The sequence below is a fragment of the Sphingobacterium sp. UBA6320 genome (genome assembly GCF_002440335.1).
GTDB lineage: Bacteria > Bacteroidota > Bacteroidia > Sphingobacteriales > Sphingobacteriaceae > Sphingobacterium.
The window spans coordinates 159,608-217,278 of sequence record NZ_DJTA01000030.1 but is presented as its reverse complement, the minus strand read 5'-3'; the positions used below and the strand labels follow the sequence as shown (position 1 = coordinate 217,278).

The window sequence follows — 57,671 nt, the reverse complement described above, 5'->3', positions numbered from 1 at the left end:
CACAATTGGAAGTTTCATACTTTTATTTTTTTTGAAGAACAAAGGTAAGCATTAAAATTCAATCGAAAACCACACTTTGTTTGCAATAAATCATATTTTTGTTATTCGAAATGACAGATCCATACCATCAAATATTAGCAAGCTTTTGTGATATACTACAAAAGAACTTCGACTCTGAACTTGTAATATCCCAAAAATCGCCTTCATTTACCAAAATAACAGGCGGGGATCTTCCATTTGTCATTCATCTATATAGGTCAAATATCACAAAAAGAATTTGCGATCAAAATGAAAAAATAGTTCATATAGATGAAGATATGTTGCACAGTAAATATGATATCATTGTAAAACGAATTCTTGCTTTAGCACTTCATCAAAAAAAAGCTTATGCTCGAAAAACTGTTGTTGCTCGAGTAGATAAGAAAAATACGATCGCATTTTTAGAAGAAAATCACCTACAAGGAGCAATGCCTGGAAAATATCGCTATGGTTTATTTTTAGATGGTGAACTTATTTCCTTAGCTGTATTTAGTGGGGGGCGGAAGATGCCTGAATTACAAATTGAAAATTATCGTTCATTTGAATTAATACGTTTTTGCAATAAACTTGGTTATAATGTAGTAGGAGGGATCAGCAAATTAATCAAAGCTTTTGTCACTGATTTCGAACCACAAGATATTATGACATACACCGATAAAGACTGGAGTCAAGAGTCGACATTGGAAAAAATTGGGTTCGTCAAAAAATCTGAACTTGATCCGCTCAAATTCTGGGTAAACGGTACCTCTAGAATTTTAATTCGTGATAACGAACAATACCAAAATTTACAAAAAGAATTTCCAAATGGCTATTTGAAGGAAAATTTAGGTAGCCTTAAGATGATTCTATTTATAAAATAAAATCATTTTTTGTATCTTGTCAATTAATCTAAACAGAAAAAATTAAAATATATCACATGAAGAGAAAACTACGAATGGGTATGGTCGGAGGTGGCAATGATGCTTTCATTGGCGCCGTACACCGTATTGCAGCAAATATGGATGGTAAAATCGAACTTGTATGTGGTTCATTCAGTATCAATCCTGAAATCAACAAACAGTCTGCAGAAGATTTATTCATTCCAGAAAACCGTTGTTATGCAAATTATGAGGAGATGATTTTAAAAGAAAGTCAACTTCCTGAAGGAGAACGTATGGATTTCCTAACGATCGTTACCCCAAATTTCATGCACTATCCGCCAGCTAAGATGGCTTTAGAGAATGGATTCAATGTCGTTATTGAAAAACCAATGACGCTGACGTTAGAGGAAGCAAAATCTTTGGAAGAAATTGTAAAAAGCACAAATAAAACACTTTGCTTAACCCATACTTACTCGGGATACCCAATGGTAAAACAAGCGAAAGCTATGGTAAAGGCTGGTCATTTCGGTAAGATTCGTAAAATCGTTGTCGAATATCCTCAAGGATGGTTGAGTAAACTGACAGAGCGCGAAGGAAATGCTGGTGCTGCATGGCGCGCTGATCCTGCAAAATCAGGAAAATCGTTAGCAATGGGTGATATCGGCGTACACGCTGCTCACCTTGCAGAATACATTTCAGGATTAAAAATCACTGAATTATGTGCTGACTTGACTACTTTCGTTGAAGGTAGACATTTGGATGATGACGGTTCTGTTTTATTACGTTTTGAAGATGGGGCTAAAGGCATGCTTTGGGCATCACAGATTGCTGCCGGAGAAGAGAATGCATTAAGAATCCGTATCTATGGTGAGCATGGCGGTTTGGAATGGGCAAATGAAGACCCTAATAACTTAACCATAAAAATGTTAGGCGAACCTCGTCAAGTATTCCGTACAGGAAATAGCTATAATAGTCCAAATCAATTGAGTTCATTTACAGGTCACAATACCCGTATCCCAGCAGGACATCCAGAAGGACTGCTAGAATCGTTTGGTAATATTTACCGTAATTTTGCTCAAACAGTTTCTGCAAAATTGGAAGGCAATACGCCAACTGCAGAAATGCAAGATTTCCCTCAGGTGCATGAAGGTGTACGAGGTATGGCTTTTATAGAAAATGTTGTCAATAACAATAATAGTTCTGAAAAATGGACTAAATTTGTTGTGTGATAGATAAACAACAAACATTACTTTCTCCTCTGGCTCTTTCCACAGTGCCTAAGGAGAAAGTTATTGTTATTTTAGGTCCTACAGCTTCTGGAAAGACAGCTTTAGCGGTCAAAATAGCGAAAGAATTAAATGCTGAAATCATTAGTGCAGACTCTCGTCAGGTATACCGCCGTATGGATATCGGAACTGGTAAAGATCTTTCCGAATATGGCGATATTCCACATCATCTTATTAATATATGCGATCCTGGAAAAAAATATCATTTAGGACAGTTTATTGAAGATTTTCAACGCGTTTATGAATCTCTGTTGTTTCAGGGCAAGCGTATTATTTTATGCGGCGGCACTGGACTTTATATCCAAAGTGTCCTTCAAGGCAACAAATATGCTCAAATACCAAGTCAACCTGGATTTAAAGAAGCATTATATCAATTTGATCACGAAGAACTGCTTACCCGATTATCTAAATATCAAAAACCACCAGATCTTTATCTAGATCTATCAACAAAAAAAAGAATCATCCGCGGCATAGAAGTTCTAGAATGGCTTAAACATCATTCATTAGCGCCCATGAACAATAAAAATCTTGATTCATTGGTTATTGGATTAAATCCGGATGTCATGTTAAGAAGGGAGAAAATATCCAACCGCCTAAAACAGCGTATACAGGATGGGCTAATAGCAGAGGTCGAAGGATTATTAGTTTCAGGTGTTAGTCATGCAGAACTCCAATATTACGGTCTAGAATATAAGTATGTGTCTAAATATCTTTTGGGCGAGTTAAACTATGCTGATTTTTATAAGAAATTGGAGACAGAAATACATCGATATGCCAAACGGCAGATGACTTATTTCCGCAAAATGGAAAAAGATGGTATTACGATCAATTGGATAGATTAGTATTCTAATTGTTATGAATAGAAAAAGGGTTGACCTTGTGGATCAACCCTTTTTAATTTCTTTCGATTATAACTTTATTTCCTCGTCTTTAGCATTAAAGAAGTGGAATTCCGTTAAATAATATGAAGTAACAGGAACAACTTTGATCCATTTTTGAAACTTCAAAAACCATTTTATTCTTTTTGAAATAAAGCCCGATTTAATAAAAGCGGCAATATAAGGATGTACACATAGTGATATTCCTTTTTCATTTTGTTCTTGAAGAATAAAACTTAAATTATTTTCAATATCGTCCATCAGGACAATACTTGATCGGATTTCACCAGTACCATCACAAGCGGGACATTTCTCGTTTGTAACGATATTCATTTCTGGTCTAACACGTTGACGCGTAATCTGTACTAGTCCAAATTTACTTGGAGGTAGTATGGTGTGTCTGGCGCGATCCGTTGCCATACAATCTTTCAAAAAGCTGTATAACTCTTTACGATGAGTAGGTTTATGCATATCGATAAAATCGATAACAACGATCCCTCCCATATCTCTTAAGCGCAATTGACGCGCAATTTCTTTTGCAGCTTCCATATTAACCAGGAGCGCATTATCCTCTTGGTTCTCTTTATTAGCAGAACGATTACCACTGTTGACATCAACGACGTGAAGTGCTTCAGTATGCTCGATTACGAGATAAGCACCACCTTGTAGTGTAACAGTTTTTCCAAAAGCAGCTTTGATTTGTTTCTCTACGCCAAAATGGTCAAAAATTGGTTCTTTATGTTTATAAAGTTTTACAATTTTTTCTAAATCAGGAGAGATGTCTTGGACATAAGATTTTGTCTCTTCATATATCACAGGGTCATTTACATGAATATGTGTAAATTCATCTGTCAATAGATCGCGCAAGATGGTAGAAGCTCTATCCATTTCGCCCAATACTTTTTGAGGAGGTTCAGCTGTCCGAAGTCGCTTGGTAAATATTTCCCACTTAGAGATTAAATCCAGTAAATCCTTCTGTAATTCATCTACACCTTTTCCTTCAGATACCGTACGGATAATAACTCCAAAGTTTGGAGGTTTTATTCCTTCGACAATCTTCTTGAGACGTGTACGCTCATTACTTCCTTTGATTCGCTTGGATATGGAAACCGCGCTTGAAAAAGGTACCAGTACGACAAATCTACCTGCAATAGATAGATCGGAGCTCAATCGAGGTCCTTTTGTTGATATTGGTTCTTTTGCGATTTGAACTGGTAAAAGCATGTTTTTGCTTAAGATATCCGATATCTTACCAGCCTTATCGATGTCCTTTTCAAGTTTTAGACTATTTAGCAGTTTCTCTTGATAACTGCCATTCTTTACTATCCGAGTAAGTTTTAGCAAAGATTGAACCTGAGGACCTAAGTCCAAATAGTGGAGAAAAGCATCTTTTTCGTAACCTACGTCTACAAATGCTGCATTTAATCCCGGCATAATTTTTTTGATTCGCCCAAGATAAATATCTCCAACTGAAAAATTATTGTTAACCGTTTCCCTATTTAGTTCAACAAGCTGCTTATCTTGTAGCAAAGCAATAGTAACTCCTTTTTCAGGAGTAGAATCAATAATTAATTCCTTTACCAACAGCTACATATTTACGATACAGATTAGCATACCCTGCTAATTCTATTGTATCTGATTAAACCTTAAAGAACGTTTTTTATAAAAAAAAACAATCTACACGCAATAAATTACGTGTAGATTATCAAACTTCCATACTAAAATTGCGTTATTTTCATGCAGCAATATACTATCGGAGTCTTATACAAGAAAGACTATTTTTTCTTGTGTCTATTTTTTCTTAAACGTTTCTTACGTTTGTGAGTAGCCATTTTGTGTCTTTTTCTTTTTTTTCCGCTTGGCATAGCTAATTTTTTTTAAATGATTATAAACTAAATTAATTACTTACTCAACTCAGCGATCTTACGATCGATAAATTGTGAAAGGGAAGGGTCAGCAGCTAATTGTTTACTTTGTTTAAAAGCAGCAACCGCCTCACTTTTCATCCCAATATTTTCATAGCCTGTGGCTAAATAAAAGTAAGATTCCGCATCTGGTTTCAATTCAATAACTGTTTTGAAACGATCAATCGCTTTATCAAACTGGCGAGATTGTAATGAAAACAATCCCAAAGTTTTGTTTGCTTCTACATTTTTTGGATCTGCCTGAACCACTTCACGAAGTAAAGCAATTCCAGCCATTGGGTTATTTGTACCCGAGACCATTGCAGCTCCCAATCCTGTTTTCGCTTCTAAACTAGCAGCATTTAATTTCAAAGCAGCTTCGTATGAACGAATTGCATTTTGCGTCAAAGCTTGAGCTAAAGTAGAGTCTTGTAAATTTGTGTAAGCAGTACGATATGAATTTCCTGCTTTCAACCAGTATTCATATTTCGGAGAAATTTTAGCCATCTCTTCGTAAATGAACCCTTGAGGTGCCGGTTTAGCCAGATCGTCCCACTTTACGGCCAACTTTTGAAGTAAAGAAACTTTCTCTTCTCCAGATGACTTTGTAATTTGGGTCTCAATATCGGAAATATCTTTGATTAAATTTGCATCTAATCCTTGTTTTGTCATTAACGATATGTTCTCCAAATTGATTTCAGAAGAAGGTTGCTGTTTTTCAGCAGATTCCTCCTTCTCGTTTACCAAACCTTTGATAGGTTGTGCAAATAGTACCGCAACTAATGCTGCAACCACGCCTACTACTATAATCTGTTTGGTTTTTGCCATTTTAATCTGTTTTTAAGATTATTTATTGCCGTTTTTTACTTTCTCAACAAATACTTTTGCTGGTTTGAAGCTAGGAACGAAATGTTCAGGGATGATGATCGCTGTATTTTTAGAAATGTTTCTAGCAGTTTTTTCAGCTCTTTTTTTAACAACAAAGCTACCAAAACCTCTTACGTATACATTTTCTCCACCCACCATTGCGTTTTTAACCACTTTGAAGAATGCCTCTACGGTTTCTTGAACATCTACCTTCTCTAAGCCAGTTTTGTTAGAGATTTCTGCAATAATTTCTGCTTTAGTCATATCAATTTTACTGTAATTATTTATTTCTCAACCTTTAACCCAATGTACTTTGGGGTTGCAAAAGTATCTCTTTAAAATGACGTTTGGAAATAATTTAACCATTTTTTTTATTTTAAAATTATTCTAAAGGAGATCATTTACAACAGCTTAGCCATTTTACATCGCTAAACTCATTTTTCAAAGAATCACAAAAATACACTTTATTACTGAATATCAAACCTTTAATTTTATTTTTATCATTCCACGTGAAACAAATGATAAGCCGATGACTTTATTTTTAAGCACATATTATCTGGGCTAATTTTTTCAAATCTTCCTCCTGATGTAAGCTGCTTAAGACAATTCTATTCAAAGGAGGGTCTGTTTCCAAAGGATATGGAAAACTAGAGATCAGAAATCCATTTTGCACCAATTTTTCATATAACTCAGGTTCAGTAGAGCTAAAAACAGCAAAATTAGGGATATGGCTCAGACGATCGCCTATTAAATTGGCAAAAAAATCTATATTCTGATGCAGTTTTTCGAATGCGGCCATGTAAATATCTTGCGAATGCGTAAATGCATACATCGAAGCAGGAGAAGCAGGGGAGGCCCCAGTAAAAAAGGGTGATTTCCGAAATCTTTCCATCCATTTATTGGACGACAAAATCATTCCTGCGTCCGTACCCAAACCCTTTGCCAATGAAGCAACAACCACCACCTCAATGGCCGAACCCTCAAATATAGATAGATCAGTAGAAGTTCTGTTGGCACGCACCACCCCAATTCCGTGTGAGTCGTCGACTAACAAAATCACTTTTTTATCGGGATTTATTGTCAACAAAGGGCTGAAATCATAATGTTCTGGAGTCAAATTATCCATGGAGTTACTAACAATCACAAATTGTTGATCATCAACCGCATTATTGATCTGTTGTACCGTTTGAATAAGCCAAGAATCCATATTTCCCACCACTTGCGGATTTGTATCTAACCACAGTGCAGGATGAGTATGGGGTGCATAAATAAGTTTTCCTACAGAGGAAAGAGATTTTACGGCCAACTGCGCTGCCAAATAACCACTGGATACCAAAAGGGCAGCCTCAAAACCAAATCGACTCGCTGCACGATGTTCCGCTACATCAAAAATATCAAGTTGTATGTTGTTATTACGAGAGGTTCCGTTATTTAATCCGTATCTGGATAAGCCCTCCTTATACACATCAATATAGGCTTCATTGACCAACAACCCCAAGTATGCTGTCCCTCCAAAAAAAAGATAATCTTTTTGATGATGGTGAATCAGCCGACCGGTCGATTGGTGCAGATTTCTAAAATCTTTCATTATTTAATCGCTCACTTTAAAATACAAATCGCTCAGCATATTGATCGCGATCATGACAAGTTTATCCGTCATCATGGATAAACGGAAAACTACATATTGAGTTTGTAGTTGAGTGGAATGTTAAAACGTAGAGAAGCTGTAAATCCCTTTATTGGACGGTAGTCTTGCTTATCAGCCGTAGCAAATCCATATCCAAAATCCAGATCTAAAATAGTCGCCAACGAAATCCCCACCTTTGGAGTTATGGTATACGGAGTGATTTCTGTTCGCACAAAGGGTGCAACGACCCAAGATTGGGGATAGAAGGAAAAAGCTAGTTCGGGAATTACAGCAAACTTACTTTGGGTCCAGGTGAAATTAGCCGTTACATCTGTTTTCAAAATATTTTCACCTAAAAAGGCAAAAGCAAAATAACCTCCTGTTTTTATAGCACTTCCTTTTTGGTATTGGTAACTCAACGTAGGACCATATAAAGTCTCCTGTGCCCTTGCCTGCAGGACAATACTGAATAAAGCAATACAAATTACTTTAATGACAAAATTCTTCATAATCAAGGCCTAATAAAGATGAAAGTTTAAGGGAATATTGACACCTAAAGATAAATTGACACCTTTAATCTGCTTAAAATCTTTTTTTGTATTATAATCAAAACCATAGCCTACACCAAAGTCAAGCAGAGAGAAAATGCTGATTCCAACCTTCGGAGTTACCGTATAGGGTGTCAATTCAGCTTTTACAAAAGGGAGTAAGATAAAGTCATTGACATAATAAGTAAATCCCAATTCAGGGATAACGGTTGTCTTTCCTCCCATCCAAGTAAAATTTGCACCTGCATCAATTTTCATATATTGTGTCTCATTCGGTGCAAATAATCCCCAAGCAGATGCTTTCAAGAAACTTCCACTTTGGTACTGATAACCTACCGATGGTCCAAATATCCAATTATTATGCGCTGGTAATGGGTTATTTTGCGCAAATACTCCAAAACATGATAATAATCCAATAAAAATGATGGTCAATCTTTTTATATTCATGTAGCTAAAATACGAAGTATAAACATTAATCAATATCATCAGAACAATTAATATCTAAAAACGTTTTTCTTGAGCCACAAAAACAACATATCATTTTAAAATTTTTGTACCATCTACAGCGATCTACTTACCGAAAAATAGAAGAAACGGAAAAAATTACTTAAAAAGCGATTCAGGATACAATTTTTGACCCCATACTTTTGATTGTATCATACGAATCAATAGGTAAGTGTTTCATTTGAAATGGTACATGCTGAATTAAAATGGATCTAAAAACTTATTTTTGGACGTTTTTTTTCAGATAATAATTTCTTTTTTGTTCATCCGCCTCAACAGTATATTGATCATGGAGTTCAAGCATCCATCCATCTCCTTTTATTAGATTCTTATCAATCGAAATTGGAATAGAAAGTGAAATTTTTCCCCAGTCAGCACTGATCAATCCTCCTTTTTCAACAGTAAGGATACCCCAATTATCTGTGATTCGAGTTGTAGGATAGTAAGTCCCATATGCTCCAATAGGAATAATGGTCCTGGGATCAAAAGAATAATTCATGTTTTCAAACTTTATTTCAAAATGAGGCGATTCGACAAATTTTTCTTTGTACGCTTTTACTACTCTTTTGTTTTCGATGTCTCTAGTTGTCTCTTCTTCAAAGATGATCTTCCCATTATAAGCTGTTGCTAATTTTTTGAAAATCTGTTGTGTTGGATTTGGGATTTTAAGTTCGAATTTTTTGATAAAAAAGGCTGTTAAATCTGTATTAGCGTTAATCTGCTTATTCCATTCATGATCCTTTTTATAAAGTATGTAGCCATAAGAAGGAATAGTTTGATAGGCAAATGAGCGCACAAAAGTTCGGTTTTTCAGTAAACGCTCCATACCATTAATTAAATAGGATTTTGTTTGTTCATCCTGTCTACTGGTCACCATTATTCCTGTATACTCCGCAATTCCCTCATTCATCTCAAGCAGATTTTCATTTACTGCACCTTCTGCAAATTGTTTGTAACGATATTTCCTAAAAAACAACGCATTCGTCAAGTGTTTTTTTATTTCATCTTGACCTGATGAACGAAGTGCTTTTTTCAAAGCCGCCATTTCAAGTCGAAGGCTTATCCTTCCTTCCATCTCATCAAGATGCTTATTATCTGCATTGTGCAGTGCAAATCCCAGATCAGGCTGTATCCGATGAAACGACTCATGAGCAAGCAGATTGATACGGTCGTCTCTATTTTCTGGCAAAGGCAGCATGATCATCGCCCAACGTTTACCGTTCCAGTCCAATGCCGTGTTGGAAAAATTTACATCCTGAGGTAGGATTCCAATATAAATACTGTCCTTGGGCGCTAGAGTACCCATGTTATCCGATTCATTTGCATATATTTTTCGGGTACTGGGATCAATCAATAGGGTAGGACCGTACAGATCTTGATTCCATAATTGTTTCGCTCCATCTGATGCTGCCTTGAGTTCATTAAAAAATAAGCGGATAGACTCTTCTTTGACTTGGTTTTGAGCATAAGTGGAACATACCAAAATAAATAGTAATGTAAAACAGATTAGCTTCTTCATACTTAATTAAGAAAGTTGTAGGTTTGATTTAAAATTATAAATTTAATAAAAATTTATAAAAGTGTCTTGGACGAGTACTACAATGATCAGATTCAACCAAACCTATAGTCTTCTAGCAAAATGCAAAAACCTTTATGTTTGTTTTCAGGTTTGATTCCTTCAATTATGTCCTATAAAAAAAGCTTATCCAAATGGAAAAGCTTTTCTATATCAAGTGACCTCGGAGGGGCTCGAACCCTCGACCCATTGATTAAGAGTCAATTGCTCTACCAGCTGAGCTACAAAGTCATGTCTATACTCAAATGTAACTTAGATTTTTTTTATATCAAACAAAAAAAGAAAAAAACAATATTTCTAGGCTTCTAGACACTGTTTATTATATTATTTTACTTGAAAAATTTGATTTTTAATATCTAAAGTTACAATGAAGCTATCATATTTAATTATTGAAAAGAAAAATACAATAGATAAAATTTATTGGGAGAACAGTGCGAGAACATCAAAAAATGCACAAAATCCAGATTTCCATTTCCACAACTGATGACTTAAAAAAACGTTCCTATATCTACATCAAGATAGGAGAAAATAAGTATAAGGAGTACACAGGTATAAAACTAGGTTTAAACATACAACCAAACTCTTGTAAAACTATCAATGAGAGGAAAGAACAGTTAAGGCAACTAGAATACGAATTTAAAAAAGCCATTGAATTTGGTAAATATCCTATCAACAAATCTTTATCAAAAGTAAAAACGATAGAAAACACTTCTTTAGGAGAACTATTAGATCTAGCTATATCAAACAAGAAAAAAGCAAATCTAACCCGTAACTACGTTAACCATCTTGAAAGATTAACAGAAAAATTAAAAGCGTTTCTAACAACAGAAGAGTTAAATAGTAATATTAACGACTTACAACGGAGTCGGATTCAAGAGTTTATGAATCAATTCAATTCTACGGCTTCTAATTACATGATTTCGCGTCGTCATATAAAAGCTGTATTTGGAGAAATAGATAAGGATTTTGAATTCAATACGGCAATAATTACCAGAACTGACAAGAGAAAGGCTACTCCTAAACTACACAAAATCTATTCTGACGAACAACTTAAGAACGTATTACAGTTCTTAAAAAACAATCATGAAGAATTGCACTTATGTTGCCTAATGAGTTATGGCTGTTTATTACGCCCACATAATGAAATTAGGCTACTAAAGCGTCACCACTTTAAAAACAATATAACAGAAATCCATCTTTCAGGTAATGAAAATAAAGGTAAAAAAATCAGAACAGTGCCAATACCTAGTTATGTAAGAGAATTACTTCTAAATCGACTGGAAGGCTTATCTCATGACGACAACATCTTTACAAGAAGACCTGATTCCAATAATCCATATTATTTTAGTACCGCTTGGACTCGAATGTTTAAACTAATGGAGAAAGAGGGTATTATTGAAAAGAATCAAACAATCTACTCCTTTCGCCATACTGCTTCTGTGAACGTATACAAAAAAACTAAGGATCTACACATTCTACAGCAATTGTTAGGTCATTCGGACATGATAGTCACCTTAAAGTATTTGCGTGGTCTAGGGGTTCATAATGTTGATGAATTAAAGCATGTGATGCCTGAGTTATAATTTAAAAGTGAGACACGGATATTTTGTTTTTTATACCCCTTAATGAAAATGATGTCTCATCAAAAATAAAAATACGCCCATTTCCCTTTATTGGGGATGGGCTTTTTTCATTTGTTTTTGCTTATAATTAGTTTTTATTTAACAGATCAATATTTAATGGAAATTACAACCTCTTGGGAAACATTAGGATTCGATGAAAAAATCGAAATTACTGAGACAATTTGTAAATATTTTATGCCAATCACAAGGGAGATTGATGATTCAAAAATAATTACGAGACAAGGAACAAATTCCGAAGAGTATCTAAAGCAACGGAAAAAAGAACTAGCCAATACACGAAATCTTAAATATAAACTACGAGTTCAACGGAGTTATTCCGAACACGGAGAAGTTTTCTACCATAAAGACTATAGCTATCGAGACCTTAGCTCAAGAGTACTATTTAAAAAGCCTGAAACTGAAATTTCATCTGAAGAAGCCGAAACACTGAAACATTTTTTAAACAATCTTTTCAGTATTACAGCGCTTTACAAAGAAGATTATTGGCAATCATACTATGAAAATTATGATGACTTTAGCTCAAATCCTTTTATTCAAGAGGCTATAGAAGAGGTTAGAGATATCTTTAATGTGCTAAAAATGAGAAAGGATATCCTCAACTCCGAAATCGTTCTTAGGCATAAAGACAAATATGGCGCGGTCATTACCGATGAAACCACAAAGGTAAATGACCTTTACAAACAGGAGGCGTTTGATTATTACACACAGCTTAAATATCAAAACTTTCTGCATAGATTCCGTTTGGAAAGGTTCTTAACTGATCAAGAAAAAGCTTTAAACATTCCTATCAAGAAAACACCTAATACAATCTATGAGTTTGATCATGAGATTTCCTTAAAGATTGGATTCATGGAATTTTCTGGCATTACCCCAACTTGTACTACTGATTTTTTCGAGAAGCTAGTCACCAATCTAGTCGACAGTATGTCTTTTAGCGCTAAGCTATCACCATTATACGAGTTTTTAAAACTAGTGGTACCTGCGCTAAACAGCTTCATACATGACCATGCTCATGAGAAATACAAGAAAAAGGATAAGCACTTCCTAATTTTCTCCTTTCTTAGGCTATTCGATTTAGTACCCAAAAAACAGACTATGGATGTCAATGGGCTTGATGATGTTAAGGAAGACTTTATAAAACAACTCATAAAGAAATAGACAATATATAACCCTCCATTTTAAAAAGGACAGAAACTTGAATGTTTTCTGTCCTTTTTTATTTAATCCAAAAAAGTTTTACACACTAATAATTAATAAGATAACTCTTTATTGTAAAAAGGGGGCGATAGAAAATAAACCTTATTATATCCCCCTTTTTTGCATGTGCACCTTTGTGCTGTCCGAAGGGGATAACACTTAAACAATAAGGCGCCAAAGTTTAAGTGGAGAAACGAACCGGGATGACATGACAGATTAAAACTAAAAATTTCGAAGATGAATATTGCTCAATTAAAAAACAGATCACAGGTACAAAAACCATTATTTGCTAGCACGACAAAAAAAGCAAATCAAAAAAAAGCCAAATATACCTTGTCTAATAAAAATTTCTTCACTGAAAATCATGAATACTTTGGAGTCACATCAAAAAAATACTTTAAAGAATATTATAGAGCGCTTGATAATGAACAACGATTAGGTTTATGGCTGTTCTTTAAAAATCTCTCAAGCGGAAATAAAATAGACATTTCCGAAGTTAGATTTAATAAGGATAATATTTCATATGTTGAAATCAAAACCACAATAGACAAAAAGCGTATTACATTTGAGCTGTATTACATGAGAGGTATGCATAAGCTTCTAAGTTTCGCATCATATACCAAATATGATCTAGATGCGAAAGAATTATTAAAAATAGCGAGTCAAGACTAATACTTCATAATCTGGGGGATTTCTCTCCCAGATTAATACTAAAATTTCACAAAATTTCCATTAGCCAATTTATTTGGCTCAGCATTTTAATGTCATGAAAACAGAAAATCTATACATCTCAAAAGATACTTATTTAGATACAATACTTTCGCGAATCCCTACAAATACATTGCTATTTAAAAATATTACTGGCATTGGAGCGACTTACTTAGAAATAATTGATAAGACTAGAAATTCAATCATAATAGTACCAAATGTTCCAGTAATACAAGGCAAGCAAACAAAGCACAGCCATCTATTGGGTGTTTATGAAGGAATAGGAAAAGATCAAATCAAGCGCTTCCTAAAAAAAAGTAAGCCAAAATTTAAGAAAATCATGGTAACTCCTGAATCACTGTCCCGTGTATTGGACTCGTTGAAGGAACTAGAAATAGACTATTTTAATGAATACTTTCTTTTGATTGACGAGTTTGATAAAATGACACACGATAGTGACTTTCGTGAAGAAATTACATTCCCAATGACGGTATTTTTTGAGTTCAAGAATAAAGCAATGGTGAGCGCAACTCCTATCATTCCATCAGACTCTCGTTTTGCAAAGCACAATTTTACAATTAAAAATATTATTCCAACTTACCCTATCACGAGAGAGCTAAAGGTAATTACAACAAATTCAGTATTGGATGCATTTAAATCCAAATTAGAATCTTGTAAATCAGATAAAATATTTGTTTTCTTTAAATCACTAGCACAAATATCCAATTATATTAAATCATTGAATATTGAAAATGAGTCTAGTATTTTCACTTCAAAGGAAGAAGTCAAAGAGTTTTACAACAAAAGAAAAGAAATAAACCCCTTCCATCTAAGTTATTTATTGGACGAGACAAAGTTCAGCAAATATAATTTTTTGACCAGCAGATATTTTACTGCTGTCGATATAGATATCGAAGAAGATGCTGATGTATTTATTCTTGCAGATTTAAAAGTCTCACATACGATCATCGACCCTTCAAATGAGATTATTCAGATACTAGGCCGATTTAGAAAGAGTAAAATCAAATCAGCACATTTCATCACAGATATCCCCACAAGCATTTCCTTTAAAAGCCAAGAACAGTGTAAAGCATATTTAGAAGCAAACCAAGAGGTATTTAATTATCTTAAAACTATGCGCTTTTCCACGCCAGACTTAGTAATTAAGGAAGTTATTGATGGACTTATTGATATGACTGGATATAAGATTTTTGTAAATAAAGATTATAGTATTAACTACTTTTTAAGAGACAATTATTGTCTGTCAAATCACGTCAAATCGTTGTATATCGATGTAAAACGATTAATCTTGGAATTTAAAAATGTAAAAATTTATAATACAGAGATGAAATATTTCAATGTTTTGCATGAAGACCTCCCATTTTCAAATCTTGATTTGGATAAAATTAAATTTAAGGATACTAGCATTCCGTTTTTAGATAAGCTAAACATCATCATTGATAATCTAAATGAGTTACAAAATATTCAAAAGAGAATTCACGAAGGTGAATATGTGATTGGAAACATGCAAGAAATGAGAAAATACCTATTAGAAAAACATTCTGAGATATTCAATATCTTCATGGACGAGGGTGAAGAAAGGCTGAGGGAAATTGCCAAAAGTCAACTTAAATTAAACCAATACTATCAAAAGGCTTATCTCAATGACGCTTCAAAAAATTTTCCTTTAATTTCCGAATTGAATGAAAAATTTAGAATGGGGGAGCAATATAATGAAGCTAATATTTTAAACAAATTTTTTTCTATTGCTAAAAAGTATGATAATGGCATAAAAAGAAATAAACATTTTCTAAATCTATTTATCAATACTAAGAAGATTCCAAAACTCAACGGACAAAGAAGAATAGAAGTTACAGGGTTTGTACACTTAAAATAGGGATATTTTGGTACATCAAAATCATTATTTATACCCCTCAATAATTTTGATGTACCATAATGTTTTGTTTAAATCAAACATCGTACTAACTATACACTCACTATATATCTTCCATATTAGTAATACTAAAAAATGACAGCTATATAAAATCTATTATCAATATAGCCGACAATGGAAATAATATTTATATCATTGATATACATTAAATTACTGTCAAGTATTCCAAATTAGAATTAGTAAATATTGGATTTTAACAGTTTAATTAAAGAAATACAACATTAAATATGGCTCCTATTTCTAAAATAGTCAGCAAAATTTCCACAAAAAATAAAATTATATAGAAATTTTTAACAATTGGTGTTGAAATACCCCCACCCAATTATCTTTTGAACACCACAGGTGTATATTAAACAGCCCCCACCTTAGATTTGAGGAAGAAGCATTTATTAAAGTCAAATTTTTATATTTATCTTTGGACAATAAATAATTACAGCTATAGAATAAAAAGAATTTAAAATATCAAGTTAAGCGTTAACTAAAAGTTCTTGTGAAAGAGAAAACCTAGGAAATTTTCAAATTACACAACAAGGACAGTTAGAGTAACGTTCTACGCTCAAAAGCGTGGGGCGTGGCCTATCTGTTTGTGTAAGGGTTCTTCCTAGGTACCTCTCTCCGACAGCTCTAGGTTATAGTCCCACGCTTTTGTATTTACTAACCTATCGTAAAGGGATTCATCGATACCTAATTATTATAACATGTTTATAAAGTAAAATCTATTACGGATTACCGTATACAGCAATTTATTGCTCTCCGTATTTTTGAAAATCACACCATAAACAGTCGTTGCAATTAAAACGACACTAATCAAACTTTAGATTTATGAAAAAAGTAATCTTACTTTTAATGACATTGGCAACCTTAGCAGGTTGTTCAAAAAAAGATAATACAGATAATAACTCTGGTGAAATAGAGAACAATTGTCTTGTCGAACAATTAACCTATGAAGGTGGCTTTGTAAAATTTAAGCGTGATAACCAAAATCGAGTCATTAATGCTCAAAATGAACTGGATGAAAGACCTTGGCAAGGTAAGTTAGAGCATTCATCTTACGATTTTGCTTACGAGCTAAATACAATTACACTTAAATTCAAGAATGACTATGAGTCATATACTGTTATTTACCAGATTGATAAATCAAATAATGTTGTGAAATCCCAAAAATTAGATTCTAACAATTCTATTGATATCGAAAAGAACTACAGTTATGATGCAAATGGATATTTGAACAAAATTATTTCAAAAAGTAAAAGCAAATGGCATCGAGACATTATTTTAGAATACAAAGATGGCAATTTGATTAAAACCAATGAAAATTATGGTTCAGAAAATGGGATTTTAAATAAAAGTAATTTTGAGTTCAAATATGATTTACCTCAAAATAATGTTCCTTATTTCGCCTTATATTCAAGATTATCCTCAACTCTTGATTTTGCAGAATCAGTTCTTCTTGAACAGGGCTATTTTGGTAAAAAATCAAAAAATGCAATAAGCTCTGAAAAAAGTCTATATAGTGATGGTGCTCCTCATGAAACAAATTGGTCATTTACTTACACCACTAATAATAATGGTTTAATAATTAATGTTAAAGAATTCGAAGAGACCGACGGGGCAAGTGAATATACAATAGATTTTAAGTGTAAATAGTATTTTAACGATGTGGTATAAAGTCAGAACTGGTGATAATTCAACATATAGAGGTTGGAATTATAGCGTGACGGCAGATTCAAACAATGATCTGCGAATTATAATAACCTCTCCATACGCAATGGATAGACCGATTGCAAACTCGAGCAATTATGAACAAGAAATAGAATTGTTCTACAGATTTATGGAAATCAATGCGACAAATACATATTCTTTTAAAGAAAAGGTAAGAGTTTTTGGAATATTTTCAACATTTGCACCCAATATTGAAAAGGGACATATCGCCGCTAGAAAATATATAGATCAACGTTTAGGTGACTTCAACCTTGAAAATTTTTATAAAACTATCATGTAAAATATCTATGCAACGATTATTAAAATATGCTTAATTTCTTAATATTAGTATTTACTATTACTCTAGGGATTATTAAACCAATAGAGTTTCTCTCATGGAGAGTCATTATTACTATAATGCTTGTCATTACTATTGTCCCTCTACTTTATTTTTATCGTAAAAAAAATACTAAGTCCACACACTGCACTCTAGATGATTTTTTTCCAGACATTGGAACAGATATTCCTGAAAAAGAGTTCGAACAAATGAAAAAACAAATCATTTCTTACTTGCGTTCCTATGGTGTTAATGATAACTGTGAAATTAATCAGGACATGAATAATGATAACACAGTCGTTTTTCATAGTGACCCAACATTTAACGGAGTGTTCCACTGGGGAACCATGGATTCCCTTAATCAATATAAAAGTGTTTCTGAAAATCCCAATCTGGAAGAATTTACAACTCTTTACATAAGGTCTTACTATGATGTGATTGCAGGCGTTATATAGTAATCATTTTTAAATCTACCTCAATGTTAGCCTCTCCACATCGGAGGGGCTTTTTTTATGCACTTTAATTTACAACACAATATGAAAAATCTATCGAATGTGGCGGAAATCACCGTCCAATTTAAACCTAATTTTAAGGTTTCTGAATGTCCTCAAATTTCCGATTCATCTACTGCTCATATAATATTAAAAGAGTTCTGGGACGAAGGATTGATGCAATTTTTGGAAGAGTTCAAGGTAATCTATCTCAATAGTGCAAATCATGTGCTTGGCATATCAGATATTGCAATGGGAGGGAGAGCATCTGTAAGTGTGGATATGAAAACTATATTTTCTATTGCTCTAAAATGCTGTGCATCAAAAATTATCTTATCACATAATCATCCATCGGGTAAACTAATTCCTAGTTCTCATGATCATGCTATTACGAAGAAAGCTATTGAAGCAGGTAAGGTTTTAGATATTCAGGTGGCTGATCATTTGATTATAGGTGTTAATGGGTATTACAGCTTTAGAGACGAAGGAGATTTTTGAGACATTAATATTTAGCTCTTATACCCCTCAAGAATTTTAGTGTCTCAGCAGTAAACATCACCTCTCACTTGAAACCTTTCCGGGTTTCTGTGAGGGTGATTTAACACAGTTTTAAAGCATAAAATTATTAAAACTATGTATAAAAATTTTTTTTAACCTTTGCTTGTTATTTCGGAAACTGAATTAATATAAAATATTAAGTTTTTCATTGCTTTAATTTCTAAAGCAGTTTCCTTAATTAGCCTTATAAATATTGGAAATGTAATTTTAATTGACCTTGATAACATAAATTCAACATATGAGTCAATATCAATAAATGTCAAATTAAAATTTTTTGTATTTAATTTACTTCTGAAATTTTCAACCTTCTCTTTATCAAAATTTCTGACGTTATTATAAATAAAATATGCTCTATGTATATTTTTTAAAATCGCCTTTTGATATACATGCTCTATGTCATATGCACTAAAATTTTTATCCTTAACTTCGATTAAGTATAATGCCTCACTATCATAATAAATGTCTATATCACCGATTTCTTTGCTTGAAGCACCACTTTGATTGACGTTATGAACAAAAACTGAAAATTTATTGGAAATATCTTCGTAATACATTTTTTCTATTGCACCTACGACCAAGACTGCTGTTTTACCCTCAAATGATTTTTTGACAAGTTCCTTGCAAAATTTTTTTATTTTAATAATTTCTATAGATTCATAATTTTCTTCATAATCCAGAGCCAATGAAATTTCTAATGGGACAATTTCCTTTATTAACTTTAATGAATACTGTAAATTGATATATGCTTCTGCAGAACTTTTTAACCCACTAAATATTCTAATTAACTGTAATAAAACTTCAGCATCAGCACCTCTGCGTACTGCATTTGATGTACTTAACTCTTCAAATCTAGCTGGTTTATTTAAAAATGGTTCATTTGAACCACCTAAACGATTGTTCAGAACCTCTCTCTCAAATGGAACTAAAACACTGTGACATAAGCTCCTTGCGTCGTATGCTCCTTTTAACTTTGATTTTGCTTGAAGAGCTAAGGGGTTTACTGTGTTAACTGTTGCCTTAGCTAATAAGCCATTAATCAATATATATTTATATGTTTTGTGGTTTGAATTTAACACAAAATTAATTTCAGTTTCGAAAGTAATTTTTGAAGTCGGTTCTTCTTCGTATGCTTTTATTAAAACCTTTTTTGCTAATACTTTATCAACTGTTACAGCCATATTATATCAAAATTTCCAATTGATTATTCACAATTAAGTTATTTTGATTACTTAATGTATCAATAATCATTTTACCAATATTTAATGCTAAGTTACAAGGAACGGCATTACCGATTTGTTTAAAAATTGATGACTGCGAACCTTTCCATTCATAATCTATAGGAAACGTTTGAATTAACGCCGCCTCTTGTATAGTTAACCTTCTTAATCTATTTGGAGCTAATCCATATTGTGGAATTATAGTTCCTTGAGATATACCATTATGATATTCCTTTATCCATTCCAATTTATTATGATATAAATTATCATCATCTATAATTGGAGTTTTATTTCCCCCCATTGAAGCTGGTAAAGTATTTGAATATCCATCTAAATTTATAGGTCTTCCCATTCCATTGAAAATCATACCAGCATAAGGCGATTTTCTTAAAACAGGATTTGCAGTCGTCGTAATTTTTGCATTACAGACAGAGTTATTGTTCCCAGTTCCTGCTCTATCTAAAACTTGTAAAACCTCTCTTAATATCGGGCTTTTGATTTTGTAATTAGCGAGCATAGAATCTAAATCTAAGGATGAAACTTCTTCTAATACATTAGCCTTAAATCCAATAAACAAAACTCTTTCTCTATTTTGAGGTACATCGAAATCAGAGGCATTCACTATAACAAAACCACAATTATATCCTAATGATTTAAACTTTTTTATGAGTTCATTTCTTAGAGGTTTCCATTTATCTAATGTACCCAAAGCCTTTACATTCTCCATTAAAAAAGCTTTAGCTTTACTAATTTCAACAACTTTTAAAAAGTTCCAAACTTCTTTACTTCTTGGATCATCAGGATTCATTTTTCCAGCTACAGAAAATCCTTGACATGGGGGACCTCCTGCAACCAAATCAACATCTTGAAATCTTGACAAATCATTAATAATTTCAGATATATCACCATGAAAGATATGATCACCTATATTTGACTTATATGTCTGGCAAGCATCTTTATTAATGTCATTTGCCCACAGAACATCAAAACCCGCTTTTGTTAAACCGTAATCTAACCCTCCTGCTCCAGAATATAGTGACAATAATTTCATTCAGCGAAATTACTAAAATTATTAACATCTGCAGAAAAATTAGGTGTTCTCTTTGGAATAACCGCCAACAAATTAATCTTCATCAGTCTAAAAAAAATAGTATTTTACAATGATATGTCATTTAATTTAGGTATTATAAGATGTTAATAACACAAGTTTTTGATCTCGATATTTGTAACTTTATACCTTTGAAATTAAATAGTTGTTATAGCCTTAAGTTCAATAATCTTAAAAACCAACTAAGCTGTATTTTGCATGAAATTACAATACATTTCTTTGTTTTTATTATAAAATCTGAAGAAGTGAAGTTTTAATAACTCTCTAATATTGTCGCCTGCTATGATACCATTATCTATTCGACCAATATGTTGTGACCATGCCTTATGATGATTAAAGCTAACTTCTAGAGTCCTTGCATCTTTTTGAACCACCTTTTCACCATAGCATTGTGACAGAGCTTTTATAATACAATCCTGCAAATGCCTATTTTCAGGAATATTTTTAATAAAATGTTCTGACCAAAAGCTATTATCTTTTCCTACGTGTGCATAAGAACATTCGAACTCCTGAAACTCTAGCTTATTAATGATTTGAATAATATGATTGTCAGAGGAAGTTTTTAAACAAAAATGGTCAATCTCATTCTTAAGATTGAATATATCATTTACATTATCTACATATTCGTTAAGGATATTAATATATTGATTAACACCCATAAATCCCATACTTTCATCAACTTTTATAGTAAGTTTTTTGTGAAGGGCATAGTCTTTCGAAAAAACTAAGCAATTAGCTAGATAATTATTTGTCATCAAATCTAATTGAATTCCCCTAACCTCTATAAAACAAATTCTTATGGGACAACTAAAAAATAGTCCGTCTACCGTTTCATATCCTGGTTCAAGGTAAATAGGATTGTACGAATCCTCTCCTCGAAAACAGGCTTTCTGCATTCCATATTGATTTACAGATCCAAAATTTAATTTAAATTTTCCAATTTTATTAGGATATTCAACATAATATTTTCGGGTTTGATTCATTTAAATTTATAATAGCTTATAAGGCATTCCGTTTTGGAATTACCGTCATAAATATAGCCAAACCAAGTTGAAAACGAAATAATATTACATATAATTTCATTTTCAATGCTTCTCAGTTTGTCATTATTTATGTTTTGGTAATTCCTTCACTTCATAAAAGCACCTAAATCTTTTTAATAAGTGCTGCGCACACATTAAAAATCTTCATGCTTTTCGAGTTTGGCTCGCCTGCTTGGTCGCTCAGGCTTCGCTGTTGTCACTATTTTTGATATTCCCATCACACAATCCCCATTTCAAAAATACCGCCAACAGCTTCGTCTATTTCATAGATATCGTTGAATCATGCTACGCATTTCTCTTCAACGACCTTCGCTCAACTCGCAGGACGGCGAGCGATAAAAGTGTGTGCTAAAATGAGAATGTTTTACAATAAATAGGAGTGAGACATGAAAATTATGTTTTATATACCCTTGAAAATAATGAGGTCCCAACAAGAAGCAATTTCTCATTAAATACGAAAGTCCTTAGTAAGCGCATTACCATAACTTCAAAAATCAAAAAAACCTATTTAACTTTATACTGATAGAAAGGAGAATATTTCATTGAAATAGCGAGAACACATGCGAGAACAGGGGCCTATTTAAGGCTCAAAAACAAGGTTAATCAACAAAATTTTAAAACTACTGATCTGACAATAAATTTGCTTAAGTATTTTAAAATCAATTAATTAAAGAAGTGAAATATGAGCTTAAAGCGCTGATTAAGAGTCAATTGCTCTACCAGCTGAGCTACAAAGTCATGTCTATATTCAAATGTAACTTAGATTTTTTTTATATCAAACAAAAAAATAAAAAAAACCAATCAAATAAGTACAATCAGTTTTAGTGAATACAATTAACATGACAATCTGACCAAATTCCGTTCATATCCACCAATAAACAGCTCATCCCCATAATCCAACAACTGATCCAATCTTATTTGTCCCGCTGGCTAAAGCTTCACATTTTCAGGTCAAATTAGAAAAAACATGAAGTACATCCTATCCATCATCCTATTTTGTTCTATACAAGTCTCCGGTCAAATAAAAATCAATGGAAACGTCACAGACGGCAATAAAAAGGCGGTGCAGTACGCCAATATTTTCATTGTAGGGACATATGATGGAGGCACAACAGACTCCCTCGGTAATTTTTCATTTATGACGTACGAAGTTGGAAATCAACTTTTAAAAATTACTGCAATTGGCCGTGAATCTAAATCGATACCCTTCGATCTCGCGCAAAATAAGCCCCTGCAGATACAACTCCAAGAGCAAGCAAAGCAATTGGATGAAGTGGTTATCCAAGCGGGTCTATTGCAGGCTGGAGATAAGGGCAAAAACACCGTGATGACCCCGTTGGATATTGTCACTACGGCAGGGAGTATGGGTAATATTTTTGGAGCATTAGCGACACTTCCCGGCGCACAGGTAGCAGGAGAAAATGGAAGATTGATGGTTCATGGGGGAAGTGCAGCAGAGACACAGACCTACATCAATGGTATTCGAGTACCGCAGCCTTATACGTCTTCTCCCAATGATGTTCCTGTAAGAGGAAGATTCTCACCGTTTCTTTTTAAAGGGATCAATTTCTCTACCGGAGGCTACTCTGCTGAATATGGAAATGCCCTTTCCAGTGTACTGATTCTCAATACAGCGAATCAAATCGAACCCAACAAAACTGAGATTTCCATCTCTTCTGTTGGGTCAGGTCTGAGTAATACACAAAACTGGAAAACAAAATCCCTTACTTTCAATACTTCTTACACCAACCTCAAGCCTTACAGTAAAATCATCACACCCAACATTGATTGGACTAAACCCTATGAAAACGCTTCTGGAGAACTCATCTATCGTCAAAAATTAAAAGCTGGATTTATCAGCTCCTATGCTTCGTTCAATTTTGAAGATATGGGCTTATATCAGAAAAATAGCAACTATAATCATCCTATAGCAATCAAAAAGAGGGCATACAACAGTTATTTCAATACCGATTACCAGCAAAATCTCGGTGGCGGATGGGACTTGCAATCAGGTATGGGTATCGGTTATCTAAATGAAAAACTACAAGCAGACAGCATGGGTATGCCACATCAAGAGATCGCTGTCCATGTGAAAGAAAAGTTCACAAAATCATGGAACAACCGGTTAAAAAGCATCTTTGGGATAGACTATTTCTATACTGATTTTACACAGGATTTTACAAGCCCAAGTATACGCAAAGAAGCCTCCTACATCTCTTCTATAGCTGCTCTTTACACTGAAACCACCTATGCCATGAATAACAACCTCATTGCAAAATTAGGTATTCGGGGGACTTCAAGCACTGCTGAACCCTTTCTCTTGGAGCCGCGATTTTCTTTAGGCTACCTCATCGATCCTTACAACCAGCTTTCTTTTGCTTATGGTGATTTTCATCAACAGGGGCCACAGGAGATGCTCATATACGATAAGCAAATAAAATGGCAACAAGCGCATCATTACATCCTCAATTATTATTACGAAAAAAAAGGAAGGACAGTCCGTGTTGAGGCATACAGAAAAACATACGATCACCTGATCAAGTACGATACCCCTCGCATCAATAGCAGCAGTATATTTACCAATACAGGGACAGGGTATGCGCAGGGTATTGATCTGTTTTTCAGAGATAATAGGTCGATCAAAAACTTACAATATTGGATATCCTATGCTTACACGGACTCCAAACGTAATGAAACTGATGCTCCATTTTCCGTCACCCCTTCCTATGTATTCAAACACACCCTATCGGTAGTAGCAAAATATTGGATCAATGCCCTGCACTCTCAAGTCAGTTTAACAAACAATTATCTTTCTGGAAGGAGCTACCATGATCCTAATCTCCCGTCTTACACACAGCGCAAGACAGACGCCTACAATACACTCTCTGCCAGCTGGTCCTATCTTATATCGCAACAAAAGATCATTCACTTATCTGTCAATAATCTACTGGGCAGTAGTCCGATCTACGGATATCAATATGCCGATCAGCCAAATCAGCAAGGTATATACAATCGTATTGCGATCACCCCTAGTACCAAGCGATTTGTTTTTGTTGGATTTTTCTGGACCCTATCTTCAAATAAAAAAGAAAATCAACTAGACAACTTATAATCGACAGTTCGTCCCATAAATACAACAATTGAGCACATTAAAATTGTTGGCATTTAGATAAATAATGAAATTTGATAGTATAAAACAATATCAATATGAAAACTTTAATAATTGCATTTATTGCCCTATTCTCAGTCGCCACCTATGCACAGTCCCCTTATGAGAAAGGAATGTCCCAAGGCTTAGCACTATGGAAATCTGGAAATACAACCGAAGCAGCAGCACAATTTGAACGGATTGCACAAGCGGAGCCTGATAATTGGATTCCACTTTATTATCAAGCACTCATCGGAACAACTACTGCCTTTTCCATAAGAGATCCGGAGGAAAAATTAAAACTGATCCAAAACGCCAAAATCATCCTTAACAAAAGCAGCCAAGACAATAATTCGGAATGGCTGACTTTAAAAGCAATGAACCTGGTTGCAGAATTGACGACAGATCCAATGACAAAATCCAAGACCTTAGCACCGACCATCTACGCTTTGTATGAAAAGGCAATTCAATTAGATCCCAACAATCCCCGTGCGGTATTAGGACTTGCGGAGTTTCAGATCGGAAGCAAAAAATATTTTAAACAAGATATCAGCAAAGAGTGTGAAGCTGTGAAGAAAGCATTAGATTTGTTTGAGACTCATAAACCAGCACTTCCTTTTGCTCCAGCATGGGGTAAAGAAAGAGCGGAGCAGATTGTTCAGAACTGCGGTCAGTAAAATAGGAAAAGATGAAACCTTTTAAAACACTTTGCATAAATGCCCTGCTCATTACGCTCATCATTAGTGCTGTCATTACCGCTGTTAACTTTGCTTCTGATCCTAATTTCGATTTAAGATCTTTTGTCTTATCCAAAGGTATGTTATCAGGATTCTTAACTGGTTTTTTCCTTTATCTTATAAATACCTTTTTATACCGTCAGGTCTGTCAAGTATTTCCACAAAATTCACATTATGTGAAAAGAATATTATTGTTTATACCAGCAACTGCAGTACTGACCCCGATCGTTGTTTTTATCATCAGATTTGCTATCCTCAAAATCGCAGTCGATCAGTCTTTACTAGATTTTGTAGCCAAACAACATATTGGGACTTATTTTAATATGACTCTGATCAGTATTATTGTTTCTCTTTTAATATTCAGTTTCTATTTTTATAAAGCTTATAAAGAGAGTCAGCTCAGGAAACAGACCGCACTCACCAAGTCTGCCAATGCTCAATTTGAATCTTTAAAAAATCAGCTAGACCCTCATTTCTTATTCAACAGTCTGAATGTACTCACAAGTTTAATCGAAGAAGATCCGCAAAAAGCGGTTAATTTTACGACTTCCTTATCGAGAGTATACCGTTATGTACTGGAACAAAAAGACAAAAGCCTCGTAGAGGCCAGTCAAGAAATCAGTTTCGCACGCATATTTTTAAATCTCTTGGCGATCCGCTTTGAAGGATCGCTGGAGATTCATATTGCTGATGGAGATATCCAGCAGGATGAACAAGTCGTACCCTTGGCCTTACAGCTTTTAATTGAAAATGCGATCAAGCACAACAGCCTTAGTCTTCATAACCAATTGCATATCCACATCTTTAAAGAATACGACAGGCTTATCATCCAAAACAATTTGCAAGAAAAAGAAAGTATAAACGGTATGGGAATAGGTCTGAAGAATATTAAAGAGCGATATGCACTATTGACCAAGCATCCAGTAACGGTAACCAAAACTACTGATCATTTTATTGTAGGACTCCCATTGATAAAAAAAGAAAATAAAGCATCATGAACATCATCATTATTGAGGACGAATTACCATCTGCACGTTTACTGAAACGAAAGATCGAAAAAATGGGTTATACCGTCCAAACCATGTTACATACTGTTAAAGAAGCGAAAGAATGGTTTGCAACGCATGTTCATCCAGACCTAATTTTGATGGATATCCAACTATCAGATGGGCTATCTTTTGAAATATTTGAAGGGCAAACTGTTGATTCAGCATTGATTTTCACAACGGCATATGATGAATTTGTGCTCAAGGCTTTCAAGCTCAATAGTATTGATTATCTATTAAAACCCATTATCGATGAGGAACTGGTATTTGCTTTCAATAAGTTCTTACAACAATTTCAGTCTCGTCCGACCTTTGATTTTGCTCAGATAAAATCACTATTGACCAATGAGGTCAAGCACTATAAAGAGCGTTTTACGATCAAGATAGGCGCTTCAATTAAAATGATTGAAACAAACATGATCAGTTGCTTTTATAGTGCGAACAAAGGGACTTATTGTCGTTGCTCGGATCAGCACGATTATTTATTAGACCTAAGCTTAGATCAGATCGAGCAGCTCGTAGATCCCAATCTCTTCTTCCGGATCAATCGCAGCCAGTTGATCAATATCAAACATATTAAAGAAATCGCCATTCACAGCAATTCAAGACTACGTGTTTATTTACATCATGATCAACAAACGGATATGATCGTGAGCCGAGAAAAAGTCAATGATTTTAAAAAATGGCTGGATAGATAGTAGAACAAAATGCATGGATCTAGCTTGAGATCGGAGTTTGATTACCCTTATTTTAGTTTTTTTATATACAGCTTAAAGTTGCCTACTTTTTCATATTCTAACACATCATGCTTACAATATTCTGTTAGGTAAACAGAAAACTTATTACTGTCATTTTTATCCGATTTCAGTTTGGCCAATACTTCCGAGACACGTCTTCGGGTGTCAAAAAAGTCAGAATTATAAACCAAATCATCTAGCTTTTGTGTTGTTTCAATGCGCCGTTTAGATTCTGGCTCAATATCATATAAGGGTTTTAAATCTATTTCTTTTTCAAAAATTGATTTAGGTTGAATCTTTAAGGCACGGCAGATCGATAAGAAATTGAAGATGGTTGTACCCTTTCCTTTTTCAACCGCAGCAATGGTATTGATAGTAAGTCCGGTCATATGTGCGACATCTCGTTGAGAGTAACGCAAATCATCTCTTCGCTTACGAAACCGGATCCCAATATCTATAATTGTATTTTCATTATTACTTGACACGTAACAAATAGAATAATTATTTGCGCAAATAAAACATAAATAAAAGTGTAATTTTATTTGCTCAATAATCCAATTACTATTATATTTGTATCGATATCAAGCATGATCAGCAATTTGAATAAATATATGATGATATTAAAAATAGATAAGTAACCGATCTATATTATGGACGACTTTACCAATTATAATCCTTAAGCGATCGCGTTAGAATGTAAGAATAAGGAAATGTGCTTGTTTGTGTAAAAAACAACTGATGTTATTTTTCTACCAAATTGACCGATTCCATTTGCAAGTTCTTTGACATACTGGTATTGAAAGATCGAGGCTTCTTGTGGAGCCGTAAGGTGAGGGCATGACCACTCACTAAATACTTTAAAATTAAACAGGTCCATTCATGAGTTATATACTCCAATAGTTAAAGCTACTGGCCACATCTAGATGAGATGATCATGGATTTTGATCCTATTTTATGTTTTCCAAAATTGCATTGGTAAACATATAATTAGGGTCTACTCATATTGGTCTTGTTTATGACCCCAAATTTTGAAGCGATACACAATTATGTTTATGTTTAAGTTTAATTAATGATGAAACTTAAACTATCACAACCATTATATAATTGCATTAATAATCTCATTCATTATTGATTACTATTACATATTGGCGCGACATATTTTTATACTTGACACCTTAATATGACACATTCATCTACCATGAAGAACGACATGTCCTATGTCTGCAAACTCATACAGCATTGGCATCGAGGCGACTTGTATAGCCGCAGGGTGAGTGTTTAATCGCCTCATCAAGTACCCTAACTATATTTTAATAAAACCCTGCTATGTTTGTTAAAATTATAGGCTCACTGGTATATACAACAAAGGACTTTTATACTTATCGAGTGTTGCTTGTACAGCCGTAGGGTGAGGGCAATAGCCACTCACTAAAGACCTAAAAAAAGACTTAAATTATTTCTTTAAGTTTTAATATAGTGATATATAAGCTTGACTTTTCATAGCTATATAGCCTGTCATTACAACATTGAATTTTGAGTTAAGTAGCCTTTTGTTGGCCTTTCAAAATTAAAAGGACTTTAAAAAGAATAGCAGCCCTTTAAAAAAAATCAGATTCCCATTTTTCACTTCAATACCAATTTGCCCATTCATAAATCACTCAACTTGTCCTGCTTCGACCCATAAAAAAATCCACCGAAATAGGAGCTGACTACGTTTTTTTTAATCTTCAACCAATTAGAGATCGAAATATGAACAAACTTTACATTAAAAAAAATACCAAAATTCAAATTACTTATCTGAACAATGGCATAGAGAAGGGACTTAACTTTTTCTACCAGCACTTCTATCCTTATTGCTACCGCAGAGCCAACCGTGCAATACAGGATACATGCATTGCAGAGAGTATCACCCAGGAAGCTTTCTTGCGCTTGTGGCTATTTCGCGAAAATGTACATAGCGAAGCAGATATTTTCAACTTTCTAAAAACTCAGATTCGCATGGCAGTCCATGCATACTACAACAAGTCTAGAAATCGTTTTCACAGAAGTCTGTTACAGCTAGATGCATTCAAAAATCAACAAGAGTTTAGGGACGAATATGAGCCGAAAGAAGAGTGTGTCGAAGACTTGATCGATGTGGAAAGACTAGAGGATGAGAATAAGGATAAACTACATAAAATATACACCCTGTTGCCTTCATTAAATATCGAACAGCAGCTCTTCATTAAACTTTGCCTACAATACAGCTTCAATTATGAACGAATAGCTTATTATCTGGGTGGCATATCGGACTATGAAGTCAATATGCAGGTGGAAAAAACAATTGGAACGCTACGTGCGATCTTAAACAGTAATCAAAAAATAGGTCAGGTGAGCAAAAATCCAAAGATGATAGCGCAAGGAAATTTTACGGATGAACAATTCGAGATATTTCACATGCGCTATGAACTACAGTTGTCTTTCGAGCAAATATCACAACAGCTACAATTAGATCCTACGACCGTTAAAAAGTTATTTGTAGAAGCGCACAGTAAAATAAAACCTAGTAAACAAATTGCTTAAAGTAAAGGATTATGGCCAGTGAAACGACTATATTAACTCGCAAAATTCAAATTTTTATCGACTGCGATGATAAAGAAAAACGTAGTGAATATTTCAAAAAATTATACGAATGGCAAGATATTGTGTATCGGGGAGCAAATCTAGTGCTTACGCATCAATATGTACAAGAAAATATAAAAGATCTGATCTACCTCAAAACAGATGTTAAAGTAACATTAACCGATAGCAGTACTGATGGGGAGGGAATACTAAACACGTCACGTATGAATACCACATACCGACTGCTCTCAAGCTATTTTAAAGGACAGATTCCTACTGATATATTATCGAAGGTGAATACTTCTCTGATAAAAAATTTTCAATCTGACCGCTTAGCATATTGGAAAGGACAGCGTTCCCTGCGCAATTATAAGAAAGATATGCCTATTCCCTTTTCTTCTCGGTCACTTAAATTAAGTCATGATGAGCATAGCCGAGATTTTAAACTGAATCTCTTTAAAATCCCATTCCGCACTTATTTAGGAAAAGATAGAACCGATAAACGCGTACTTCTGCAACGCGCATTGATCGGCCAACTCAAAATCTGTGCAAGTTCCATTAAAATCGTAAAAGGCAAGATATTTATACTCCTCGCACTAGAAATACCCAATAAAGAACATACACTAAACAAACATATCATCGCCGAAGCATCATTATCCATCGAACATCCGATTTCAGTGGCTATTGATAGAGACAACTATCAGATCGGCTCAAAAGAGGAGTTTCTATACCGACGTATAGCGATACAGGCTGCTAGATATCGCCTACAGAAAGCTTCCACCTATAATAAGGGTGGAAATGGAAGAAAAAGAAAACTCAAAAGTCTCGATCATTATCATGAAAAAGAAAAAAACTATGTCGATAGTAGACTACACCTGTACAGCCGTAGACTTATTGATATCTGTATCAAATCGCAAGCAGGTACCTTGCTCTTGGTCAATCAATCTAACAAAGAACGATTAGCCAAAGAGGATGACTTCCTACTGCGTAATTGGAGCTACTACGGCCTCATGGAAAAGATCAAATACAAAGCAAAATTGGCAGGAATCCACGTGATCATTGAATGACATAATCGACTCACTATCAGAATTAAATAACACAAAAAATAAAAAACTTCGATTCTTAACAAATTTAATAAGCTTTTCATCCGGACTAGCTGAAAAATTAAAACTGGCACATGATACGTGTTTACTAGGGCAATACCTTTGTCTCAAAATTAAGGCTATGGATATTCACCAAGTAATCCGACATATTGTCCAACAAGATCAACTGCACGCAAAGTGGTTGAACACACTATCATTTATGGAAAATGCCGGTGCTAGAAAAATATCACAATGTGAACACTCCACAAAAGTAGATATTATTCAGCTCAAACATGCCGCTGAAGAACACCGGCATGCGTACTATCTGAAAAAACAGATTGGAAAATTAAGTAACGATATGTGCAAGACTTATGACGACAGGTATCTCATTGCTCCAAGATATACCAGACAATACCTACATCAGTTGGATATTAAATCTTGCCGTTACCTCAAAGATACTTTTAATCTCTGCGGACCAGCGCTTAAGCATGCGGCTTACCTCTTTGTGACTTACGCTATTGAGGTTCGTGCTGATCAACTTTATCCCATCTATCAACATACACTCGACCTAGAGCAAAGCAAAGTAATGGTAAAATCTATCATTCTCGAAGAAGAAGGGCATCTGGAAGAAATGACTGCTCAGCTTCAACTGTTTTCGCCCAATTGGGAACGCTATGCCGAGGATATACAGGCTATAGAGCAAGGCTTGTATAAAGAATGGATTTCGGCGATTGGATCGTACATCAATTAAACAGAGAAGATGTATCGTTTATTGGCGACCCGATTGATGCAAAGATCCGAATCAGGATTTTTAAGAGCGCTCAAACCTCGTGCTAAGGCAACTGACTTTTATAGCAATGACTATCTGGGTATGGCCCGTAACCAAGAGTTCCATGCAGAAGTTTTGCAAGCAATACAAGACGATCATACTTTGATTGGCGGAAGCACGGGATCTAGACTCATCAGCGGTCATACCCAAGTCGCACTTGAAACAGAGGATTTTCTTGCCCAAACTCATCACGCAGAGTCCGCGCTACTATTTCCATCGGGCTATATCGCAAATCTAACTTTATTTTCATGCCTACCACAAAAAGGAGAAACCGTGATTGTCGATGAGTATATCCATCGATCTGTACACGATGGATGTATGATGTCTACCGCAACAAAGTGGAAATTCAAACACAATAATCTTCAAGATCTCGAAGATAAACTCAAACGTACCCAAGGTATCTGCTACGTCGCTATTGAAAGCCTGTATTCTATGGAAGGCGATTTCGCTCCGCTGAAAGAAATAATACAGTTGACTGAAAAATATGGCGCTTCTTTAATCGTCGATGAAGCACACGCTTTTGGAGTATTTGGGTACGGATTGGTTCATCGATCGGATTTACAAAACAACGTTTTCGCGACTCTTGTTACTTATGGCAAAGCAATGGGATGTCATGGAGCTGCGGTACTATGTAAGGCTATCGTCAAATCCTATTTGATCAATTTTGGTTCACCATTTATATACAGTACAGCACCAACAGATCTGACGTGGATGCAGCTAAAAATGGGGTATCAGTATATCCTTAATCATCCATCTTTAGCTGATCAGCTGCAACAAAATATTCAGTTTTTTCGATCACAGGGTCTCCCGATTCTATCTGCAAAAGAAAGTCCTATTCAAGCACTTGCGGTAAAAAATAATGAGCAACTCTTGCAATTAAGAGATGTCCTATTGCACAAAGGCCTACAGACCTACGCGGTTTTTTCTCCAACAGTAAAATTGGGACAAGAACGTCTGAGGATATGCCTTCATACGTTTAATACGAAAGAAGATATCCGATTGCTGGCATCTCTTATACAAGAAAACCTATCGCTGTGAAGTGAGCAAAACAGCATGTTACTATTATTTTTAGTAAAAGAAAAATAACATTTTAAATAGCTATGAAAGAACAACTATTTATCACCGGAATCGGGACAGAAATCGGGAAAACAATATGTGCTGCTGTATTGACACAATATTTGAAAGCGGACTATTGGAAACCTATTCAATCTGGAGAACTGCATGCAACAGACAGTATGCGCATCTATGATCTGCTACAAGGCGATGTGGTCATCCACAGCGAACGGTATAAACTAAAGCTTGCAGCATCACCACATAAGTCGGCAGCACTAGAAGCGGTCAGCATTGCTCTAGCGGACTTTGAAGTCCCGACAACAGACAATCATCTGGTCATAGAAGGTGCCGGAGGCTTGTTTGTCCCGATTAATGATAACCATTTTATGATTGATTTAATACAATCATTTGCAGTTCCTGTTGCCCTAGTAGTCAAAGACTATCTCGGTTGCATCAATCATACCTTGCTATCGATCAATGCCATAAAACAACGAAACCTGCATTTGAAATATATCCTATTTAATGGTGGCATCGACCCCGATTCAAAAAAGGTGATTAGCCAGCACATACCATCCGATACTCGGGTGATCCATATACCGCATTTAAGCGCAATAACGGCACAAGCCATCAGCAATCTTGCCCATGGTTTAACTCTTTAACACAAACGAATACAATATGAAAACAAAGATCAGAAACAACTGGACCAAAGAAGAAATACAGCAAATCTATGATCAGCCCCTCATGGAGCTTATATACCAAGCCGCTACGGTGCACCGAGAATTTCACAATCCTGCAGAAGTACAAGTGTGCACCTTACTGTCTGTCAAGACCGGAGGCTGCCCTGAAGACTGCTCGTATTGTGGTCAAGCGGCGCGCTACCATACTGACATCCATGTACAGGCGCTCTTACCGACAGAAACCGTAATCGATCATGCTAAAAAGGCAAAAAAGAATGGCTCCACTCGATTTTGCATGGCCGCTGCCTGGAGAGAAGTGCGTGACAACCGTGATTTTGACAGAATTATTGATATGGTAAAGGGAGTCAATGCACTGGGGCTAGAAGTGTGCTGTACATTAGGGATGTTGACCGAACAGCAAGCAATACGTCTACAAGAAGCGGGTTTATATGCTTATAATCACAATTTGGACACCTCAGAACACTATTATGACGAGATTATTTCGACCCGTTCATTTGACAATCGGATCAATACCATCAACCATGTCCGCAAAGCGGGCATCACCGTTTGTTCTGGCGGCATCATTGGATTAGGAGAGTCTCACAAAGACCGCATCTCTATGCTATTAACCTTAGCAACAATGCCCAAGCATCCTGAATCCGTCCCTGTCAATGCACTAGCTCGAGTAAAGGGCACTCCTTTAGAAAATAATCCAAAGGTCGACATCTGGGATATGGTCAGAATGATTGCGACGGCCCGTATCGTCATGCCTAAGGCTATGGTAAGACTCAGTGCAGGGCGCGTTGAGATGAGTGAAACCGAACAGGCATGGTGTTTTATGGCTGGAGCAAATTCTATTTTTACTGGTGAACAAGAAACATTATTGGTGACTCCCAACCCCGGTGTATCTCAGGATATGAAGATGTTCCAGACATTGGGACTCCAGCCCCTAGCCAAAGGAATCAAGGAGGGATCATGCACGACGATTTAAGAGCACGGGATCAAAAAGTAAATTGGCATCCTTATACACAAATGAAAGGGGCATCAGCGATCGTGCCTATCGTGCGCGCTGAAGGAACTTACCTCTATGACAACGAGGGCAAGCGCTATATCGATGCTGTCTCCTCTTGGTGGGTGACGCTACATGGTCACGCCCATCCTTACATAGCAGACCGCGTGTACCGCCAGCTCAATACCCTTGAACAGGTGATATTTGCAGGATTTACACATGAACCAGCCATACAGCTAGCCGAAAATTTATTAAAGCTCCTTCCGAGCAATCAAGAAAAAGTATTCTACACGGATAATGGATCGACAGCTGTGGAGGTCGCACTTAAAATGTGTGTACAATACCACGCGAACAAGGGGCATAAGAAATCAAAAATCCTAGCCTTTCAAAATGCTTATCATGGTGACACATTTGGTGCCATGTCGGTGAGTGCACGTGGGGTATGGACCGAACCATTTGGGCATCTTCTTTTTGATGTTATTTTTATCGATATACCGACCCACGACAATATAGCATCCTTATTCGAAGAAATCGACCAGTATGTTGACGACATCGCATGTTTCATCTACGAACCTTTGATACAAGGGGCGGCTGGTATGCTGATGCATAAAGCTGAAGATCTAAATATGCTCATGAACTATTGCCGTCAAAAAGGTATTCTAATGATTCAAGATGAGATCTTTGTCGGTTTTGGGCGCACGGGTAAATTATTTGCGGCAGATCACCTAACCGAATATCCGGATGTGATGTGCTTTTCAAAAGGACTTACGGGTGGTACCATGCCTTTAGGCCTGACCACTTGCTCCTCGATTATTTATGATGCTTTTTATGCCGATGATAAAAAAAAGGCTCTCTACCATGGTCACTCCTTTACAGCTAATCCTTTGGCCTGCGCAGCTGCCTTGGCAAGCATGGAACTCTTATTAAAAAAGGAAACTCGTGATCGAATAACAGCTATTGAACAGAAGCATCAGACCTTTCTTGCTCATATTGTACTGGATCCAAAGGTCAAATATGCTAGGCAAACGGGAACTATTTTGGCTATCGAGCTACAACAGGATGAAAAAACATCTTATTTTAGTGTTTTAAGTGAGGTCTTATACCCCTATTTTTTAAGCCGAGGCATCTTGATCAGACCATTGGGCAATATCATTTATCTCGTTCCTCCTTACTGCATAAGCGATGATGATCTTGATTATATCTATACCGTCATCATCGATGCACTGCAGCTCTACTAGTGTATTTGGATCTACCTATGCTGTTTAATTGACAATAAGTTCACTTTTATCGTACCAGATCGACACATAAAATGTATGTTTGCACATGCTAAAATCAAAGATAGTATGAGTATATCATCTATCAAAAAACAATAGTAAAAACAATTCATACAAAATGTCAATTTCATACAACGAACGTTTCTTTCTCCTATTCGAGGATTTAAAGAAAAAAGGCGAATTAAAAACATACGTAGAGCTCGGTAAATTAATCAACGAAACTAAAGTTGGGATCAATGATCTCAAAACTGAACGTAAGAAGGTGAGTGTTCAACATATCCATGATATGAAAATTTCATACAATTATATCAATACGGACTACTTAGTCGGAGCGAGCAACCAGCTGTATTTATCGCCAAACGAAACAACGCAGTTAACCTCAACGACATATTCAGAAAACTCTGGACATCAAGAAACGATCTTGGCACTTAAAGAAACCATCGCAGCAAAAAATGAAACGATCGAAGTTCTCAAAGCGCTCTTAGTTCAGAAAAAATAAGAAATCAAATCATTTAAAAAAAAACAAAATCCACGGGATATCTTTTCTGTGGATTTTGTTTTTAGTACTACCACTGAGATGATCAAGCGGGTGTCGCCATCTTTTTTATAAAAAAGATCGTTATCGTCATTTTATTGCTGTACCATCACAGTTAAGAACAGTATTTTCGAATATTATTTGTAAACTTAGCCCATCAATCTAAATCAACAATATGCGTGTAGGATTATTTATTCCTTGTTATATAGATGCCATCTATCCTGAAGTTGGTATTGCAACATTAGAACTATTGGAACGCCTTGGAGTAGACGTAGTCGTACCTTTAAATCAAACCTGCTGTGGTCAACCTATGGGAAATGAAGGTGATCAAAAAAATGCAGCTTCTTCAGAACAGCTCTTCTGTGATAATTTTGAAAGTTTCGATTACATCGTTGGTCCTGCGGGAAGCTGTGTCAAGCATGTTCGCATGCATTTTGATGCTATTCCACAGACTAAAAAAGTAGAGCATGTGCGTAAAAACACATACGAACTGGTCGAATTTTTGACCGATATCTTGCAAGTCAAGGAATTTCCGTGGGCGACTTATAATCATAAGGTCGCTGTACACAATAGTTGTAGCGCTATACGTGGCCTACATATACAGTCCAGATCGGAATGGCAGGAACCGTATTTCAATAAAACAGAGGAGTTGTTAGGTAAAGTACAAGGGGTAACGATAGAACGGATCACCCGTCCAGACGAATGCTGTGGTTTTGGGGGTACGTTTTGCGTAACAGATGAAGCCGTGAGTGTTAAAATGGGGCAAGATAAAGTCGCTGATTATATGCAACATGAAGTGACTTGTATTGTTTCTCCAGACATGTCTTGCTTGATGCATCAAGAGGGTATAGCCAAGCGCCAAAAGGCACCTTTAAAATTTGTACATATCGCACAAGTATTGAACAACGGTCCTTTTTAATTAGAACGAAGATGAGTAAAGTTAAAGTTGACCAAAATGCGGCAGATTTCATCTACATGGATGACATCCATCAGCCGACTCATGATAAAAACCTTTGGAATGCCCGTATGAAACGGGATACCGCAGCTTCTGGTATTCCCGAATGGGAACAGATGCGTGATCTGGCTTCCCAGATCAAAGAGCATACCTTGACACACTTAGACCACTATGTCCAACAGTTTGTGACCGAAGCTACTAAACGTGGTGTGATCGTTCATTTTGCAAAGGATGACATTGAGCACAATCAAACTGTTTATGATATTCTAAAAAGTCACCATGCGACTAAAATCGTGAAAAGTAAATCCATGTTGCAGGAAGAATGTGAAATGGGTGCTTTTCTAGAGGCTAGGGGGATCGAGTTGATCGAAACGGATCTTGGAGAGCGTATTCAACAACTCTCCGGAGAGATGCCAAGTCACATCGTCATGCCCGCTATCCACAAAACAACTGCAGATGTCGCCGAACTTTTTGCGCGAACGATTGGTACGGATCCCAACGAAGATGATCCACAGCAATTGACTGAAGCAATGCGCAATAATGCACGTCCCAAATTTTTGGAAGCCCACGCTGGGCTAACAGGTGCAAATTTCGCTATTGCCGAAACTGGAGCTTTTGTCGTCTGCACCAATGAGGGTAATGCTGATTTGACGGCGAGCATCCCACCGCTGCATATTGCAAGTATTGGGATCGAAAAAATCCTACCTAAGACGGAAGATCTGGGTTTATTTATCCGACTCTTATCTCGAAGTGCCCTGGGTACTCCCGCGACCCGTTACACCTCTCATTTTATGGGTCCTCGCGAATCGGGTACCGAAATGCATATCGTACTCACGGACAATGGCAGAAGCCGTCGTCTTGGTATGGAAGATTTTTGGCGATCTTTAAAATGTATCCGCTGTGGCGCCTGTATGAATACCTGTCCAGTCTATCGTCGCAGTGGGGGACTTGCCTATGGCGCAACTTATTCAGGACCTATTGGCATTATTATCGACCCGACGTTTGATGAATCCAAATTCAGCGAACTTCCATTCCACTCCTCTTTGTGCGGCTCTTGTTCTGAGGTGTGCCCCGTCCGTATCAATATCGCGGAGCAGATCGGTCTGTGGAGGCAGCGCATGGTCAACATAAATGAATCCTCTAAAACACTTCACTATGCTTTCGGGGCAGTAGAAAAAGTGTTTGCGAATCCAAAATTATTCCGATTGGCAGAGAAAGCTGCTTACTATGGAATGAAACTGACTCCGAATTGGTTATTGTACCATAAAAAGCTAAATGCTTGGGGTAAACATCGCGAATTGCCAGAAATCAAAAAAGAAACTTTTAGGGATTGGTATATTAAAAATAGATTGAAAAAATGAGTTCACTAGAAGAATTATTAGCAGCTATACGGCAGAATCTTCCTGCTCAAAAGGTGGATTATCCAACGATACCAACCTATGAAAAACAAGGTACTAATCTAAAAGATAAATTTATTGTAAATCTGGGACTTTCTGGAGGAGAAAGCTATGAGGTAGGCAGTATCGATGAAGCAAAGGAAATCATGCGCCAAAAACTTCCAGATACACGAGTCACTTGTTCTGCAACTTCGGAGTGGGAGGGAAGCAAATCAATCCAAGCTATTGCCCATCCTAGGGAATTGGAGGACGTAGACTTAGGGATCATTCGAGCTGAGTTTGGTGTCGCAGAAATGGGCATGATATGGTTAACAGAAAATTCGTTGCAAGTAAATTCTTTGGGTTTTCTTTCTCAGCATCTTGCCATTTTACTGGATCCTGATTTAATCACGGAAAATATGCATACCGCCTATCGTAAAATTGATTTTCAGGCTTCCACTTATGGATGTTTTGTCATGGGCCCCTCTGCTACAGCAGATATCGGTGCTTACCTAGTCCGCGGTGCCCAAGGAGCACGCAGCCTGACCGTTTTCTTTTTAAAACAGCAAGCATAGTCATTATTTTATCCGTCAACCTATTCATATCATCATCTTGTTCAATCATCACAAGGTTCATGATGGAATAAACCCTCCACTTACTCGTAAGATCATAAAACAAAAAAGACCAGATTTCACATTCCGAATCTGGTCTTTTTAGGTTTTTAAATGTTATCCTTATTTTAAATCTTTCAATATTTCTTGCACAGCTCTTTCTAACTGCGGGTCTCGATCATTAGATCGATCAGCAATGGTATTATGCACAAAAATATCTGGCGCTACACCTGTGTATTCCAGATCTTTGCCATCTAAAGTATAACAGCCCCAAGCAGGTAGGCGATAATTAGATCCGTCTACCAATCCCTTTGCCGAGGTAAAGATGATCCAGCGATACGTTTCATTTCCGATGATCTTACCCAATTTTAATTCTTTAAATCCAGCTGCAGTCATCTCAGCATCACTTAAAGACTGCTCGTTGATCAACAATACAATGGGTTTTGATGCTGGCGCAAAGTTACTTTGTGGCGCCATTTTACCGCCTCGGTATTGCCATTGCAGGTAAGGTCTTTGCGATAGAAAACGCAAGACTTCATCATGTACATTGCCTCCGGTGTTGTATCGTAAATCTAAAATAATACCTTCTTTATTATTTTCTTGTTCCGCCATATCTATTAAAAAGCGCTGCAATTCCGATCCCCCCATATTTTTCATATGCGAATAAGCGATCCTACTTTTACTCCAGGTATCCACTTTACCACGATTGCTCTTTATCCATTCATCGTAGATAAGATCCTTAAAGGCGGTACTTGTCAAGGGACGGATATTGACCATGATCTCTTTTCCTGCACGCTTAATGGTTAATTGGACTTCTTCTGCCAGTGACGGCCAGGTAAAATAGACATCACGATCGATCTTTGGATCCACCTTATTGCCGTTGACTGCTATGATTTCATCTCCCTCTTTTAGATCTACACCTTTTCGTGAAGCTGGACTATTATCGATAATATGCTCGATCTGATAAGGGTTTTCCTGATTAAACAGAACGCCTATTTCATTGGTCACAAATCCAAATGGCTTGCGCTCTTCTGCTCCCATTGAACTAAATCCGAGATGCGATGAATTTAACTCGCCCAACATATCATTGAGTAAAATCCGTAGATCGCTGCGGTTATTAACCCCTGTCAGATAAGGTTCATACTTCTTTTTCATCACTCCCCAATCGATACCGTGGAAAGTACTATCATAGAAGTTTTCCTCCAATCCAGCCCAAGTCTCATAGAACATTTGCTTAAACTCATTTTCTAGATCACGGTTAAACTTGAAATTGATATTTATTGCATCAAGCTTATTTTGCTCAAGATTATATTTTTGTATAGCACCTTTATTGAGGATAAAATATTTACCATTCGCTTCTGTAAATTGATTAATCCCGCTCTCGATCACCTTCTCTGTTTTGCTCGTTTCAAATGGTTCATAAATCGTTCTGTACAGACTGTATTTCCCTTCGTGGTTGGATGAGAAGAAAACATAATTCTTTTCTCCTTTTTGTATGGCGATCGGATCGGACTGTGTTCCAAAAGCCGGGCTCACTTGTTCGATACGGTCTCGTAAACCTTGCAGATCAATAGTCACCACTACCTTTTTATCACTAGGTGTATGCGTGGCGATTGCTTTTTCATCTTTCTTATCCTTACCTTTTGATTGATCACCAGTCTTTTTGTCCGAAATGGTATCTTTTTTTACTGGCTGACTGAATAATTCGTTGAATTTATTATTTCGATACGGTTCATCAAAATTTTCCAGTGCCATGCGGAAAATACTCGAATTTTGCATTCCTGTAGGGAAAGCTGGTTTTGTACGGTTGCTGGCAAAATAGATATATTTTCCGTCTGGAGACCAAGAAGGAGAGGTTTCTGACACACCCGTATTGGTCAAATTGGTTGTCTGGTTTGACGCGAGCTGATGGACAAATATATCTTGCTCAAAATTGCGGATAGCCGTAAATAAAAGATATTTACCATCTGGGGAGAAGGATGGAGATGAATTTTGGAAAGCCCACAGCTCATCTTTAACAACTGTTTTACTTTTCAGACTCGTCAAGTCCAATACCCTAACCTCGTCCCTTCCGCTTAGGTAGACTGCTTGCGATTTATCCGCATTAAATGTAATCTCTCTATTGTTTCGAAGATCTTGGGTCAATTGTTTGACTTCGCCCGTACCATCCGCACTACGCGTATACCAGTTTAGATATCCTTGATAGGTCTGAGTATAAAGCAATGTTTTATTATCCTTGAGCCACTTTACTTCCATAATGCGCTGTCCTTGACTCGGCATCTGACGGATAAACTTACCTTCGCTGTCCGAAACAAAAAGTTCACCTCTAGACACAAAAGCCATTTTCTTTCCATCCATCGCAACATCAAAATAGCTGATATTGCTATTGACATTAAATTCTTTGCTTTTGCCAAGCACCTGATTTCTACTTAATGCAATATTGGGCTGTGTCACTTTCTTTGATGCCACATCATAGAGAAACAGCTGATACCCTTTTTCAAAGGCTATCGTTTTTCCATTGGCAGCCACAGCAGGTCTTTTAATAGACTCTTTAAATGAAGTCAATGCTGTTGGCTTATCATTGATGAGCTGGTAAAGGTTATATTCTGCATTTCCCTGATCGGAAACAAAATAGATCTTTCCATGCTGATCTACAGTAGGCCAAAAGTCTTTGCCGTTATAATCGGTATATTGCTTAAATGCTTTTGTCTTGGGATTATATGATTTTATGTCGGGATTGAATGCTCCTTTATATCGCTTCCGGTTTGCAGAACTGTAACCCTCCCAACTGTCATTGAACAACAGTTCCCCTGAAGGTGTCTCCACGACTTGACTGATATAATTGAAATAATGTGGAAATAAGCGTTTTGCCGTACCGCCTGTGGCGGCAACTTGATAGCTACTCATTCGGTTGTAACGGGTAGAAGTAAAATAGAGCGTTTTGCTGTCCCAGCTCCAGCTGTCTATTTCATCTGCCCCTTCATGAGAGGTGAGTTGACGGATATCACCACCTGCTAATGGCATGACATAGACGTCCATATTTCCATTCTGATTCGCAGAAAAGGCAAGCTGTTTTCCATCAGGTGATATCCGCGGATTAATTTCGTTGCCTTCCATGCCGGTGAGCCTGACAGCCACTCCGCCCTCACTTTCGACCTTCCATAGATCGCCTTCAAAACTAAAAACAAGGATTTTTCCATCAGGACTTAAGGTCGGATGCGACAAAAAAGTCGGCTGCTGCTGCGCGAATGTAAGCACAGCTTCACAAAGGGTAAGACAAGTACCCAACAAAAATTTTTTGATCATACTTTTATAGGTGGTTAATGGATGATATGACTCTATAAAGTTACTTAAGAACTTGTTAAAAACCAATAAATAATCCATCGACTGATTGCACTAATTGTACCCTTTACTAAAACTGTTTTAAAAACAAAGTGTTGTATCAAAAACTGACCGTCGGTACTGCTTGCTGTAAATTAAATCGGGTCTTATTTTGAAAGAAGAAATAGACCTGTACCTAAATTTTAATTTCTTACATGTAACTTTGGTCACTCATAACATCAACAATGGACTCAACCCTAACCTACTCTGAAGAAGAGCTTTATCAAAAACGCAATCGCATTCGGATTGCCGTATCTCTATTTTATTTTTGCCAAGGACTAGCATTTGCCTCTTGGGCAAGTCGTATTCCAATTATCAAAGAGCGCTTAGATCTTACTGAAGGCCAATTGGGAACCATATTATTGATGCTACCGGTGGGACAATTGGTGACGATGGCACTGTCAGGAAAATTAGTGATCACATATGGCAGTGCCAAGGTATTACGGATTGTAGCCATTATCTATGCTTTAGTACTTTGCTTGGTAGGATTTGCACGAAATGCCTGGGAATTGGGAGCGGTTTTATTCTTATTTGGGGTGGTTGGCAACATGTGCAATATCGCGGTAAATACGCAAGGTGTGGCGGCTGAAAAAATATTTAAGAAATCAATCATGTCTTCTTTTCACGGCGCATGGAGCATTGCTGGATTTACAGGTGCACTCATTGGCCTGCTCACCATGAATATTGCTGTCGATACCATACCCCATTTTATGATTATTTTTATATTAATAGTCATCAATACGACGATCAATTACCGATACCTGGTACCGGGAAAAGCGGTTCAAACTAAAAAGACTTCTTTTTTCTCGAAACCAGAAAGTAGCTTAGTGCAATTGGGCATCATTGGATTTTTTAGCATGGCAACAGAAGGCGCCATGTTTGATTGGAGTGGTGTCTATTTTAAGGAGATCGTTCATGCTCCCGAGCAGTTTATTATCGTGGGTTATGCTTCCTTCATGGTGATGATGGCATTAGGTCGATTTATTGGCGACGCTGTTATTAGTCGGCTTGGACGAAAACGCACCTTGCAAATTAGTGGTATCCTCATGTTTACCGGTATGATGACCTCCGTGATTTTTCCGGACTTCTATATTTCAACACTTGCCTTTATGATGGTCGGTATTGGTGTTGCCTGCAATGTACCAACGGTATATAGTGTCGCTGGACAAAACAAACATGTCCCTTCGGGTGTTGCATTAGCCATGGTATCGAGCATCAGCTTTTTGGGCTTCCTAATGGGACCGCCTCTGATTGGATATATTGCAGAGCTGACAAGTTTACGCTATTCTTATGGTGTATTTTCTTTATTCGGCATTATGATGTTTGTGATGGCCAGTAAATTAAAGGTATTTAAAGGCTAAGCAATTTATATCTATTGATTATGAGCGCGATCAAAGATTAGAGATGGGTCTCCTCATCGTATAAAATAATAAATGTGAGGTCATTGAGCGATCTCACATTTATTATTTTGTAGCCCCAAGCAGAATCGAACTGCTATCTAATGTTTAGGAAACATCCATTCTATCCGTTGAACTACAGGGCCGACAAATCGTATGCAAATATTTCAAATATATTGCTTAATCCCAAACTTATTTTGTAAAATATTGATGAAAATAGAGGAGAGAAAAAATACTGTGGGGGGAGAAGGATTCGAACCTTCGAAACCGAAGTAACGGATTTACAGTCCGTCCCATTTGACCGCTCTGGAACCCCCCCAGTATAATTTGTTGACTTATAAAGTATTAAGATTTATTGAATCTCAATTTCCTTATGGAACGCTACAAAGGTAGAATTTTGTCTGATATATGCAAAATTTATTTATAAAAAATATATCGACAAAATTGATTGTACCCTCAATGTAAAAATAGATTTTAACGATAGCTCATTGATAAAATCGATTCTTTATTAACCAATTTTGAGGTATCTTTGTAGCAACAAAAAAAGAAAGATATATTATGAGTTTCACAGGTAAAAGTTTTCCAAGCATCACTGTAGATGCAATCGATTATTTAGGCGATAATTTACAAATTAACGTTTTCGAAAAAGCAGTTCAAGAAGGTAAAAAAGTAGTATTGTTTTGGTACCCAAAAGATTTCACTTTTGTTTGCCCAACAGAATTACATGCTTTCCAAGAAGCTTTACCAGAATTTGAAAAACGTAATACAATCGTTATCGGTGCATCTTGTGACACAAACGAAGTTCACTTCGCTTGGTTAAATACAGCTAAAGATAACGGTGGTATCGAAGGTGTAACATACCCAATTTTAGCAGATACTACACGTAACTTATCTTCAGTATTAGGTATTTTAGATATTAAAGAAGTAGAGCACCCAGAGTACGGTACATTGGTAGAAGGTTCTGCAGTTTCTTACAGAGCGACTTACTTAATCGATGAAACAGGTCGCGTATTCCACGAATCTGTAAACGATATGCCATTAGGTCGTAACGTGAAAGAATATTTACGTTTGATCGATGCTTATGCACACGTTCAAAATTTCGGTGAAGTATGTCCTGCAAACTGGGAAGAAGGAAAAGAAGCTATGCATGCGACTCGTGACGGTGTAGCTAGCTATTTAGCTGGTAACTAAACCATAATAAAGACGACATTGCAGTCTTTTGACAAAGGGGATAATCCCATTTCCCCTTTGTTTATTCATCTTTCTCAATAAATAAACAACAAAATCATGGTACAAGAATTAGAAAACGATAATTTACAAGAAATTGTAGAAAATAATGATATTGTAATGGTTCAATATGCAGCTACTTGGTGTGGTAACTGTAAAATAATGAAACCAAAATTCAAGAAATTGGCAACAGAAAATGAAAATGTAACTTTTGTTATCGCTGATGCTGAAAAATTTCCTGAATCTAGAAAACTAGCGAATGTCAGCAATTTGCCAACTTTTGCAGCTTTTAAAAACGGTAAATTAGTAAATCAAGTACAGACAAATAAATTTGACGCCTTAATCGACTTATTCAATGAAGCTTCCAGTAATTAAACATATCACCGAGTTTATCGAACAAAACGACGTTGATTATGTCTTAGAAACAATCGAAACCTTGGAATCTTTAGTTGAAGCTCCTTTAAAAGACGAGGAACTTGATGTGATCGGCGAATTGATCTCCAATCTTTATGGTGCTGTTGAAGTCGACAAATTAATGAAAGAAGGAAACAGTAAAAAAGATGCCATGAACATGTTTATGAAACGTGTATTGGGTTCTATCGATAAATAAATTATAGTTTTAATGCACTTTAGCAATACTTGTTTTAACAATTAAAGAACTCATTTTTAGTAGGAAAATGTTTATAAGCTGTATGTTGTGGAAAACTTGTTCTAAATTAATGCTAAACTGCAATAAAGATTATACTATCTTTAGCGGTAATAAAGGTTACCACTTAAAGAATTGACTATCCTCAAAAACAAACTTTTAAAAGGGTAGATTTTAAGAAAATATTTTAATTGTTAGAAACGGAAATTCTCCCCACAGAATTTCCGTTTTTTATTTAACCACAATATATTTACCTTTAATCTATGCTAAAATCAATTCTATTTACCAACGTTCTTCTTTTCTTGGGACTTTTTCAACATGCTCATGCTCAAAAGGCAGCAACAAATTGGAATAGTGCTACGATCAAATCAAAATTAGAAAAATTGAATGTTCTGGGCTCTGTCTTATACTTTGCAGCTCATCCTGATGATGAAAACACGAAATTAATCGCTTGGCTAGCGCAAGAAAAACACTATAAAACAGGCTATCTTTCACTGACTCGAGGAGATGGTGGTCAAAACTTAATTGGCACAGAACAGGGCATCGAACTCGGTTTGATCAGAACACAAGAGCTTTTAGCGGCAAGAAAAATCGATCATGGTGAGCAGTTCTTTACCTCAGCATTTGATTTTGGATTTTCCAAAACATCGGAAGAAACTTTTAATTTTTGGGATAAAGATCAGGTGCTTAGGGAAGCCGTATGGATCATTCGAAAATTCAGACCTGATGTGATTATCACCCGTTTTCCACCAGATGCAAGGGGCGGACACGGCCATCATCAAGCATCAGCAATACTTGCACACGAAGCCTTTCTAGCTGCTGCAGATCCAACTCGTTTTCCCGAACAACTTACGCAAGTAAAACCATGGCAAGCAGCACGATTACTTTGGAATACCTACAATTTTGGCAATCAGAATACGATAAACGAAAATCAACTGCAGGTAGAAATCGGGCAATACAATCCCTTAATTGGAAAATCTTATGGTGAAATTGCTGCGGATAGCAGATCATCGCATAAAAGTCAAGGATTTGGTAGTGCTGCTCAAGTAGGAAAATCGAAAGAATATTTTGAGTTTATTGCTGGAAAACCCGCTAAAATAGACATCTTCGAAGGAATCGATCAATCTTGGTCTAGAATAGGTAAAGGCAAAATCATAAGTGACAAAATCAAAGCTATAAATGCGTCTTATCAACTCCGCGCTCCTGAAAAGTCCCTACCGCAATTATTTGAAGTATTGAATCTGATCCAGACGATCGATGATCCGTATTGGAAAGTAGAAAAAACAAATGAAATCAAAGATTTGATACTTGCATGCGCCGGAATACGAATTGAGAGCTTAGCAGACCGAGCACATTTTGCTGTTGGAGACCAGATCAAGGTAAACAATCAACTTATTGTAAGAGCAGATATTGCCTCTGTGCAACTGAAAAAAATAAATGAACAAGCTATCAATCAAAAGCTGGAAAATAATTCTCTAACGAGCTTTTCTGGCACCTTTGACGCATCTTCAACGACCCAGCCGTATTGGCTCAACGAACCGGTTCTAATCGGTCGATTCCAATTTTCAGACTTTAATAAAACTGGAGAACCAGAAAATCCAGATTACCCATCTGTGAGTTATGAATTGCTTATCAATGGAAATTCGCTAACTTATAAAAAGCCTATTCAGTACAAATTTACAGATCCTGTGAGGGGAGAAATCTACGATCCAATTGTAATTGCTCCTGCTGTCACCGCATCGACAAATCAAACGGTGGTACTCAGTCAAAACAGCACTCCACAGAAGCTCACACTGACTTTTGATAATGAAAGCAATACTAAAAACATAACGAAAACAGTTTCTTCAGTCATCAATAAGAACTGGAAAATAACACCAGAGGTGTTTACATTAGAATTTTCGGACAATCTTCAACACATCAGCAAAGAATTCACGATTCAAGCTCAAACAAAAGAGACGCGATTGGATACGCTATCCTTCCGTTTTGATACGGATGAAAAGGTTAAGATAGATCGTCAGATCCATTACGATCATATCCCAACCATTAACTGGTTTCCAGATCTGGCCGTGAAGGTCAGCAATCTGCAGTTACAAGTGCCGATTAAAAAGGTTGGTTATCTGATCGGAGCAGGAGATTTGATACCAGAATCGCTCAAAGCAATTGGCATATCGGTGGATATATTGTCTGAATCCCAGATTTTACAGCAAAACTTACAGCAGTATGATGCGATTATTGTCGGTATCAGAGCTTTTAATGTATTGAAAACCATGGATCAGATAAGCCCAAAACTAAACGAATATGTCAAAAATGGGGGTACTGTCTTGGAGCAATATAATGTAAACAATAAATTATTGTCCAGTCAATTTGGCCCTTACCCTTTCCGGATCGGTAATAGTAGGGTAACAGAAGAACTTGCGGTGGTCCATTTTGATGCACAAAACCCGATTTTCAATTATCCAAATAAAATCACGGCATCTGATTTTGACAATTGGATCCAGGAAAGGGGATTATACTTTGCTGAAGACATCGATAGTCGGTACCAGACACCGATCCAGATACAAGATAAAAATGAACCTCTTCATCATGGATCACTCTTGATTGCTAACTATGGAAGTGGTAGATTTGTCTATACATCATTGTCATTTTTCAGACAATTGCCCGCTGGAGTTCCCGGAGCTTACAGATTATTTGTAAATTTGTTATCAAAATCAAAATAAAATAGACATTACAATGGAAAATCAAATTGAAAACAGCGCATGTGCACCTAATCCAAAAGGATTAATCGTATTAATCGGTGTCATATTTGGAGCTTTAATTTCATTCACTGCAAACGAGACATTTTTAAGTATCATAGGAGGAGCTGTTGTTGGTTTAGTAATTGCAGTTTTCTTCAATAGCTACCTTTACGCTCAAAAGCCACATGACAGATAGGGAACAGACTCCCTTAACACAAAAATGGAAGCGCTTTTATATTTTAGTTGCGTGTAGCCTACTTGTGGTCATACTATTCCTTTATCTATTCACGAATTATTTTTCATGAGTACGATCGATTGGATAGTCCTTATTCTGACACTTTTGCTCATCGTACTGTATGGTATGTACAAAAGTAGAGGAATCAAAAATATTGACGGATACCTACTCGGCAATCAATCTTTGCCCTGGTATCATGTCGGGCTTTCGGTGATGGCGACTCAAGCAAGTGCCATCACCTTTCTTTCTGCCCCTGGTCTGGCATATAGTTCGGGTATGAGTTTCGTACAGTTCTATTTTGGCCTTCCTTTGGCCATGATTGTACTGTGTATCACTTTTGTCCCCATCTTTCATAAGCTGCGAGTATATACTGCCTATGAGTTTTTGGAAAAACGATTTGACATTCGAACTCGTGGATTGACCGCATTCTTATTCTTGATACAACGCGGTATATCAACAGGTATCAGCATTTTTGCTCCAGCACTGATCATCGCCAGCATCTTACATATTAACCTTCCGATCACGACCTTGTTAATAGGAACTGTGGTGGTTATCTATACGACATATGGAGGTACTAAAGCTGTTTCGCACACGCAATTGATCCAGATGAGTATTATATTTGGGGCATTACTTGTCGCCGGAATACTGGTGGTCAAACTATTACCATCCGATATCGGACTCTATAAGGCGCTCCACATCGCAGGAAAATCCGGAAAAACAAATGCAATAGACTTCACATTTGATCTGAATAATCAATATACCGTATGGACAGGTATTATCGGTGGTTTTTTCTTGCAGCTATCTTATTTTGGTACAGACCAAAGTCAAGTAGGCCGTTATTTGACGGGATCTTCGATTAAAGAAAGCAGACTAGGCCTACTCATGAATGGTTTATTGAAAATTCCGATGCAATTTTGTATTCTACTTATAGGAGTGCTCGTTTTTGTTTATTATCAATACCATACGCCACCTATATTTTTCAATCAAGCCGAGATCGATAAATTAAAACAGAGTGAATATAACAGCTCCTATCAGGATCTGGAAAAGCAACAGATCTTGCTGAGCAATGAGAAACGTACAACCATCGATCGGTTAACAAAAGCGATCGACCTCGATGACCAATCAACCATTGATGAAAGCCGTGCAGCACTAAAGCATTCAAATGAACAGCTCAATGATATTCGAACAGAAGTCATTGGATTAATCAAGAAAAATAACCCCTCAGCGGAAACAAACGACAACAACTACATCTTCTTGTCCTTTGTCAACAACACGTTCCCTAAGGGCTTAATTGGCTTGCTGATCGCGGTCATCTTTCTTGCATCCATGGGTTCGACAGCTAGCGCCATCAACTCCTTAGCTTCTACAAGTACTGTGGATATCTATAAACGATTTATCAATAAACAATCGACTACTGAACAGGATCTTTTTTGGTCCCGCATGTTCACCCTATTTTGGGGTATCTTTTCAATTGCTGTTGCTCTTTACGCAAGTAAACTGGGCAATCTCCTCGAGGCAGTGAACATATTAGGATCCTTATTTTATGGGACCATACTTGGTATCTTTATCGTAGCATTTTACATGAAAAAGATAGGAGGGAAGGCCGTATTTTACGCCGCAATACTGTCGGAAGTCATTATTTTTATAATCTGGAAGATGGATGTCATAGCCTTTTTGTGGCTCAATGTGATCGGCTGCCTTGCCGTTATGATTCTGGCTTACCTAATGAAAAAGTTAGATCGAAAAAAAAGCCATTCCGTAGAATAGCTTAATATTTTAAATATAAATTGTATAAGATACTTTTATCGTACACCGTCAGTTCAGGACTCACATCATTGATCACAAATTTTCTCTTAAAGGCTATTATTGCCGCTTTTAAATTGGATGTATCATAACCAATAATTTTCAGTGCATCGATTGGATTGAAGGTCTCAGGAGCAGTGACGAGTTCAGCGGGATTATACCAGATGCCAAATCCTCGATCTGCTAATTTTTTCCATGGAAAAAATACACTGGGATCATTTTTACGAGCTGGAGCAATATCTGCATGACCAATAAAATTGGCTGTTGGAATTCCGTAATTTGTTTTTAATGTATCTAAAACGACCAAAAGAGCTGCTATCTGTGCTTCGGGAAATGCTTCTCTGCCATTGTTGTCCAATTCTATTCCAATCGAGATCGAATTCATATCAGTGATCGTACCCCACTTCGATAGGCCGGCATGCCATCCCCTGACATAATCATTGAGCATCTGGACAATGACACCATCGCGCCCTATCACATAATGGGAGCTGACCTTAGTATGCTCAACTTGAAAAGTCCTAATGGTCTGATCCAGGCTATTTTGTGCAGTATGATGAATAATAACGTAGTTAGGTTTACGTATATCATAATGGATAGCGGTCTCTTGTCTCATACCTGCATGCGACCCCATTTTTCCTAAGGTCCATACTTTATGCTCGCCCATACTCAGCTTAGGAACCGTATCATGTACGATCACCGTCTTGATGACTGTATCGATCTTGACAGGTATGACCTGCTCTGCAGGTCCTTTTTTGACCACACTCGATTTGCTCTTACACCCCGTTAGGAATAAAAAGCAATAGAATAAAGCATACCAGCAAAAGTATTTCCTTGCCAACATTATCTCGGTAACTTATAAACTAATCCTAAAGCTAATGACTCACTTAACTGAACTCGTGAAATAACATCTGAATCGTAAACCATAATTCCATTTAAGTTTACATTGATCGCTCTAGAAACTTTAGCTGTAACCGTTACATCCAAACGATGTGAAGGATCATTTAATTTTTTATAATTCGCAAATAAATTATAACGTGCTTTCACATTCAATTTATCCGTAAAATTTTTATCCATATTTCCGGTGATCTGAAAAGCGAGGTCATTTTTAAAGTCTTCCCCTTCTTTAATCCCAAAACGTTCACCCGTTCCTCTTTCAGGTTTTTTCGGGTCAAAATATTCACCAAATTCTCTAAAATAGTCTTCTGCCGATCTAGGCTTAACCCGATTATCTAAGATTAACGTTTGACGTGCCGTACCGGTACCAAAACGAATCGAATAAGAAGCACTCGGTTTATACTCAAGACCCAGAGATTCTGTTATGTATGCAGGTGCCATAAAAGCATTTTCGATATAATCAATCGTATCTCTACCGTTCTCTGTCTTGTATCTAAACCCATCATCAAATTGCGATTCAAATGTCAATGAGGTATACAGAGCCCATTTCGGAGACAATTTATAGGACAGTTTATTATCCCAAAAAATACGGTCATTATTTTTCTTTGCAATTTGACTCTTATTTTTAATTTTTCCGTAACGCAAATCGATCTCGGTTACAAAGTTGAAATTATCTCTGGTATAGTCCGACTTATGGTTAGCAATTAAGCCTACCGCTGTTGATCCGACACCACCACCTTTCCAATTATCATTGAATGCTGCTTGATTGATATTGACTCCAAAACTGGTCCAATGTTTCCAATAATCAACTTCTAATTCTAACTTAGGAACAATAGGTCTTATATTCTTTAAGGAGACATTTTCTTGTTTATTCTCCGAAATAACTGAATCTGGCTTTACTCTAAGGTCTTTCAAAACCTGAGCTCGAACTGTACTGCACGATACACCAAGAATTAATAAGGCAAATAAGGATTGTAACTTCATATCAAGCGACTCTTTTTCTTTTCTTAATTTTAAGGTACTAAAATAGGATTTATTGTTGGTAATGGCTCAATAAAATATCGAGAAGGATTTTTTTGATACTTTTGATAGCAATCTTTGATATAATTTGTCAGTTCATATTGCGTGCAACTGATGATAAAAAAGTAGCTCGGTTTAAAAATTCTTCTAAATTTATCAAGTTCATCACCAGTAAGCCCTGTCGTACGGCTTACCAATTGCGTTGAAAATTTATACTCGATCACATTGTCTTTATAATCATTTTCAATCAATTTCTTTAATCTTTTCGCATTCTTAGCTTCTCTACTAAAAAGACTATAAATGGAATTGATACTTAAGCCCGCTCCATTTTGTCCCACAGAGAACAAATCTCCTGATTCGGACAATCTGAAGGCTTTCTCATAATCGGTTTTTGCTTTCTTCAATATTTCATCTGGATCTTTTTTTGCTACTACAGAAACTTCGTCAATATATATCGATTCCCGTTTCAGATGAAATAAGATAACGGGAGACATACTGACCACTACAGTATCTGGGAAGTATTCGCGTGAAGTGGCGATCAAAGCATCACCTTTCTCTGCTAAAATAGAAAATTCACCTTTCGTATTATTATAAACCTCTTCGTTGGTCCTGACATTGCGAATCGTTACTTTGGAAATTCTTTGTTTCGTGTGGAAATCGGAAACAATACCTTCAATTTTCTTTTGCGCAATAGCTGTTGGTACTATCGCAAAAAAAAGAAGGAGTATAACGATATTTTGTAGATTCTTCACTCCTGTAAAACTACGTTTTAGCATCGCAAAAGTGAAATATTTAACATCTTTTGATGATTTACTTCGAAATCACCAAAAGCTGACCTACAGATAAATTGGTATCCGTAAGACCATTCAACGCTTTAATCTGATCCACAGAGATGCCATACAGCTTACTCAAAGAATACAGCGTATCTTTACCCTGCACTTCATGAATACGCATTGCTACAGGACTCTTGATTTGCTCTGTTTGTACCACAGGAGCTTCGACTGCATTGTGCACAATCTCCCGTTCAACAACAACTTCTCTTTTCTCTTTCTCTACACGCGTCTCTACACGATCGTATCGATACAGTTCATATCGTTCAATCATATCAATCAATAAGTCCGGATACCGTGGATTGGTGGCATAACCTGCCGCTTTTAATCCTTTTGCCCAACCTTTATAGTCATTTTTGTTGAGTAGGAACAAATCTGAATATCGTTTGCGCAACAAAAACTCCGAATGATCCCGAAATGATTGTTCAGGACTTTCGTATACACGAAAACAATCATCAAAGCGATCGTCAGGACGAGTAATGGATTTTCCTTTCCATACCCCGCCACATTTGATTCCAAAATGATTATTAGCCTGTGTTGCTAAATAACTATTTCCATTGCCAGACTCCAGTAAGGCCTGAGCAAGTTTGATACTCGCAGGAATACCATACTTATTCATTTCTGCAATCGCAATATCTTTGTATTTTTCAACATAAGCATTCCCCGAAACAGCTGGTCTGGTTTTACTTGGAAGATTGGAAGAGGGAGTACCTGTATGATTTTTACTTTTATAAACAGTGTTTTTTTTGGATGAGCATGAACTAAAAAAAACAGTAATGGCAAGTAGGATAAAAGCAAATTTTTTCATCGTATGAGCAGAATTACTTCGAAGCGGTGAGTTTTCTAGATATGGGTGTTGGATTTTTATCAAAATTATCTAAATCATACATTTCGATTGTTTTGATAATCTTCGAAGACCAATCTTTAGTTCTTGAATATCCCGCCTTTGCTAAAGCGCCTACCCAAGCTTTGTAATTTTGTCCCCGATTATCCTCAAATAGGGGAGTCGTGGTTTTCTTTCGTTTAACCAAAGATATAAAGTCATTATAAGAATCAAGTACTGATTTATAACCTTTATATGCTGAATTAATCACTTTGCTATTATTTTTTCCTTTAATACCGAAGTGATTATTTAAATTTTTAGCAATCTTACTATTTCCATGTGCACTTTCATGCATTGCAATAGCTAAAATTACCGATGCTGGAACACCATGTTCTTGCATCATCTCTTGTGCTACGGGGCTGTATTTATCAATATAAAATTGATTGCTTTGAGCGGATACAGTATTATAACTACTGACGACCAAAATTAATACAGCAACATAGTTTTTTAATGTTTTAAAATTCATAAAGAATCATTTAGTCCACTAATCACTTTTTGCGTAATGCAAAAAGTCCATCTCGAATGGGCAATAAAACCTTTTCGATGCGCTGGTCCTGAGCTAATTGTTCATTCAAATCTATGATTTGCTTTGTTTGATTGTCTGGATTTTCATCTAATACTTTGCCTTTCCACAAGACATTATCGATTAAAATCAGCCCTCCAGACGGGACTCTATCTAAAATTAATTCGTAATAGTAATGATTACGCTTCTTATCAGCATCTATAAAAACCAGATCAAAGCTACCCTCAATCGTCGGGATCACTGTTGCTGCATCGCCAATATGATACTTAATTTGGGATGCAAAAGGTGATCGGTCAAAATAACCCTGTACCCGTTCTTCTTGCTCAGCATTGACATCGATTGTATGTATGATACCTTCTTTTGACAAGCCTTCAGCTAGACAAAGTGTAGCGTATCCAGTAAACGTACCAATCTCCAAAATAGTATTTGGAGCAGCTAATTTACTCAACATAGCAAGCACTCTTCCTTGGTAATGTCCAGACAACATATGGGGCATTGTTTCCTTCAAATAGGTCTCCCTATTGATACTTTTTAGCAACGAATTTTCATCGTCACAGGTATGCTCTAAGTAGGATTCTAAATGCTCATTACAAATGTCCATAACAACAAATTTACTGAACATGATTTATATTCAGAAAAATTAAAACATAACAAACTGATTTTAAGGAAATTAATATTTAAGGAAATGTTACATAAAAAATGACATATGCCCTTATGGGCGATAGAAACACTTTTGCAATTTTAGAGATTTTTATAAATTAAGGAATTTTAAAGCAAAAAAAGTCGAATCTTTAGCTAAAGATTCGACTTAAAAGTTTTGTATTTTTTAATGAATTACGTCAAGTTTGCCGTAATTAATTTTAAGAATTCTGAACGTGTCACATCATTCTGAAAAGCTCCAGTAAAAGCCGATGTGGTGGTTACAGAATTTTGCTTCTGAATACCGCGCATCGCCATACACATATGCTTGCATTCGATCACGACGGCGACACCCTTAGCTCCCAAAGTTTCTTGGATACAATCTCGAATCTCATTGGTCAAACGCTCCTGTACTTGTAGTCTTCTTGCAAAAATATCAACTACTCGAGGTATTTTACTCAGACCTACGATATGACCATTTGGAATATAAGCAATATGTGCTTTACCAAAGAATGGCAACATATGGTGCTCGCACATCGAATAGACTTCAATATCTTTTACCACTACCATTTGGCTATAGTCTTCTTCAAACATGGCTCCTTGCAATACTTTTGCCGGATCAATATCATAGCCATGTGTTAAAAACTGCAATGCTTTTGCTACACGCTCTGGTGTTTTGATTAATCCTTCACGATTTGGATTTTCGCCTAAAGATTCTAAAATATCTGTATAATGAGCTGCAATACGATCAACTTTATCTTGATTATATTGATCAATTTTAACGTAGCCGTCTAACTCTTCCTCTTCAAATGAGTGATTACTCATAGTTATTAAATAAATTAGTGTATAAGATTAATCGCCAAAATATTCGACGTAATTATTTTCAGTTTCATGCAGACGAATACTGTGCAATTGCACCTGCTCTGCTTCGAATAATGGTTGTAAGACTTCAAATATGGCAATCGCAATATTTTCTGTAGATGCCATTTTATCTTTCATAAAATCGACATCAAGATTAATATTTTTATGATCGACCTTGTTCACAACATGCTCCAGAATGATGGTTTTCATCAATTTTAAATCAATCAAAAAACCTGTAGTTGGATTTACGTCACCTTTGACCGTTACAAACAAATCATAGTTATGACCATGCCAGTTAACATTAGAACAGTTGCCGAAAACATTTTCGTTTTTTTCAATACTCCAATCTTCTCGGTAAAGCTTATGTGCAGCGCAAAAGCGCTCACGACGAGTGATATATACCATAATAACACAAAGATACATGTTTACAAGCAGAATATTGCTTTTGAGAAAATGATTACCATCACATTTGCGTAAATTATTAAGTAATATTGTACAAAGCTTTATATGACATGAAAACACTCATTGTAGCGGCAACAACTTTCGAAATTCAGCCTTATATCGATCGCATCGATCAATATCCACAGACCAACTACTTGATCAGTCAGGTCGGAATGGTGCAAACGGCATATCACCTAGGCAAGCATCTTGCCCACAACAATTACGATCTCCTTATTAATATCGGAATAGGAGGTTGTTTCAACCGTGCTTTGCCTATTGGCGCGGTCGTTTCGGTAGATCGGGAATTATTTTCCGAGCTCGGAGCTGAAAATGATGAACAGTTTATTCCAATTGATGAACTGGGTTTTGGTACCGCACATTATCAAGCATTACAAAACCCAACAACACGAGAACTCGTGCATAAGCTACCTAGCGGACTA

The 57,671-nt window shown here is 36.3% G+C and carries 55 protein-coding genes and 3 tRNA genes (2 of these 58 running past the window's edge); 34 read left to right on the top strand and 24 right to left on the bottom strand.

The genetic code is table 11. The features are described from left to right. On the bottom strand, nucleotides 1-18 hold the start of the coding sequence (def, locus tag B3P23_RS19925) for a peptide deformylase (RefSeq protein WP_045755166.1). Its footprint begins 564 nt before the window's first position; 18 of the gene's 582 nt are visible here — the first part of the coding sequence; the start codon lies at nucleotides 16-18; its stop codon lies beyond the left edge, outside the window. Between the two features lie 299 nt (nucleotides 19-317). On the opposite strand from def, the gene B3P23_RS19920 reads away from it, so the two are divergent. The 3 genes from B3P23_RS19920 to miaA are packed head-to-tail and all read left to right on the top strand — an operon-like array spanning nucleotide 318 to nucleotide 3,027. Further along, nucleotides 318-899, top strand: a complete 582-nt coding sequence (locus B3P23_RS19920; RefSeq protein WP_094771798.1) for a hypothetical protein — start codon at nucleotides 318-320, stop codon at nucleotides 897-899. Nucleotides 900-955: 56 nt separating this feature from the next. Then, complete coding sequence (locus B3P23_RS19915; protein ID WP_293928990.1) at nucleotides 956-2,128, top strand: Gfo/Idh/MocA family protein; 1,173 nt, start codon at nucleotides 956-958, stop codon at nucleotides 2,126-2,128. Continuing rightward, entirely contained in the window at nucleotides 2,125-3,027 is a 903-nt protein-coding gene (gene miaA / locus B3P23_RS19910) for a tRNA (adenosine(37)-N6)-dimethylallyltransferase MiaA (protein WP_293928989.1), read from the top strand. Before B3P23_RS19915 ends, miaA begins: the two co-directional genes overlap by 4 nt. Nucleotides 3,028-3,093: 66 nt before the next feature. On the opposite strand, the gene B3P23_RS19905 is transcribed toward miaA, so the two are convergent. The 8 genes from B3P23_RS19905 to B3P23_RS19870 all read right to left on the bottom strand — a co-directional run bounded on the left by B3P23_RS19905 (nucleotide 3,094) and on the right by B3P23_RS19870 (nucleotide 10,320). Continuing rightward, complete coding sequence (locus tag B3P23_RS19905; RefSeq protein WP_094771799.1) at nucleotides 3,094-4,647, bottom strand: Rne/Rng family ribonuclease; 1,554 nt, start codon at nucleotides 4,645-4,647, stop codon at nucleotides 3,094-3,096. Nucleotides 4,648-4,964: 317 nt separating this feature from the next. Next, entirely contained in the window at nucleotides 4,965-5,795 is an 831-nt protein-coding gene (locus B3P23_RS19900) for a tetratricopeptide repeat protein (protein ID WP_045754268.1), read from the bottom strand. An 18-nt stretch (nucleotides 5,796-5,813) separates the two neighbouring features. Further along, nucleotides 5,814-6,098, bottom strand: a complete 285-nt coding sequence (locus B3P23_RS19895) for an HU family DNA-binding protein (RefSeq protein ID WP_021189241.1) — start codon at nucleotides 6,096-6,098, stop codon at nucleotides 5,814-5,816. A gap of 277 nt (nucleotides 6,099-6,375) precedes the next feature. Next, the gene (locus tag B3P23_RS19890) at nucleotides 6,376-7,422 is read right to left on the bottom strand and encodes an aminotransferase class I/II-fold pyridoxal phosphate-dependent enzyme (protein ID WP_293928985.1); all 1,047 of its coding nucleotides are present in this window, start codon (nucleotides 7,420-7,422) and stop codon (nucleotides 6,376-6,378) included. 89 nt (nucleotides 7,423-7,511) lie between these two features. Then, entirely contained in the window at nucleotides 7,512-7,970 is a 459-nt protein-coding gene (locus tag B3P23_RS19885) for a hypothetical protein (RefSeq protein WP_293928983.1), read from the bottom strand. 9 nt (nucleotides 7,971-7,979) lie between these two features. After that, the gene (locus tag B3P23_RS19880) at nucleotides 7,980-8,456 is read right to left on the bottom strand and encodes a hypothetical protein (RefSeq protein ID WP_248755146.1); all 477 of its coding nucleotides are present in this window, start codon (nucleotides 8,454-8,456) and stop codon (nucleotides 7,980-7,982) included. 277 nt (nucleotides 8,457-8,733) lie between these two features. Then, on the bottom strand, nucleotides 8,734-10,032 hold the full coding sequence (locus tag B3P23_RS19875; RefSeq protein WP_293928981.1) for a hypothetical protein: 1,299 nt from the start codon (nucleotides 10,030-10,032) through the stop codon (nucleotides 8,734-8,736). Between the two features lie 215 nt (nucleotides 10,033-10,247). Continuing rightward, nucleotides 10,248-10,320, bottom strand: a tRNA-Lys gene (locus B3P23_RS19870). 218 nt (nucleotides 10,321-10,538) lie between these two features. On the opposite strand from B3P23_RS19870, the gene B3P23_RS19865 reads away from it, so the two are divergent. From B3P23_RS19865 to B3P23_RS19830, 8 genes are all read left to right on the top strand, one after another. Beyond that, nucleotides 10,539-11,672, top strand: a complete 1,134-nt coding sequence (locus B3P23_RS19865) for a tyrosine-type recombinase/integrase (RefSeq protein ID WP_168128014.1) — start codon at nucleotides 10,539-10,541, stop codon at nucleotides 11,670-11,672. A gap of 156 nt (nucleotides 11,673-11,828) precedes the next feature. Then, a complete protein-coding gene (locus tag B3P23_RS19860) occupies nucleotides 11,829-12,890 on the top strand; it encodes a hypothetical protein (RefSeq protein WP_293928978.1) in 1,062 nt (353 codons plus the stop codon). Nucleotides 12,891-13,166: 276 nt separating this feature from the next. Then, a complete protein-coding gene (locus B3P23_RS19855; protein ID WP_168128012.1) occupies nucleotides 13,167-13,601 on the top strand; it encodes a hypothetical protein in 435 nt (144 codons plus the stop codon). Nucleotides 13,602-13,695: 94 nt separating this feature from the next. Beyond that, entirely contained in the window at nucleotides 13,696-15,534 is a 1,839-nt protein-coding gene (locus B3P23_RS19850) for a hypothetical protein (RefSeq protein ID WP_293928974.1), read from the top strand. Nucleotides 15,535-16,413: 879 nt separating this feature from the next. Then, complete coding sequence (locus B3P23_RS19845) at nucleotides 16,414-17,238, top strand: DUF4595 domain-containing protein (protein ID WP_293928972.1); 825 nt, start codon at nucleotides 16,414-16,416, stop codon at nucleotides 17,236-17,238. 10 nt (nucleotides 17,239-17,248) lie between these two features. Next, nucleotides 17,249-17,593: a hypothetical protein gene (locus B3P23_RS19840; protein WP_293928970.1), complete on the top strand. Its 345-nt coding sequence runs from the start codon at nucleotides 17,249-17,251 to the stop codon at nucleotides 17,591-17,593. A 26-nt stretch (nucleotides 17,594-17,619) separates the two neighbouring features. After that, nucleotides 17,620-18,084, top strand: coding sequence for a hypothetical protein (locus B3P23_RS19835; RefSeq protein WP_293928968.1), 465 nt, complete (start codon nucleotides 17,620-17,622; stop codon nucleotides 18,082-18,084). A gap of 81 nt (nucleotides 18,085-18,165) precedes the next feature. Continuing rightward, a complete protein-coding gene (locus B3P23_RS19830; protein WP_293928966.1) occupies nucleotides 18,166-18,618 on the top strand; it encodes a JAB domain-containing protein in 453 nt (150 codons plus the stop codon). A gap of 152 nt (nucleotides 18,619-18,770) precedes the next feature. Here the strand turns inward: B3P23_RS19830 and B3P23_RS19825 are convergent, their stop codons facing one another. The 3 genes from B3P23_RS19825 to B3P23_RS19815 all read right to left on the bottom strand — a co-directional run bounded on the left by B3P23_RS19825 (nucleotide 18,771) and on the right by B3P23_RS19815 (nucleotide 21,986). Continuing rightward, nucleotides 18,771-19,856, bottom strand: a complete 1,086-nt coding sequence (locus B3P23_RS19825) for a restriction endonuclease, SacI family (protein ID WP_293928964.1) — start codon at nucleotides 19,854-19,856, stop codon at nucleotides 18,771-18,773. A 1-nt stretch (nucleotide 19,857) separates the two neighbouring features. Continuing rightward, nucleotides 19,858-20,946 carry a DNA cytosine methyltransferase gene (locus tag B3P23_RS19820; RefSeq protein ID WP_293928962.1) on the bottom strand — a complete coding sequence of 363 codons (1,089 nt, stop codon included), beginning with the start codon at nucleotides 20,944-20,946 and terminating at the stop codon, nucleotides 19,858-19,860. A 239-nt stretch (nucleotides 20,947-21,185) separates the two neighbouring features. Continuing rightward, complete coding sequence (locus B3P23_RS19815; RefSeq protein ID WP_293928960.1) at nucleotides 21,186-21,986, bottom strand: hypothetical protein; 801 nt, start codon at nucleotides 21,984-21,986, stop codon at nucleotides 21,186-21,188. A gap of 1,027 nt (nucleotides 21,987-23,013) precedes the next feature. Here B3P23_RS19815 and B3P23_RS19810 point away from each other — a divergent pair. The 4 genes from B3P23_RS19810 (at nucleotide 23,014) to B3P23_RS19795 (ending at nucleotide 27,675) form a co-directional block, all read left to right on the top strand. Then, nucleotides 23,014-25,158, top strand: a complete 2,145-nt coding sequence (locus B3P23_RS19810; protein ID WP_293928958.1) for a TonB-dependent receptor — start codon at nucleotides 23,014-23,016, stop codon at nucleotides 25,156-25,158. A 95-nt stretch (nucleotides 25,159-25,253) separates the two neighbouring features. Continuing rightward, on the top strand, nucleotides 25,254-25,871 hold the full coding sequence (locus tag B3P23_RS19805) for a hypothetical protein (RefSeq protein WP_248755143.1): 618 nt from the start codon (nucleotides 25,254-25,256) through the stop codon (nucleotides 25,869-25,871). An 11-nt stretch (nucleotides 25,872-25,882) separates the two neighbouring features. Then, on the top strand, nucleotides 25,883-26,929 hold the full coding sequence (locus tag B3P23_RS19800) for a sensor histidine kinase (protein ID WP_045756246.1): 1,047 nt from the start codon (nucleotides 25,883-25,885) through the stop codon (nucleotides 26,927-26,929). Then, nucleotides 26,926-27,675: a LytR/AlgR family response regulator transcription factor gene (locus B3P23_RS19795; RefSeq protein WP_045756245.1), complete on the top strand. Its 750-nt coding sequence runs from the start codon at nucleotides 26,926-26,928 to the stop codon at nucleotides 27,673-27,675. The genes B3P23_RS19800 and B3P23_RS19795 overlap by 4 nt, the downstream gene beginning before the upstream one ends. Nucleotides 27,676-27,722: 47 nt before the next feature. On the opposite strand, the gene B3P23_RS19790 is transcribed toward B3P23_RS19795, so the two are convergent. After that, the gene (locus B3P23_RS19790) at nucleotides 27,723-28,199 is read right to left on the bottom strand and encodes a helix-turn-helix domain-containing protein (protein WP_045756244.1); all 477 of its coding nucleotides are present in this window, start codon (nucleotides 28,197-28,199) and stop codon (nucleotides 27,723-27,725) included. Between the two features lie 1,264 nt (nucleotides 28,200-29,463). Here B3P23_RS19790 and B3P23_RS19785 point away from each other — a divergent pair. From B3P23_RS19785 to B3P23_RS19735, 11 genes are all read left to right on the top strand, one after another. Next, a complete protein-coding gene (locus B3P23_RS19785) occupies nucleotides 29,464-30,276 on the top strand; it encodes an RNA polymerase sigma factor (protein WP_094771804.1) in 813 nt (270 codons plus the stop codon). An 11-nt stretch (nucleotides 30,277-30,287) separates the two neighbouring features. Beyond that, the gene (locus B3P23_RS19780; protein WP_248755141.1) at nucleotides 30,288-31,382 is read left to right on the top strand and encodes a hypothetical protein; all 1,095 of its coding nucleotides are present in this window, start codon (nucleotides 30,288-30,290) and stop codon (nucleotides 31,380-31,382) included. A 157-nt stretch (nucleotides 31,383-31,539) separates the two neighbouring features. Continuing rightward, the gene (locus B3P23_RS19775; protein WP_293928954.1) at nucleotides 31,540-32,148 is read left to right on the top strand and encodes a hypothetical protein; all 609 of its coding nucleotides are present in this window, start codon (nucleotides 31,540-31,542) and stop codon (nucleotides 32,146-32,148) included. Between the two features lie 9 nt (nucleotides 32,149-32,157). Continuing rightward, nucleotides 32,158-33,264 carry an aminotransferase class I/II-fold pyridoxal phosphate-dependent enzyme gene (locus B3P23_RS19770; RefSeq protein WP_293928952.1) on the top strand — a complete coding sequence of 369 codons (1,107 nt, stop codon included), beginning with the start codon at nucleotides 32,158-32,160 and terminating at the stop codon, nucleotides 33,262-33,264. A gap of 62 nt (nucleotides 33,265-33,326) precedes the next feature. Further along, nucleotides 33,327-33,938, top strand: a complete 612-nt coding sequence (gene bioD / locus B3P23_RS19765; RefSeq protein WP_045755812.1) for a dethiobiotin synthase — start codon at nucleotides 33,327-33,329, stop codon at nucleotides 33,936-33,938. Between the two features lie 16 nt (nucleotides 33,939-33,954). Then, a complete protein-coding gene (gene bioB, locus B3P23_RS19760) occupies nucleotides 33,955-34,947 on the top strand; it encodes a biotin synthase BioB (protein WP_248755139.1) in 993 nt (330 codons plus the stop codon). After that, nucleotides 34,932-36,203 carry an adenosylmethionine--8-amino-7-oxononanoate transaminase gene (bioA, locus tag B3P23_RS19755; protein ID WP_045755810.1) on the top strand — a complete coding sequence of 424 codons (1,272 nt, stop codon included), beginning with the start codon at nucleotides 34,932-34,934 and terminating at the stop codon, nucleotides 36,201-36,203. The genes bioB and bioA overlap by 16 nt, the downstream gene beginning before the upstream one ends. A gap of 154 nt (nucleotides 36,204-36,357) precedes the next feature. Continuing rightward, nucleotides 36,358-36,738: a hypothetical protein gene (locus B3P23_RS19750; RefSeq protein WP_248755137.1), complete on the top strand. Its 381-nt coding sequence runs from the start codon at nucleotides 36,358-36,360 to the stop codon at nucleotides 36,736-36,738. Between the two features lie 211 nt (nucleotides 36,739-36,949). Next, complete coding sequence (locus B3P23_RS19745; protein ID WP_281047732.1) at nucleotides 36,950-37,693, top strand: (Fe-S)-binding protein; 744 nt, start codon at nucleotides 36,950-36,952, stop codon at nucleotides 37,691-37,693. 11 nt (nucleotides 37,694-37,704) lie between these two features. Then, complete coding sequence (locus tag B3P23_RS19740; protein WP_045755807.1) at nucleotides 37,705-39,090, top strand: lactate utilization protein B; 1,386 nt, start codon at nucleotides 37,705-37,707, stop codon at nucleotides 39,088-39,090. Beyond that, the gene (locus B3P23_RS19735) at nucleotides 39,087-39,680 is read left to right on the top strand and encodes a LutC/YkgG family protein (RefSeq protein ID WP_045755806.1); all 594 of its coding nucleotides are present in this window, start codon (nucleotides 39,087-39,089) and stop codon (nucleotides 39,678-39,680) included. The genes B3P23_RS19740 and B3P23_RS19735 overlap by 4 nt, the downstream gene beginning before the upstream one ends. Nucleotides 39,681-39,839: 159 nt before the next feature. Here the strand turns inward: B3P23_RS19735 and B3P23_RS19730 are convergent, their stop codons facing one another. Then, nucleotides 39,840-43,022 carry a S41 family peptidase gene (locus B3P23_RS19730; RefSeq protein WP_293928948.1) on the bottom strand — a complete coding sequence of 1,061 codons (3,183 nt, stop codon included), beginning with the start codon at nucleotides 43,020-43,022 and terminating at the stop codon, nucleotides 39,840-39,842. A gap of 260 nt (nucleotides 43,023-43,282) precedes the next feature. On the opposite strand from B3P23_RS19730, the gene B3P23_RS19725 reads away from it, so the two are divergent. Continuing rightward, nucleotides 43,283-44,458, top strand: coding sequence for an MFS transporter (locus B3P23_RS19725; protein ID WP_293928946.1), 1,176 nt, complete (start codon nucleotides 43,283-43,285; stop codon nucleotides 44,456-44,458). A 110-nt stretch (nucleotides 44,459-44,568) separates the two neighbouring features. Here B3P23_RS19725 and B3P23_RS19720 read toward each other — a convergent pair. After that, nucleotides 44,569-44,640 (bottom strand) — tRNA-Arg (locus B3P23_RS19720). Nucleotides 44,641-44,732: 92 nt separating this feature from the next. Continuing rightward, nucleotides 44,733-44,813, bottom strand: a tRNA-Tyr gene (locus B3P23_RS19715). 239 nt (nucleotides 44,814-45,052) lie between these two features. Here B3P23_RS19715 and B3P23_RS19710 point away from each other — a divergent pair. The 6 genes from B3P23_RS19710 to B3P23_RS19685 all read left to right on the top strand — a co-directional run bounded on the left by B3P23_RS19710 (nucleotide 45,053) and on the right by B3P23_RS19685 (nucleotide 51,104). Next, the gene (locus B3P23_RS19710; RefSeq protein ID WP_021189264.1) at nucleotides 45,053-45,685 is read left to right on the top strand and encodes a peroxiredoxin; all 633 of its coding nucleotides are present in this window, start codon (nucleotides 45,053-45,055) and stop codon (nucleotides 45,683-45,685) included. 96 nt (nucleotides 45,686-45,781) lie between these two features. Beyond that, a complete protein-coding gene (locus tag B3P23_RS19705; protein WP_045753141.1) occupies nucleotides 45,782-46,096 on the top strand; it encodes a thioredoxin family protein in 315 nt (104 codons plus the stop codon). Continuing rightward, entirely contained in the window at nucleotides 46,077-46,331 is a 255-nt protein-coding gene (locus B3P23_RS19700; protein ID WP_045753142.1) for a DUF6952 family protein, read from the top strand. Before B3P23_RS19705 ends, B3P23_RS19700 begins: the two co-directional genes overlap by 20 nt. A 299-nt stretch (nucleotides 46,332-46,630) precedes the next feature. After that, complete coding sequence (locus B3P23_RS19695; protein WP_066852680.1) at nucleotides 46,631-49,084, top strand: PIG-L family deacetylase; 2,454 nt, start codon at nucleotides 46,631-46,633, stop codon at nucleotides 49,082-49,084. Nucleotides 49,085-49,097: 13 nt separating this feature from the next. After that, complete coding sequence (locus tag B3P23_RS19690) at nucleotides 49,098-49,298, top strand: hypothetical protein (protein WP_293928938.1); 201 nt, start codon at nucleotides 49,098-49,100, stop codon at nucleotides 49,296-49,298. A gap of 105 nt (nucleotides 49,299-49,403) precedes the next feature. Next, entirely contained in the window at nucleotides 49,404-51,104 is a 1,701-nt protein-coding gene (locus B3P23_RS19685) for a sodium:solute symporter (protein WP_045753144.1), read from the top strand. Between the two features lies 1 nt (nucleotide 51,105). Here the strand turns inward: B3P23_RS19685 and B3P23_RS19680 are convergent, their stop codons facing one another. The 8 genes from B3P23_RS19680 to B3P23_RS19645 form a co-directional block, all read right to left on the bottom strand. Beyond that, nucleotides 51,106-51,900, bottom strand: a complete 795-nt coding sequence (locus B3P23_RS19680; protein WP_281047729.1) for an N-acetylmuramoyl-L-alanine amidase — start codon at nucleotides 51,898-51,900, stop codon at nucleotides 51,106-51,108. Nucleotides 51,901-51,980: 80 nt separating this feature from the next. Next, on the bottom strand, nucleotides 51,981-53,018 hold the full coding sequence (locus tag B3P23_RS19675; protein WP_045753145.1) for a DUF3078 domain-containing protein: 1,038 nt from the start codon (nucleotides 53,016-53,018) through the stop codon (nucleotides 51,981-51,983). 29 nt (nucleotides 53,019-53,047) lie between these two features. Further along, on the bottom strand, nucleotides 53,048-53,830 hold the full coding sequence (locus tag B3P23_RS19670; protein WP_293928934.1) for a hypothetical protein: 783 nt from the start codon (nucleotides 53,828-53,830) through the stop codon (nucleotides 53,048-53,050). Nucleotides 53,831-53,864: 34 nt separating this feature from the next. Then, complete coding sequence (locus B3P23_RS19665; RefSeq protein ID WP_293928932.1) at nucleotides 53,865-54,692, bottom strand: glucosaminidase domain-containing protein; 828 nt, start codon at nucleotides 54,690-54,692, stop codon at nucleotides 53,865-53,867. 13 nt (nucleotides 54,693-54,705) lie between these two features. Continuing rightward, nucleotides 54,706-55,233 (bottom strand): glucosaminidase domain-containing protein, encoded by a 528-nt coding sequence (locus B3P23_RS19660; protein ID WP_293928930.1) that lies wholly within the window; start codon nucleotides 55,231-55,233, stop codon nucleotides 54,706-54,708. A gap of 22 nt (nucleotides 55,234-55,255) precedes the next feature. Next, the gene (locus tag B3P23_RS19655) at nucleotides 55,256-55,891 is read right to left on the bottom strand and encodes an O-methyltransferase (protein WP_248755128.1); all 636 of its coding nucleotides are present in this window, start codon (nucleotides 55,889-55,891) and stop codon (nucleotides 55,256-55,258) included. 233 nt (nucleotides 55,892-56,124) lie between these two features. Then, entirely contained in the window at nucleotides 56,125-56,754 is a 630-nt protein-coding gene (gene folE / locus B3P23_RS19650; protein WP_045753149.1) for a GTP cyclohydrolase I FolE, read from the bottom strand. Nucleotides 56,755-56,781: 27 nt separating this feature from the next. Then, entirely contained in the window at nucleotides 56,782-57,195 is a 414-nt protein-coding gene (locus tag B3P23_RS19645; RefSeq protein WP_045753150.1) for a 6-pyruvoyl trahydropterin synthase family protein, read from the bottom strand. Between the two features lie 107 nt (nucleotides 57,196-57,302). Between B3P23_RS19645 and mqnB the strand changes: the two genes are divergently transcribed. Further along, nucleotides 57,303-57,671, top strand: the 5' portion of a protein-coding gene (gene mqnB / locus B3P23_RS19640; protein WP_045753151.1) for a futalosine hydrolase. 261 nt of this gene lie beyond the right edge of the window; the window shows 369 of its 630 coding nt (coding positions 1-369); the start codon lies at nucleotides 57,303-57,305; its stop codon lies beyond the right edge, outside the window.

Coding starts and splice junctions, on each gene's coding strand:
- B3P23_RS19895 (WP_021189241.1), bottom strand. CDS start 6,098: ATGACTAAAGCAGAAATTATTGCAGAAATCTCTAACAAAACTGGCTTA.
- B3P23_RS19835 (WP_293928968.1), top strand. CDS start 17,620: ATGCTTAATTTCTTAATATTAGTATTTACTATTACTCTAGGGATTATT.
- B3P23_RS19750 (WP_248755137.1), top strand. CDS start 36,358: ATGTCAATTTCATACAACGAACGTTTCTTTCTCCTATTCGAGGATTTA.
- B3P23_RS19645 (WP_045753150.1), bottom strand. CDS start 57,195: ATGGTATATATCACTCGTCGTGAGCGCTTTTGCGCTGCACATAAGCTT.
- B3P23_RS19710 (WP_021189264.1), top strand. CDS start 45,053: ATGAGTTTCACAGGTAAAAGTTTTCCAAGCATCACTGTAGATGCAATC.
- B3P23_RS19705 (WP_045753141.1), top strand. CDS start 45,782: ATGGTACAAGAATTAGAAAACGATAATTTACAAGAAATTGTAGAAAAT.
- B3P23_RS19675 (WP_045753145.1), bottom strand. CDS start 53,018: ATGAAGTTACAATCCTTATTTGCCTTATTAATTCTTGGTGTATCGTGC.
- B3P23_RS19670 (WP_293928934.1), bottom strand. CDS start 53,830: ATGCTAAAACGTAGTTTTACAGGAGTGAAGAATCTACAAAATATCGTT.
- B3P23_RS19820 (WP_293928962.1), bottom strand. CDS start 20,946: ATGAAATTATTGTCACTATATTCTGGAGCAGGAGGGTTAGATTACGGT.
- B3P23_RS19840 (WP_293928970.1), top strand. CDS start 17,249: ATGTGGTATAAAGTCAGAACTGGTGATAATTCAACATATAGAGGTTGG.
- B3P23_RS19655 (WP_248755128.1), bottom strand. CDS start 55,891: ATGGACATTTGTAATGAGCATTTAGAATCCTACTTAGAGCATACCTGT.
- B3P23_RS19745 (WP_281047732.1), top strand. CDS start 36,950: ATGCGTGTAGGATTATTTATTCCTTGTTATATAGATGCCATCTATCCT.
- B3P23_RS19915 (WP_293928990.1), top strand. CDS start 956: ATGAAGAGAAAACTACGAATGGGTATGGTCGGAGGTGGCAATGATGCT.
- B3P23_RS19860 (WP_293928978.1), top strand. CDS start 11,829: ATGGAAATTACAACCTCTTGGGAAACATTAGGATTCGATGAAAAAATC.
- B3P23_RS19920 (WP_094771798.1), top strand. CDS start 318: ATGTTGCACAGTAAATATGATATCATTGTAAAACGAATTCTTGCTTTA.
- B3P23_RS19685 (WP_045753144.1), top strand. CDS start 49,404: ATGAGTACGATCGATTGGATAGTCCTTATTCTGACACTTTTGCTCATC.
- B3P23_RS19865 (WP_168128014.1), top strand. CDS start 10,539: ATGCACAAAATCCAGATTTCCATTTCCACAACTGATGACTTAAAAAAA.
- B3P23_RS19800 (WP_045756246.1), top strand. CDS start 25,883: ATGAAACCTTTTAAAACACTTTGCATAAATGCCCTGCTCATTACGCTC.
- B3P23_RS19775 (WP_293928954.1), top strand. CDS start 31,540: ATGGATATTCACCAAGTAATCCGACATATTGTCCAACAAGATCAACTG.
- B3P23_RS19885 (WP_293928983.1), bottom strand. CDS start 7,970: ATGAAGAATTTTGTCATTAAAGTAATTTGTATTGCTTTATTCAGTATT.
- B3P23_RS19880 (WP_248755146.1), bottom strand. CDS start 8,456: ATGAATATAAAAAGATTGACCATCATTTTTATTGGATTATTATCATGT.
- B3P23_RS19695 (WP_066852680.1), top strand. CDS start 46,631: ATGCTAAAATCAATTCTATTTACCAACGTTCTTCTTTTCTTGGGACTT.
- B3P23_RS19815 (WP_293928960.1), bottom strand. CDS start 21,986: ATGAATCAAACCCGAAAATATTATGTTGAATATCCTAATAAAATTGGA.
- B3P23_RS19890 (WP_293928985.1), bottom strand. CDS start 7,422: ATGAAAGATTTTAGAAATCTGCACCAATCGACCGGTCGGCTGATTCAC.
- B3P23_RS19875 (WP_293928981.1), bottom strand. CDS start 10,032: ATGAAGAAGCTAATCTGTTTTACATTACTATTTATTTTGGTATGTTCC.
- B3P23_RS19855 (WP_168128012.1), top strand. CDS start 13,167: ATGAATATTGCTCAATTAAAAAACAGATCACAGGTACAAAAACCATTA.
- B3P23_RS19730 (WP_293928948.1), bottom strand. CDS start 43,022: ATGATCAAAAAATTTTTGTTGGGTACTTGTCTTACCCTTTGTGAAGCT.
- B3P23_RS19770 (WP_293928952.1), top strand. CDS start 32,158: ATGTATCGTTTATTGGCGACCCGATTGATGCAAAGATCCGAATCAGGA.
- B3P23_RS19785 (WP_094771804.1), top strand. CDS start 29,464: ATGAACAAACTTTACATTAAAAAAAATACCAAAATTCAAATTACTTAT.
- B3P23_RS19725 (WP_293928946.1), top strand. CDS start 43,283: ATGGACTCAACCCTAACCTACTCTGAAGAAGAGCTTTATCAAAAACGC.
- B3P23_RS19810 (WP_293928958.1), top strand. CDS start 23,014: ATGAAGTACATCCTATCCATCATCCTATTTTGTTCTATACAAGTCTCC.
- B3P23_RS19780 (WP_248755141.1), top strand. CDS start 30,288: ATGGCCAGTGAAACGACTATATTAACTCGCAAAATTCAAATTTTTATC.
- folE (WP_045753149.1), bottom strand. CDS start 56,754: ATGAGTAATCACTCATTTGAAGAGGAAGAGTTAGACGGCTACGTTAAA.
- B3P23_RS19660 (WP_293928930.1), bottom strand. CDS start 55,233: ATGAATTTTAAAACATTAAAAAACTATGTTGCTGTATTAATTTTGGTC.
- bioA (WP_045755810.1), top strand. CDS start 34,932: ATGCACGACGATTTAAGAGCACGGGATCAAAAAGTAAATTGGCATCCT.
- B3P23_RS19690 (WP_293928938.1), top strand. CDS start 49,098: ATGGAAAATCAAATTGAAAACAGCGCATGTGCACCTAATCCAAAAGGA.
- B3P23_RS19900 (WP_045754268.1), bottom strand. CDS start 5,795: ATGGCAAAAACCAAACAGATTATAGTAGTAGGCGTGGTTGCAGCATTA.
- B3P23_RS19850 (WP_293928974.1), top strand. CDS start 13,696: ATGAAAACAGAAAATCTATACATCTCAAAAGATACTTATTTAGATACA.
- B3P23_RS19795 (WP_045756245.1), top strand. CDS start 26,926: ATGAACATCATCATTATTGAGGACGAATTACCATCTGCACGTTTACTG.
- B3P23_RS19825 (WP_293928964.1), bottom strand. CDS start 19,856: ATGGCTGTAACAGTTGATAAAGTATTAGCAAAAAAGGTTTTAATAAAA.
- bioD (WP_045755812.1), top strand. CDS start 33,327: ATGAAAGAACAACTATTTATCACCGGAATCGGGACAGAAATCGGGAAA.
- B3P23_RS19805 (WP_248755143.1), top strand. CDS start 25,254: ATGAAAACTTTAATAATTGCATTTATTGCCCTATTCTCAGTCGCCACC.
- B3P23_RS19845 (WP_293928972.1), top strand. CDS start 16,414: ATGAAAAAAGTAATCTTACTTTTAATGACATTGGCAACCTTAGCAGGT.
- B3P23_RS19735 (WP_045755806.1), top strand. CDS start 39,087: ATGAGTTCACTAGAAGAATTATTAGCAGCTATACGGCAGAATCTTCCT.
- B3P23_RS19665 (WP_293928932.1), bottom strand. CDS start 54,692: ATGAAAAAATTTGCTTTTATCCTACTTGCCATTACTGTTTTTTTTAGT.
- B3P23_RS19700 (WP_045753142.1), top strand. CDS start 46,077: ATGAAGCTTCCAGTAATTAAACATATCACCGAGTTTATCGAACAAAAC.
- B3P23_RS19830 (WP_293928966.1), top strand. CDS start 18,166: ATGAAAAATCTATCGAATGTGGCGGAAATCACCGTCCAATTTAAACCT.
- bioB (WP_248755139.1), top strand. CDS start 33,955: ATGAAAACAAAGATCAGAAACAACTGGACCAAAGAAGAAATACAGCAA.
- B3P23_RS19740 (WP_045755807.1), top strand. CDS start 37,705: ATGAGTAAAGTTAAAGTTGACCAAAATGCGGCAGATTTCATCTACATG.